At 44.4% G+C, this 57,671-nt stretch carries 59 protein-coding genes and 2 tRNA genes (1 of these 61 only partly in view); 29 read left to right on the top strand and 32 right to left on the bottom strand.

The window, feature by feature from the left end:
* The 10 genes in view from METPAY_RS13315 to METPAY_RS13270 are tightly spaced (at most 44 nt apart) and all read right to left on the bottom strand, a layout consistent with a single transcriptional unit that may run on beyond the window.
* On the bottom strand, window positions 1-1,430 hold the 5' portion of the coding sequence (locus METPAY_RS13315) for a DUF2070 family protein (protein WP_048153045.1). The gene continues 313 nt to the left of window position 1, outside the view; 1,430 of the gene's 1,743 nt are visible here — the first part of the coding sequence; it begins with the start codon at window positions 1,428-1,430; its stop codon lies beyond the left edge, outside the window.
* Between the two features lie 44 nt (window positions 1,431-1,474).
* Window positions 1,475-2,368, bottom strand: a complete 894-nt coding sequence (locus METPAY_RS13310) for a carbohydrate kinase family protein (RefSeq protein ID WP_048153044.1) — start codon at window positions 2,366-2,368, stop codon at window positions 1,475-1,477.
* Between the two features lie 3 nt (window positions 2,369-2,371).
* Entirely contained in the window at window positions 2,372-2,710 is a 339-nt protein-coding gene (locus METPAY_RS13305) for a DUF555 domain-containing protein (RefSeq protein WP_013329940.1), read from the bottom strand.
* A 9-nt stretch (window positions 2,711-2,719) separates the two neighbouring features.
* Window positions 2,720-3,247, bottom strand: coding sequence for a nitroreductase family protein (locus METPAY_RS13300; protein WP_048153043.1), 528 nt, complete (start codon window positions 3,245-3,247; stop codon window positions 2,720-2,722).
* Window positions 3,234-3,593, bottom strand: a complete 360-nt coding sequence (locus tag METPAY_RS13295; RefSeq protein WP_048153042.1) for a hypothetical protein — start codon at window positions 3,591-3,593, stop codon at window positions 3,234-3,236. Before METPAY_RS13295 ends, METPAY_RS13300 begins: the two co-directional genes overlap by 14 nt.
* 43 nt (window positions 3,594-3,636) lie before the next feature.
* Window positions 3,637-3,921: a DUF5350 domain-containing protein gene (locus METPAY_RS13290; protein ID WP_013329937.1), complete on the bottom strand. Its 285-nt coding sequence runs from the start codon at window positions 3,919-3,921 to the stop codon at window positions 3,637-3,639.
* Between the two features lie 18 nt (window positions 3,922-3,939).
* Window positions 3,940-4,545: a 30S ribosomal protein S3ae gene (locus METPAY_RS13285; RefSeq protein WP_013329936.1), complete on the bottom strand. Its 606-nt coding sequence runs from the start codon at window positions 4,543-4,545 to the stop codon at window positions 3,940-3,942.
* Window positions 4,545-4,817 (bottom strand): KEOPS complex subunit Pcc1, encoded by a 273-nt coding sequence (locus METPAY_RS13280; RefSeq protein WP_048153041.1) that lies wholly within the window; start codon window positions 4,815-4,817, stop codon window positions 4,545-4,547. The genes METPAY_RS13285 and METPAY_RS13280 overlap by 1 nt, the downstream gene beginning before the upstream one ends.
* On the bottom strand, window positions 4,817-6,034 hold the full coding sequence (locus METPAY_RS13275; protein ID WP_048153040.1) for a single-stranded-DNA-specific exonuclease RecJ: 1,218 nt from the start codon (window positions 6,032-6,034) through the stop codon (window positions 4,817-4,819). The genes METPAY_RS13280 and METPAY_RS13275 overlap by 1 nt, the downstream gene beginning before the upstream one ends.
* Before the next feature lie 27 nt (window positions 6,035-6,061).
* Window positions 6,062-6,520, bottom strand: coding sequence for a 30S ribosomal protein S15 (locus METPAY_RS13270; RefSeq protein WP_048153039.1), 459 nt, complete (start codon window positions 6,518-6,520; stop codon window positions 6,062-6,064).
* A gap of 378 nt (window positions 6,521-6,898) precedes the next feature.
* On the opposite strand from METPAY_RS13270, the gene METPAY_RS13265 reads away from it, so the two are divergent.
* The 4 genes from METPAY_RS13265 (at window position 6,899) to METPAY_RS13250 (ending at window position 11,365) form a co-directional block, all read left to right on the top strand.
* Window positions 6,899-6,969, top strand: a tRNA-Gly gene (locus METPAY_RS13265).
* Window positions 6,970-7,600: 631 nt separating this feature from the next.
* The gene (locus tag METPAY_RS13260) at window positions 7,601-8,878 is read left to right on the top strand and encodes a hypothetical protein (RefSeq protein ID WP_048153038.1); all 1,278 of its coding nucleotides are present in this window, start codon (window positions 7,601-7,603) and stop codon (window positions 8,876-8,878) included.
* Between the two features lies 1 nt (window position 8,879).
* Window positions 8,880-9,971, top strand: a complete 1,092-nt coding sequence (locus tag METPAY_RS13255; protein ID WP_048153037.1) for a hypothetical protein — start codon at window positions 8,880-8,882, stop codon at window positions 9,969-9,971.
* A complete protein-coding gene (locus METPAY_RS13250) occupies window positions 9,968-11,365 on the top strand; it encodes a TolB family protein (protein WP_048153036.1) in 1,398 nt (465 codons plus the stop codon). Before METPAY_RS13255 ends, METPAY_RS13250 begins: the two co-directional genes overlap by 4 nt.
* Window positions 11,366-11,785: 420 nt before the next feature.
* Here METPAY_RS13250 and hmd read toward each other — a convergent pair whose 3' ends face one another.
* The 8 genes from hmd to hmdB form a co-directional block, all read right to left on the bottom strand.
* Window positions 11,786-12,814, bottom strand: a complete 1,029-nt coding sequence (gene hmd / locus METPAY_RS13245; protein WP_048153035.1) for a 5,10-methenyltetrahydromethanopterin hydrogenase — start codon at window positions 12,812-12,814, stop codon at window positions 11,786-11,788.
* Window positions 12,815-13,118: 304 nt separating this feature from the next.
* Window positions 13,119-14,636, bottom strand: a complete 1,518-nt coding sequence (gene hmdC, locus METPAY_RS13240; RefSeq protein ID WP_048153034.1) for a 5,10-methenyltetrahydromethanopterin hydrogenase cofactor biosynthesis protein HmdC — start codon at window positions 14,634-14,636, stop codon at window positions 13,119-13,121.
* A gap of 170 nt (window positions 14,637-14,806) precedes the next feature.
* Window positions 14,807-15,301 (bottom strand): UPF0254 family protein, encoded by a 495-nt coding sequence (locus METPAY_RS13235; protein ID WP_048153033.1) that lies wholly within the window; start codon window positions 15,299-15,301, stop codon window positions 14,807-14,809.
* Entirely contained in the window at window positions 15,298-15,954 is a 657-nt protein-coding gene (locus tag METPAY_RS13230) for a thiamine biosynthesis protein ThiF (RefSeq protein WP_048153032.1), read from the bottom strand. Before METPAY_RS13230 ends, METPAY_RS13235 begins: the two co-directional genes overlap by 4 nt.
* Before the next feature lie 19 nt (window positions 15,955-15,973).
* The gene (locus METPAY_RS13225) at window positions 15,974-16,738 is read right to left on the bottom strand and encodes a Nif3-like dinuclear metal center hexameric protein (protein WP_052418842.1); all 765 of its coding nucleotides are present in this window, start codon (window positions 16,736-16,738) and stop codon (window positions 15,974-15,976) included.
* A complete protein-coding gene (locus tag METPAY_RS13220; protein WP_048153031.1) occupies window positions 16,725-17,519 on the bottom strand; it encodes a DUF1188 domain-containing protein in 795 nt (264 codons plus the stop codon). Before METPAY_RS13220 ends, METPAY_RS13225 begins: the two co-directional genes overlap by 14 nt.
* A 7-nt stretch (window positions 17,520-17,526) precedes the next feature.
* Window positions 17,527-18,012, bottom strand: a complete 486-nt coding sequence (locus METPAY_RS13215) for a DUF3236 domain-containing protein (protein ID WP_048153030.1) — start codon at window positions 18,010-18,012, stop codon at window positions 17,527-17,529.
* A gap of 20 nt (window positions 18,013-18,032) precedes the next feature.
* Entirely contained in the window at window positions 18,033-19,088 is a 1,056-nt protein-coding gene (hmdB, locus tag METPAY_RS13210; protein ID WP_048153029.1) for a 5,10-methenyltetrahydromethanopterin hydrogenase cofactor biosynthesis protein HmdB, read from the bottom strand.
* Between the two features lie 287 nt (window positions 19,089-19,375).
* On the opposite strand from hmdB, the gene frhD reads away from it, so the two are divergent.
* From frhD to METPAY_RS13180, 6 genes are all read left to right on the top strand, one after another.
* Window positions 19,376-19,909 carry a coenzyme F420-reducing hydrogenase, FrhD protein gene (frhD, locus tag METPAY_RS13205; RefSeq protein ID WP_048153028.1) on the top strand — a complete coding sequence of 178 codons (534 nt, stop codon included), beginning with the start codon at window positions 19,376-19,378 and terminating at the stop codon, window positions 19,907-19,909.
* A gap of 293 nt (window positions 19,910-20,202) precedes the next feature.
* The gene (mcrB, locus tag METPAY_RS13200; RefSeq protein WP_048153027.1) at window positions 20,203-21,525 is read left to right on the top strand and encodes a coenzyme-B sulfoethylthiotransferase subunit beta; all 1,323 of its coding nucleotides are present in this window, start codon (window positions 20,203-20,205) and stop codon (window positions 21,523-21,525) included.
* Window positions 21,526-21,591: 66 nt separating this feature from the next.
* A complete protein-coding gene (mcrG, locus tag METPAY_RS13195; RefSeq protein ID WP_048153026.1) occupies window positions 21,592-22,353 on the top strand; it encodes a coenzyme-B sulfoethylthiotransferase subunit gamma in 762 nt (253 codons plus the stop codon).
* A gap of 3 nt (window positions 22,354-22,356) precedes the next feature.
* Window positions 22,357-24,063, top strand: coding sequence for a coenzyme-B sulfoethylthiotransferase subunit alpha (gene mcrA / locus METPAY_RS13190; RefSeq protein WP_048153025.1), 1,707 nt, complete (start codon window positions 22,357-22,359; stop codon window positions 24,061-24,063).
* Window positions 24,064-24,269: 206 nt separating this feature from the next.
* Window positions 24,270-24,479 (top strand): YwbE family protein, encoded by a 210-nt coding sequence (locus METPAY_RS13185; RefSeq protein ID WP_048153024.1) that lies wholly within the window; start codon window positions 24,270-24,272, stop codon window positions 24,477-24,479.
* A 218-nt stretch (window positions 24,480-24,697) separates the two neighbouring features.
* Complete coding sequence (locus tag METPAY_RS13180) at window positions 24,698-25,369, top strand: phosphoribosyltransferase (RefSeq protein WP_048153113.1); 672 nt, start codon at window positions 24,698-24,700, stop codon at window positions 25,367-25,369.
* A gap of 234 nt (window positions 25,370-25,603) precedes the next feature.
* On the opposite strand, the gene METPAY_RS13175 is transcribed toward METPAY_RS13180, so the two are convergent.
* Window positions 25,604-26,518, bottom strand: a complete 915-nt coding sequence (locus METPAY_RS13175; RefSeq protein WP_084600902.1) for a rhodanese-like domain-containing protein — start codon at window positions 26,516-26,518, stop codon at window positions 25,604-25,606.
* A 63-nt stretch (window positions 26,519-26,581) separates the two neighbouring features.
* Between METPAY_RS13175 and METPAY_RS15660 the strand changes: the two genes are divergently transcribed.
* Genes METPAY_RS15660 through METPAY_RS13155 form a run of 6 tightly spaced genes read left to right on the top strand, consistent with a single transcriptional unit; the run spans window position 26,582 to window position 34,093 of the window.
* Window positions 26,582-26,704: a hypothetical protein gene (locus tag METPAY_RS15660; protein ID WP_281174112.1), complete on the top strand. Its 123-nt coding sequence runs from the start codon at window positions 26,582-26,584 to the stop codon at window positions 26,702-26,704.
* A gap of 51 nt (window positions 26,705-26,755) precedes the next feature.
* Window positions 26,756-28,912 (top strand): GDP-mannose 4,6-dehydratase, encoded by a 2,157-nt coding sequence (locus METPAY_RS14495; protein ID WP_084600901.1) that lies wholly within the window; start codon window positions 26,756-26,758, stop codon window positions 28,910-28,912.
* Window positions 28,909-29,907, top strand: coding sequence for a radical SAM protein (locus METPAY_RS14490; protein WP_052418840.1), 999 nt, complete (start codon window positions 28,909-28,911; stop codon window positions 29,905-29,907). The genes METPAY_RS14495 and METPAY_RS14490 overlap by 4 nt, the downstream gene beginning before the upstream one ends.
* Window positions 29,908-31,293 (top strand): histidine phosphatase family protein, encoded by a 1,386-nt coding sequence (locus tag METPAY_RS14485; RefSeq protein ID WP_052418839.1) that lies wholly within the window; start codon window positions 29,908-29,910, stop codon window positions 31,291-31,293. It begins immediately after the preceding gene.
* Window positions 31,287-32,909, top strand: a complete 1,623-nt coding sequence (locus METPAY_RS13160) for a carbamoyltransferase C-terminal domain-containing protein (RefSeq protein ID WP_048153022.1) — start codon at window positions 31,287-31,289, stop codon at window positions 32,907-32,909. The genes METPAY_RS14485 and METPAY_RS13160 overlap by 7 nt, the downstream gene beginning before the upstream one ends.
* Window positions 32,909-34,093 carry a radical SAM protein gene (locus METPAY_RS13155; RefSeq protein WP_048153021.1) on the top strand — a complete coding sequence of 395 codons (1,185 nt, stop codon included), beginning with the start codon at window positions 32,909-32,911 and terminating at the stop codon, window positions 34,091-34,093. Before METPAY_RS13160 ends, METPAY_RS13155 begins: the two co-directional genes overlap by 1 nt.
* 150 nt (window positions 34,094-34,243) lie before the next feature.
* Here METPAY_RS13155 and METPAY_RS13150 read toward each other — a convergent pair whose 3' ends face one another.
* Both METPAY_RS13150 and METPAY_RS13145 read right to left on the bottom strand, forming a co-directional pair.
* Window positions 34,244-35,449, bottom strand: coding sequence for a hypothetical protein (locus tag METPAY_RS13150; protein ID WP_157199094.1), 1,206 nt, complete (start codon window positions 35,447-35,449; stop codon window positions 34,244-34,246).
* A gap of 64 nt (window positions 35,450-35,513) precedes the next feature.
* Complete coding sequence (locus METPAY_RS13145) at window positions 35,514-36,182, bottom strand: class I SAM-dependent methyltransferase (protein WP_048153019.1); 669 nt, start codon at window positions 36,180-36,182, stop codon at window positions 35,514-35,516.
* Between the two features lie 156 nt (window positions 36,183-36,338).
* Between METPAY_RS13145 and METPAY_RS13140 the strand changes: the two genes are divergently transcribed.
* From METPAY_RS13140 to METPAY_RS14480, 6 genes are all read left to right on the top strand, one after another.
* Window positions 36,339-36,779, top strand: coding sequence for a formylmethanofuran dehydrogenase subunit E family protein (locus METPAY_RS13140; RefSeq protein ID WP_048153018.1), 441 nt, complete (start codon window positions 36,339-36,341; stop codon window positions 36,777-36,779).
* Window position 36,780: 1 nt separating this feature from the next.
* Window positions 36,781-37,539 carry a metal ABC transporter ATP-binding protein gene (locus tag METPAY_RS13135; protein ID WP_048153017.1) on the top strand — a complete coding sequence of 253 codons (759 nt, stop codon included), beginning with the start codon at window positions 36,781-36,783 and terminating at the stop codon, window positions 37,537-37,539.
* The gene (locus METPAY_RS13130) at window positions 37,532-38,365 is read left to right on the top strand and encodes a metal ABC transporter permease (RefSeq protein ID WP_048153016.1); all 834 of its coding nucleotides are present in this window, start codon (window positions 37,532-37,534) and stop codon (window positions 38,363-38,365) included. The genes METPAY_RS13135 and METPAY_RS13130 overlap by 8 nt, the downstream gene beginning before the upstream one ends.
* A gap of 23 nt (window positions 38,366-38,388) precedes the next feature.
* Window positions 38,389-39,426 (top strand): metal ABC transporter substrate-binding protein, encoded by a 1,038-nt coding sequence (locus METPAY_RS13125; RefSeq protein WP_048153015.1) that lies wholly within the window; start codon window positions 38,389-38,391, stop codon window positions 39,424-39,426.
* A gap of 239 nt (window positions 39,427-39,665) precedes the next feature.
* Window positions 39,666-40,391 carry a type IV pilin N-terminal domain-containing protein gene (locus METPAY_RS13120; protein WP_048153014.1) on the top strand — a complete coding sequence of 242 codons (726 nt, stop codon included), beginning with the start codon at window positions 39,666-39,668 and terminating at the stop codon, window positions 40,389-40,391.
* Window positions 40,392-40,397: 6 nt separating this feature from the next.
* A complete protein-coding gene (locus tag METPAY_RS14480; RefSeq protein ID WP_052418838.1) occupies window positions 40,398-41,105 on the top strand; it encodes a type IV pilin N-terminal domain-containing protein in 708 nt (235 codons plus the stop codon).
* 52 nt (window positions 41,106-41,157) lie between these two features.
* On the opposite strand, the gene METPAY_RS13110 is transcribed toward METPAY_RS14480, so the two are convergent.
* Window positions 41,158-42,570, bottom strand: a complete 1,413-nt coding sequence (locus METPAY_RS13110; RefSeq protein ID WP_048153013.1) for a hypothetical protein — start codon at window positions 42,568-42,570, stop codon at window positions 41,158-41,160.
* Between the two features lie 4 nt (window positions 42,571-42,574).
* On the bottom strand, window positions 42,575-43,294 hold the full coding sequence (locus METPAY_RS13105; protein WP_048153012.1) for an ABC transporter ATP-binding protein: 720 nt from the start codon (window positions 43,292-43,294) through the stop codon (window positions 42,575-42,577).
* A 116-nt stretch (window positions 43,295-43,410) separates the two neighbouring features.
* Between METPAY_RS13105 and METPAY_RS13100 the strand changes: the two genes are divergently transcribed.
* Window positions 43,411-43,896, top strand: coding sequence for a peroxiredoxin (locus tag METPAY_RS13100; protein ID WP_048153011.1), 486 nt, complete (start codon window positions 43,411-43,413; stop codon window positions 43,894-43,896).
* Window positions 43,897-43,940: 44 nt separating this feature from the next.
* Here METPAY_RS13100 and METPAY_RS13095 read toward each other — a convergent pair whose 3' ends face one another.
* The 3 genes from METPAY_RS13095 to METPAY_RS13085 are packed head-to-tail and all read right to left on the bottom strand — an operon-like array spanning window position 43,941 to window position 46,126.
* Entirely contained in the window at window positions 43,941-44,870 is a 930-nt protein-coding gene (locus METPAY_RS13095) for a DNA polymerase subunit beta (RefSeq protein ID WP_048153010.1), read from the bottom strand.
* A 6-nt stretch (window positions 44,871-44,876) separates the two neighbouring features.
* Window positions 44,877-45,443 (bottom strand): L-threonylcarbamoyladenylate synthase, encoded by a 567-nt coding sequence (locus METPAY_RS13090; RefSeq protein WP_306413942.1) that lies wholly within the window; start codon window positions 45,441-45,443, stop codon window positions 44,877-44,879.
* A gap of 8 nt (window positions 45,444-45,451) precedes the next feature.
* A complete protein-coding gene (locus METPAY_RS13085; RefSeq protein WP_048153110.1) occupies window positions 45,452-46,126 on the bottom strand; it encodes a DUF5612 domain-containing protein in 675 nt (224 codons plus the stop codon).
* A 284-nt stretch (window positions 46,127-46,410) separates the two neighbouring features.
* On the opposite strand from METPAY_RS13085, the gene METPAY_RS13080 reads away from it, so the two are divergent.
* Window positions 46,411-47,475 (top strand): RMD1 family protein, encoded by a 1,065-nt coding sequence (locus METPAY_RS13080; RefSeq protein ID WP_048153008.1) that lies wholly within the window; start codon window positions 46,411-46,413, stop codon window positions 47,473-47,475.
* 69 nt (window positions 47,476-47,544) lie between these two features.
* Here the strand turns inward: METPAY_RS13080 and METPAY_RS13075 are convergent, their stop codons facing one another.
* Window positions 47,545-48,210 (bottom strand): CRISPR-associated protein Cas4, encoded by a 666-nt coding sequence (locus tag METPAY_RS13075; RefSeq protein WP_048153007.1) that lies wholly within the window; start codon window positions 48,208-48,210, stop codon window positions 47,545-47,547.
* A gap of 65 nt (window positions 48,211-48,275) precedes the next feature.
* Between METPAY_RS13075 and METPAY_RS13070 the strand changes: the two genes are divergently transcribed.
* The 5 genes from METPAY_RS13070 to METPAY_RS13050 all read left to right on the top strand — a co-directional run bounded on the left by METPAY_RS13070 (window position 48,276) and on the right by METPAY_RS13050 (window position 51,338).
* Window positions 48,276-48,575: a DUF3467 domain-containing protein gene (locus tag METPAY_RS13070; protein WP_013329899.1), complete on the top strand. Its 300-nt coding sequence runs from the start codon at window positions 48,276-48,278 to the stop codon at window positions 48,573-48,575.
* Between the two features lie 72 nt (window positions 48,576-48,647).
* Window positions 48,648-48,719 (top strand) — tRNA-Thr (locus tag METPAY_RS13065).
* Window positions 48,720-48,862: 143 nt separating this feature from the next.
* Window positions 48,863-49,318 (top strand): hypothetical protein, encoded by a 456-nt coding sequence (locus METPAY_RS13060; RefSeq protein WP_048153006.1) that lies wholly within the window; start codon window positions 48,863-48,865, stop codon window positions 49,316-49,318.
* Between the two features lie 128 nt (window positions 49,319-49,446).
* Window positions 49,447-50,694, top strand: coding sequence for a HEPN domain-containing protein (locus METPAY_RS13055; protein WP_048153005.1), 1,248 nt, complete (start codon window positions 49,447-49,449; stop codon window positions 50,692-50,694).
* A 287-nt stretch (window positions 50,695-50,981) separates the two neighbouring features.
* Window positions 50,982-51,338, top strand: a complete 357-nt coding sequence (locus METPAY_RS13050; protein WP_048153004.1) for a carboxymuconolactone decarboxylase family protein — start codon at window positions 50,982-50,984, stop codon at window positions 51,336-51,338.
* Between the two features lie 388 nt (window positions 51,339-51,726).
* Here METPAY_RS13050 and METPAY_RS13045 read toward each other — a convergent pair whose 3' ends face one another.
* The 5 genes from METPAY_RS13045 to METPAY_RS15580 form a co-directional block, all read right to left on the bottom strand.
* A complete protein-coding gene (locus METPAY_RS13045; RefSeq protein WP_052418837.1) occupies window positions 51,727-53,130 on the bottom strand; it encodes a cache domain-containing protein in 1,404 nt (467 codons plus the stop codon).
* A 173-nt stretch (window positions 53,131-53,303) separates the two neighbouring features.
* Window positions 53,304-54,734 (bottom strand): cache domain-containing protein, encoded by a 1,431-nt coding sequence (locus METPAY_RS13040; protein ID WP_084600899.1) that lies wholly within the window; start codon window positions 54,732-54,734, stop codon window positions 53,304-53,306.
* Window positions 54,735-54,852: 118 nt separating this feature from the next.
* Complete coding sequence (locus METPAY_RS13035) at window positions 54,853-56,241, bottom strand: hybrid sensor histidine kinase/response regulator (protein ID WP_052418835.1); 1,389 nt, start codon at window positions 56,239-56,241, stop codon at window positions 54,853-54,855.
* Between the two features lie 174 nt (window positions 56,242-56,415).
* Window positions 56,416-57,060 carry a DUF47 domain-containing protein gene (locus tag METPAY_RS13030; RefSeq protein ID WP_048153003.1) on the bottom strand — a complete coding sequence of 215 codons (645 nt, stop codon included), beginning with the start codon at window positions 57,058-57,060 and terminating at the stop codon, window positions 56,416-56,418.
* 4 nt (window positions 57,061-57,064) lie between these two features.
* Window positions 57,065-57,671: inorganic phosphate transporter (locus tag METPAY_RS15580; protein ID WP_048153127.1), on the bottom strand; the 607-nt coding region annotated here is incomplete at its 5' end.

The raw sequence follows: 57,671 nt of genomic DNA, 5'->3' as shown, positions 1-57,671 counted from the left end.
CATTCGTCGACGATATCCAGAACCTTGTTCCTGATCTTCTCCCTGACGCCTTTTTCGATATTGTTTCCGTCAAAGAGTATGTAGGCTGTCGTCTGGTCGTTTGTCCTTACGGCGAGGACCTGCATCCCGAGATCGCCGAATCCCTCTTCTCTTGAGAATGGCATTTCGTAATGACAGTAGCCGATCTCAAATTCCTGCATATGATTCTCTTTCTTTGTCTCTTCCATCGCGGTAACCGAGGCGGTGATATACTCATAGGCAAGCCTGGATGCAGGCATTATCGGACTAGTAACATCCACCATGCAGTTATGCCCGTCTATGAATCCTACATCCTGGAAAAGCCTGTGGCCTTCAGACATGATCGAGAGGCCGATCGAATAATCAAGATCCTCGGTCATCTCAGGGGATCTTGTCGTGACAAGCAGAATTGAATCACCGAACTGCTGGGCGAGAACCTGAACAGATTTATATTCGTATCTCTGCGATTTGCCTGCATAAGGACTGTAATCGATCTCATCCCGCGTTTTATTTATTGCTGATACAATCTTTTTTATCTCATCCTCTGAGACAAGATTGAAATCATGTGTCGCACACCCGTGCGGAACCATGGTATCTACGTCGAAAGAATGGCAGAGAATCTTCGGGAGGTTCCCGCCACCGATCTCCCCCATTGGTCCGGGATGGAGGTTAGGGATGGTAACCATGACATCCGTTTTTCCTTCCCTGCTGAAGAAGAAGGAGGTCTGCGGGACAAATACCTCTTCACCGATATCACGGAAGAAGTCCTCAAGTGCTTTTGACCCGTCGGTATTGTGCGCAATAAATGCATTTATGAAATTAAGGGCGCTTATGTGGAAATTTTTCTTCAGCGGTCTCTCTATGAGCCACAGGAAGAGGAAGACACATATGCCGAACAGTATATGTATGAATATCGCGAACAGGAGAAATTCCGTCCCGAAATAGTATGTTCCCGCCGCCATCGCCGCCAGACTCTGTACTGATGCCGGAAGGAGCATCCTTGAGATCCTGTAATCTGCAATAGCTACGAGAACAATCAGGCGTATGGCAAAGATCAATCCAAGTGATACGGAGTAAAGAAGCGGGAATATGCCTTCAAATATCAGAAGTATGGGAAAGAGACTGACCAGTATTGAAAACACTGTACATGCAAGGGCGAGAAGTGCCGATCTGTTGAGTGTAATTCTTTTTCCCCATATCGCGACAAGGGGAATTGTAAGTATGAATGCCAGTAGTGCCGGAAGGAAGTACCCGAAAAATCCGAAAAGCTGGATCTCATGACTTTTTAAAAAACTTACCGCATCAATGGCAAATGCCATTATAAAAATAAACAGTAGCGATCTCTGCCATGATGGTGCAATAAATAGATATCTGCTTAGACCCTCTATCTTAGTATCACCAGACTGCGCCAACCCTACCAAATCCTGTTTTTATTATTCCGGTCTTCTATTATCTATCATTCGGTTTTCGGTTCTTTAAGCCTGCCGAAATTTTCATTGTATCTTGCAGACATAACCTTCCAGTCCGGAAGATTTGTCTGGCATCCGATTACCTCTACGGTGAAGGAAGCCGATACGGTTCCTATTTTGCAGGCCGTAAGAATATCATATCCTTTCTGGTAAGCCGTCAGGAAACCGGCCCTGTATGCATCACCCGCACCTGTCGGGTCCGCAAGTTTCACGGGTACCACTGGAATCTTATGTACTCTGCCTTCGGCATGAATCTCGCTTCCGTCTCCGGACATTGTAACTATGGAGACCGGTATCCGGCCGATAAGCTCGTCTTCCTGCACACCGAGCATTTTGGTCATCCTTCTGACCTCATGAAGGTTTGCAAAGAGAATATCTATGTTTTCTATGATCGCTTCAAGCTGCTCTTTGGAGTAGTTGATAAGATCCTGGCCCGGGTCGAATGAAGAAAAACCTGCCTTCTCAGCGACTTTTACGTTGTATCCCGGATCGGCCGTCGCCATATGAACGAAGTCGAGTGCTGGAGGTTCCGATTCGGCAAAAGCCCTCGATGCACCCCATTCAAAGAAGGTCATCTGGTCTCCTGCCTCGTCATTGAAAAGGAAGCAGGTTGCGGTTCTCTTCCCGTCGACAACGATGAATCTCTTTCCGACCCCGAGAGAGGTCAGCCAATTGTCGTAATCGCTTCCTTCAAATTCGTCGCCCACCGCACTCAGGAGTTCGCATTTACCGCCAAGCTTTGCGATACCTGTGGCGATATTGGCCGCCCCGCCGCCATAGTATACCTTATGGTCGGTAACAGGTACGGAACCGTGCCTTTCCGGGAAGACCGGAACTTTGCAGATATGATCAATCGCTGTGTGGCCGACGACCGTAATCATGGATTATATCTCCTCTACATCGACGATTGTAAGCGGAATATCTCTCAATGCCTTTCCTACAACCGATTTCGCGATCCTTTTCGCGTGCTCTTCCGATTCGGCTTTATACACCTTCATCTCAAGAGCTAGTCCTACAAGAGCCGTAGTCCCCACGATCAGGGCGCTGCTCATCTCCTGTTCACAATAGGGGCAGGCCAGCTGCCCGATCTCAATCTCAACAAATTTCGCACTTGGATTCAGGCGTTTTCCGGCCTCGCTTATGGCGATGCCGATTGCGTCATCAAGGGATTTTACATCCTTCAGGATCCATGCCGCATCCAGTGTCACAAGATAATCGGTCATAATCAACAACTACCAGGTATCATTATGTGTATGTTCCAAAACAGGCATTCTGCCGGTTCTCTTATGCGGCATCTTTCCTTTTCCGACTGCAAGCAGGGCCACGGGTCTCGCGTGCTGGGGAAGATCGAGGATTTCACTTACCGCCTCATCGTCGAAAGCGCCGGTCCAGCATGAATGAAGCCCGGCTGAATGTGCTGCGAGCATCATATATGTGCATGCTATGGAGGCGTCTTCTATCCCGTAAAGAATTCCTCTCTCGCCGTACTGCGACATCGAACGCACGTAATTGGCGCAGACTGCAAGGATGACGGGGGCGGTAACCAGGTGCTCCTGGCCGAATGCCGCATCGGAGAGGTCTTCCTTTATGCTTTCGTCAGTGACAATTACGACATCCCACGATTCCCTGTTTCCTGCGCTGGGTGCCGCAGATGCACATCTCATAATAAATTCGATCTCTTCGTCTGAGACTTCTTCAGGAGAAAATTCCCTGACCGAAGACCTCCCGGAGAGGAATTCATAAAATTCAGACGAGTTCATTTTCAGAGAGTACCTGCCATGAATTCTGTGCAGGTGTTGTGCATTCGGTTACCGCTTTGCTGATCTCAAGTGCCGCCTTTTCGAAGTCATCGAATTCGATGAACTGTTTGGCGTTGTCAAGCAGCCCCGAGGCGTTATTAAATTCAGCCTGACCGGTCTTTCCGTATCCTTCCCCGAGTTCCGACTGGACGGATTCAATGAAGATCGTGAGTAATTTCTTTGCCCCGGATTTTTCTGCCCCTTTGAAGCCTTCGACGAGGGCAAGCATCTTTGAAGCGGTTATCAGGTTTGTTTTGGCTCTTTCGGAAAAAAGATAATTCATTACTGCCTGTTTTTTCTGTGTCATTTCAATTCGCCTAATATAAATAAAGGGATTTAATTCTTAAGAATTATTTGCCCTTTGCACCCTTTATCGAAGACTGCGATCTCTTGATGCGCCTTCTGCAGCGCGGATCGTGCACGGGGCCTCTTCCGCGTGCCGGTCTTCTGCCGCCGCGTGGTCCTCCGCGGCCTGTGTCCTGGGTCTTCTGTGTTGCTCTTCTGAGCTTCGAACCTGACTTAAAGCGCTGGTTGGGGCCGGGCTTCTTGTAGTTTGTCTCCTTCTGGGGTACAAGCCTTACCTGACCGCCGACGCTCTTGATCTGGGTCCATGCTGTGATTCCTGTTTTTCCCATTTATTACACCTCTTAAGTCTACTGGACGATTGCGGCCTTTGTATCGGTTCCCTTTGATTTGATCACTTCAACACGGCGGATGGGGTGAAGCTTCTTTACGATCTTGAAGACTTCGCGGGAGATGTCGCCCATGACCATTTCTTTTACGAACTGGTCGTAGGTGAGTTCCGCTGCCCTTGCAACGACATATTCAGTCACTGCTTTTCTGATCGCATGCGCCTGGCTTGCATCTGCACGGTTAATCGTGAAGCAGCTCGTGGTTACGCGGATCTTTCTTTCGTCCTTTGTTGTTACCTGAACAATGCTGTCTATCCTTGATGTGCGGCGCTTGACCATTGCACGGAGGTAGTCTTTTGTCAGTTCATGCCCGACGAAATCTGAGTATGCGGAATCTCCTGCAACGTTTGTGATCCTGAACCTCATCTTGATGTTCTGCTTGGAGTAATCCTGAACCATCTCGCCGAGTGTTGTCTGCATTACGCGCCCGTTGACTTTCTCGGGCTCGTTTGCGATTGTATCGCCAAGGTACGCCTTGTCAAAGTAGTCGGGAGCGTATACCTTGTACCAGCTTTTGGCTTTCCAGCCTTCAACTCTTCTTCCAACTGATTTTCTTCTTGGTGCCATTAATTCACCTCTGTTTTCTCTGATTTTCCTGTAATCGTGATTTGATCTTCGTTTTTATTTCCCAGACTGCAGATCTCCTCTGCAACCGAGAGATTCATCAGATAATCGTCGACCGATGCGATAACCGACCTCAGCTTTTCTCCCCTGATCTCACACACCACGTCGTATCCGTCTGCCTTCGTTTCCATGGAAAGGAGATTGTCCGCTGACAATGATTCCGCGATGCAACGGGCATTGGTGTGTTTTGAGACTATTCTGCCGGAAATTTGCATTATGCAAGTGCCTCCTCGATGTTTTTGATAAAAGGCATAAGCTGATCCTCTCCGATCTTTGCTCCTGCACGCGATCTGTGGCCGCCTCCGGTGCCTCCTGCAGATTCCGCCGCCTCTTTCATGACTGTCGATAAGTCTATGTTGATCTTGGCGGGACAGCGGGCCGATACCGAATAGTTTCCTTTGATCTTTGCTATTGTGAGAACGGGTACGTCGAGCAGTCCGTCTCTTGCAAGAACGTCTGCCACACTGCTTGATACGGACGGATTCTCGATCTTGAATATCGCCGGACCTGCCTCGTTGAATCTTTTTGCAGATGCAATCGCCTCGATCGTATCTAGCCTGTGTTTTAATGCGATCTCCTTTGCCTCGTCCACGGCTTCATCGTTTCTCATGCATAGCATCGCTGCAAGACCTCCTCTTCCGGAGAGTCCGCATGATTCTGTTACCGATGCAAGCGTGTGGGCATCGTGGATTACCGCCCTCTGGAGTTCCCATGTATCTCCCCACAGGGAGCACATCGCTCTCTCGTTGCTTGCGGAGGCTGTCTCGAGGACAATTGCCGACATAAGCTGTTCGTATCCGTTTTCGCTGTCGTCGAAGTATTTTTCGACCATCTTTTGAGCTTTTTCCGGGTTGCCGCTGATTCCGGGCAGGTAAGGGTCTGTTGCCGTGTATATCTTCTCGGTTATATCGTCCCCTGCAAGAGGGACTCCCCGTCCCGGGGTTATGAACTGGTTTGCAATCCCTTCGTTCACGATTCCGGCGTTTTTGCCGGCGATCTCCTGGTGGTCTCCGATCATCCCGAGCAGTGCGAGGCTGCACAGGTCGCGGTTGTCTCCCATATGGTCTGCGACCATGTAGGCGACCGCTGATGCGGCGAGATCCAGTTCTCCGTCGATTCCGAAAAGACGCGGGTTGATATGATACTCTCCATTGAAACACGGAATGTGATGATCGATTACCACCGTGTCTTCGGGCAGATCTTCCATGGATGATCCCAGGTCGCAGAGAACAGTAATCTCGTGGCTCCTGATATCTTCCGGTTTTATCCCTGATTTTATGCTGAGGTGAAACTTCTTTTTCTGCCTGTAGAGTGCGTGGCATATTATCGAGGCCGCGGCTATGCCGTCTGCATCGTGGTGCCCGAACACCCTTACATAGTCGGATTTTTCAAGTTTCTCAGCAACAAGGCCTGCCGATGTTTCAATGGACATATATCTTCGATTATCCTGATGCTACGATTATCTTGATAACAGGAACTCTGCTGTATCCGGCTTGTATGTCCAGTCTTTTGGCATCTTGCCGGATTTTGCGTAGTACTTCCCGAGTCTGCGAACCTTTGCTTCGGTGAGAAGGAGCTGCCTCTTGTTGTGGATATCCTTCTTGTTCTCATCGAGATGTTTGCGCATTCCGAGAGCCTTTACTATAAGGTTCCTGAGGTCTTCAGGGATCTCGGGCGCAAGTCCGTTCTCTGCGAGGACCTGTTCGATCTTCTTGCCTGTTGCAAGTTTTACGCTTGGAACTCCGTATTTGTCACGCAGTACGAGACCTATGCCTGCACTGGACATTCCTTCCTTTCTAAGATCAATGATGGTTTTTTCGATCTCTGAGGGGTCCTTGTTTGACCATTCTGGTGCCTCTGTGCGGAGCGGACGAACCGAACCGGATTTTCCGCGCCGACGGGCATGCATTCTTGCCATTTTTCACCACCTTATTTTTATTTCGAAATCACTGTGTGATTTCCGGCAAACATCGCATGAAAGAATCTTTTCACGCGTGTTTTAAGATACTTCCTGCGGACACAAGAAAAATAGTCCGCAATGTCATGTAAGTCCACAAAAAGAGCCATAACTGACCTTTTTGTAATCCCAAAGCCCGGATCCCGGGCAGTGCCGTCTCAATGTGGTCGGGCACGTCGGACTTACATAAGCCAGCACGATAGAAATCAGTGCTTCGTATATATTTCAAATAAGTGATAATAAAACAATCGCATTGGGATCTTAGGGAATGCCGGCGATCTCCATAAATAAGATTTATCTGATAAAAACAACAACAAATAATTCTGCATCAGCAGCTATGCGATAATAGTCTAGCGGTAGGACGGTGGCTTCCCAAGCCTCTGACTCGGGTTCGAATCCCGGTTATCGCATTCTTTTCTCTATAAAGTGTTCCTGGTTATTTTTTCTGAAATATTTAGCAGGATCTGTGCATTATAAAGTGCGATCCGTACCTGTCACAAAAAAATTATTGATATATTTGGTTATTGAATTGCTGTGGTGTCATAGTGATTCTGATTGTTACTCTTCTGGTCTGGTTTTCACAATTCTGGTCTAATTGAAACTGCACCGATTATTTTGTCTTTTATTCTGCGATTTCTTTTTACATGAAAATCACGTTGTGATTTACATGAAACAGTCCATGAAACCTTTGTTTCATAAACGTTTTTTGGAATTTGTCTTATGTAACAATTTTTTATAGTGTCATAAATTATGCCGGGGATTTCTTGAGGTCACCTCCTTTTTTTTATTCTATCATCCGGTTGTAATATTTGATTTATGTGAGAGATCTGATAATATAATCAAAATGTAATACTGACGTATCGGAGTGCATGTAATCGGGGTTGTTCGTTCAGTAAACGCCGGACTTCTAATAAGATGACTGAAGTTGTCAGCTCTTAATCTGATTATTACGTATTATTAAATAAAAGCGAAATCTCTCACAGAAATCACTTACATAGGAGGCATAAAAGATTGTTGTATCTCGAATCGGAGAGTGATCAAATGAATAAAAGTTTAATCGGAATAAAATGCCTCCTGGTATTATTTTTATTAATATTCATGGGAGGGATCGTTCAGGTTTCTGCTGACGACAAAATAATCGTCAAGGAGATACCTGATGAATTTTCACAGAACGATTCTATGAGAATATTTGTGGAGACGACATATCCGGCGGGATCTATTATCTGTTACAATTTCACACTGGTGACTTCGTATCCTCATCGCGGTAGACTGAGCGGTCATGGTGGTCAGTGGAGCAGGACACGACTTTCGGAAGGTCAGAGCACATTATCGAAAAAGATATCTCTGAAAGAAAATATCCCGGGAGACTGGAAACTGGCGATTTGGGAGGAGGATCATAAAGACCAGGAATACGTGAAGATGATCCATATCTTCCCTGACACCTCGATTTACGGAGTTATCCAAAGTTCCGGAAACCCGGATATATGTAGGGGAACCTCAGTTTCAAATCCCAAGTTAAGGCTTGATAATGAAGAAGACGGTGTGAATCTTGCAAAAGGGCAGGCTCTTAATCTGATAGGCGAAGCTCCGGCGGAATCCGAAATCGGAGTATGGATATATTCAGATACCATCGCTGATGATTTCCCTGTTTATATAAAAATCAGCGCCGATTGCAACGGTGATGTTGATGAAGAGATTCTTTCGGTCTTTGATTCCTATATTCTTTCGTCAGGGAAGTACTATGTGTATGCAGTATCAGGCGATTCTGGTTTGACTGAAGAAACCGAAGCTCCTGCCGGGTATTCAGATTTCGAAAATGAACTTGACGCAACAAAAGGCTTGAAGTACCAAAAATTCGATTTTAATGCGGAAGATCCCTGGATTAGTATGTGTTCCGACGAGGAAATCATGGTGGTTGCAGGGACCGTCCTTACATTTGAAGGTGAGACAAATCTCAAAGATCAGACTATACTCGAAGTATTGATAAATCCTACTGCTGTAGACCAGGATAATTTCGGTAACCTGATCAAAAGAGGTATTCGGGTTGAAGATAATGGGCCTGTAAATAAGTGGAATTATACTATCGATACCTCCGGTCTGGGGGCAGGAGAATATTTGATTTCGGTGGAAAGTACCCAGGGCCTTGGTAATGTATCCTGCCTCTTCAACGTCTTTGACGGCAACTACTCGGTGAAAGATCCGGGTGAAGGCCGGGTTTCGGTGACATCCTATGTTGTGGATAAGAATACTAAAGATCTAAAGGCGATTTCCGGTTCTCCGGTAACGAAGATAATCCCATCTGCAATGAGGTGGTTGTGATATGAGATCTAATGTCGCGGGAAAATCAACTGAATTTTCGCCCGCACGAAATCCTGTAATTACCATCAGGGGATTTATTGCATTTTTCCTCCTGTGCCTTATCGTATCGGTATCCTCCGCAGGAGTTATAACCGAAGATTCTCTATATTCGGAGAACTGCTATATTTCTCCAGGCTTTGACTATGAAGTGGGGCTATATCCGGATATTACAAAGTCGGATGGCGTTCTGGCAAAGGATCAAAAGTTCACGGTGACGGTGACGGGAGAGCCCGGATCGGAGATAGGCATATGGTTGTACAAGGCCGGAGCTGTCGGCAATCCTGATAAAAACGTATATGTGAAGTACAGCATCGGCAGCAACGGCAGGCTTGATGGCAGCGGCGTGATCCTTGATGACACTCAGGCTTACAAGCTGCCTTCGGGAAGATATTATCTTTATTTCGTTGACGGAAAATCCGGGCTGGTTCAATCTGATTATTTCCCTGAATCGAGCGATGAGTTCGAGAAGGAACTGAAAGATGACGGCAGCCCTTACATTAAGCTTGAGATGTATTCTGAAGTACCCTGGATTCGTTATGACCAGAGTACCCTGCCGGACATTACGACAGGTGAAGAGTTGAAGCTGTCCGGGACCACGAATATTGCATCCGGAAAGGATCTGATCGTCTCGATTGGACCTACAGCTCTTGATGATCCGTATTTCAAGGACCAGATCATTGAACGGACCGGGATTATTGAGGGCGATCCCTACAATACATGGGAGCAGAGTATCGATACGTCCGGCCTGGGGCCCGGGGAGTATATGGTTGTCGTAGAGGGATCAGATGTCGATACGGAGTCAGTAACGACATTCAACGTCTATAATGAGAGCTATTCGGTGACCGATAACGAAGATGATGACCTCTTAGTACAAACATATGCGGTAGATCCAGATACGAAAGACCTGTCCGGAGATCAGGTCCCCGATTCCACACCGGATAATGCAGGTGATAATTCCGGAAATATGCAGCAGAGCCCGGTAGAGACGGCATATCTTGTTTCCATGATCGCTTTGGCAATTGGTATCGCAGGGTATGGCAGGAGGATGAAATGACCGGGATTATGAAAAAAGTCATTATTATCCTGTTAATCCCGGTATTAATCATTGTATGCCCCTGCTACGCACAGGAGATCTCAGATGCCGAACTTATCTCGCTGGGGGATGTTGCGAGATATAACTCCATAGTTTTTGATAATGATGTAGTGGCATGGCTCGAATATGATCTGGACCAGAACCGTCTTCTCCAGAGTTCGATTCACAGGTATAATATATCCACAGGTATGCAGGAGCTCGTGGTTGCGGACCCTTCAGGTAAGTTCAGTCTTGACTTTTCAGGCGACAGGTATGTATGGTCCGACCAGAGAGGGATATTCCTTTATGATGAATCCGAAGGGGAGATCACATTCTTATATTCCAATAATTCGCAGTATTCGCCGGTGATCGACGGAGATACTATAGTATGGGTGGAAAAGATCGACGACAAGAGATCTATACTCAGGATATATAACATCTCCACAGGCGAATATAGTGAAATATCCGGCGGGATGTTTGATTCATTTGATTATCCAGAGATATCCGGGGACTGGATCGCTTTCATCAAAACGGATGTCTATGAAGGGACGATGGAACTTTGTCTTCATAACCTGAACGAACAGAACGGTTATATGTCATTCACAGGAGCAGAGGTTCCGGTTGTTTATCAGCCCCCGTCAATCGACGGGAACCGTGTTGTATGGACCGGTATGAATGACGACGGCTACTATAACACATACATTTACGATATCGATACGGATAAGTCGGGCCTGGTGTATCGGACGGAATCTGCACAGTTGTGTCCTGATATCTCGGGAAGTCATATCGTCTGGCTTGATCTGGGACCATACCCCAGTAACCTCCCCTGGGGCGGACATCTGTTCATGCATGATCTTGACTCCGGAGTTACCCGGGAGATATCTCCCGGTTCAAAACAGGAGTTCCCTAAAGTTTCGGGTGATTATGTCGTCTGGCTGGATGCCAGGGGAGACGATCACGAGATCTATCTTCACAGTTTTTTAGATGACGGGAGAGATTTTTTGAGTGATGATGAGGACGGCACCGCCGATGCAACTCCAACTCCTCTCCCAACCCCTTCAACCAAAGTACGTTTTTACAGCAGCATCCTGGAAGGAGATACGGACTGGTACTCGCTTGTTCCTACTGAATTTACAGAGCAGTTATCTTTTGAACTCAGGTGGACTGACAATGCTTCAGAATTGTCATTGTCTGTTGTGAGTCCGTCGGGCAATATTTGGATCTTCGACGATGATGTCGACGGCAATGATGATTGTGCAGTCCGCATGACAATTTCGAACATCAGTAATGACATTCTGAATTCAGGCCGGTGGACGGTTGCCGTTATCGGGAAGGAAGTGGCCGGAAAAATTGATTACGATGTCTGCTGGTATTAATTATTTAACTTCTAATCAGCTCTTATGAAGAATTGGTCTTTTTTGGAAATTTTGCTTTGATTTCGGATTTATATTTCGTTATATTAATTAGTTAATCCCTGGTCTCAGGTGAATGGATTTTAGGATTACCTGCTATGAATTGCCAATATTAAACTGCTTTTAAAAATGTGGATGTCCTGTCAATTTTGGAACAGGTCTTGGAATCCGTTTATGATAAATCAGTGATTATTCAATTTTAAGTGCATTATTATTTAGTCAAAAGATTTTATATTTTGGATCTGCTCATTTCATGCGGGGACTTGAGGCAAATTAATCCGAAATATGTGTGTTGCACAGAAGTAATCTTCTTCTCCCGGTAAGGTGTTATGAATAGAATACAAACCTGTCAAATATAATAGGTTATAATCTCAAAAAATGAGATTATTTTGCCCTTTTCTCAAGTGATTTAAGGACTGTGGGAAGAATTTCGGCGATAGGTCCGAAGTTCATTGAGTCTGCAGTTCCAAGGAATACACCCGGGTCAAGGTTTTCTTCAAGGTTCTTTATGCCTACTTTCTTCATATAGGCGGTGATCTGTTCCAGTGATTCCGTCGCCATCATCTGGCTGAATCCGGCGGGTGCACCGAGAATATTCATAACGGCATCACGGTATACAAGCAGTCCGGCGTATGTTATAGCAGTAAGTGCTGCACACATGTCGCAGACCGGTCCGATAAGTTCTGCAGGAAGCTTGAAGGCATGTCCGCGGGCTTTCTTTCCAAGTTCATATATTGTATTGATAGCTTCTTCTGAGGCATATCCTTCCGCAATGTAGACCTGGCCTTTCATTTCCGGAACGGCTCCGGGGTGATAGGATGTAACTTCCACCTTATCTGCGATACCGAGTTCCTCGAATATCTTATAGAACAGGGTTGTCGGAATTGTACAGGCGTGGGTGATTATTGCTCCCTGTTTGATATCTCCTGCGAATTTTTCGATGATGCCTTTCTGCATGTCGCCTTTTGGCAGCCAGGTGATTATCAGGTCTGCGTCACGTACTGCTTCCCTGTCGTCTGTCGTTACCTTCAGGCCAAGGTCTTCGGGATGGACAAAGTGTATGGCGCCCTTCGGGGGTTTTGGAACTGTCTTGGCAAGTTCATTGACCTTCTCCCTGATCTTCGGCATAATCGTTTCGGGATTTTCTTTGTGGGCTTTAATTACTTCATTGTAATCGAAGTCTTTCACGACGGTGAATTCACCTGCAAATGACGGATCCGAGATGACGATATTGTCAATTCCGGCCAGGTACTTTAACTCTGCAGCCATGGCGATTGTGGAGTGCGTCATCGCTATCTCCGGTTTTCCAACCATTTCCGCAACTTCGCATGCTCTTGCAAAGTTGGTTATTCCAGTTGCAGAATGCGTTCTGTAGCATCCTGCTCCTAAGATTGCGACTTTTTTAATGGTCATAATATACCCTCTCAATGTTACATTAATCAAATCTAATCTAATTTTTTTAGATTATATTTCACTAATGTAATATGAATTTTTATTATTTGAATAAATTGTAATATGAATTATTACATTTATCTCAAACAATATGAAAAAGTGTACTTTAATTGATATAAATTTTTTTATTTGAACCTGGGGGGATATGGGGCCGGTTAATGATCAGGGCCCTGAATTTATGTATGTCAGTATTCTTTGTTCACAGACAGGGCATCACATAATTCGTATCAATTAATCATCCGTGGATGTGATTAAAAATTGATTTTTAAATGAGAGTTATGGCATCACTCAGATTTTTTGAAATTTTATTTGAGATGGAGGGGATTGTTGTGCAAATAATTGATGTTTCGGAGTTTTTATATGTGGCATTGTCATCTGAATTTCCCGTGTATATATTTGCCTTCAATTCGGACTGAAGATTTTCCACAGAAATTTTTTCAACCCATGTATCGATATCGCTGATTGTGATCTGGTCAACATAACTGTCAAGCTCCTTTGCAATGACCCATGATGCAAATCTGCCGCCGAGAAGTGCAATGCTATCCCCGATCTTTCCTTCTTCGGCCATTTTTCTTATGTCATGCACTGTTCTTTTAACAGTTACTCTTTCGTAGATCGGAGTCGCCGGCAGGCACACCCAGTGTGCGTCTCCTACGGGTGCATAACCTATTTTTCGTGGATATACATTGGCTGGATCAACAACTTTTACAGCACGCGCAAGCGATTCGAGTTCGTCTTTCCGGATTGGCGCCTTTGTAAGGTCCTCCTTAACTTCTTCCTTTATTATTCGCATTATCCTGGGGAGACCGAATTTTCCCCTTCTTGCCGTACCGGGCGAATAGCCGCACATATAACCGTGATGATTTTTTGGGAATCCTGTAATTATTCCATTTAATCCTGCACGGAGACCTACACGGCATTCGTCTTCATAGGCTCCGTTGGTTACTACAATTTTCCCCGGTACAAGAATTCTTGCCATGGCAATGGCACGAGCAAATGCATCAAGCCGGTTTTCAGCCAGGTTGAAAGGTCCGCCTTCGATTACAAACACGTCAACCCCCATATCTATTGCAGTTGTAAAACCTTTGATGAGATCTTCATACCCGTCGCCGACAAACATGATCGCCTCTATTCCCTTGCCATATTTTTTTCCGAGCTGCGCAACTTCAATGGCTTCGTCCAGAGGCGCAGCGTGCCCTTCGGCGCCCTGTATGCATGTGAGGTTTATTGCAACTGACGATGAGAGTTTAATCCATTCGTCCCTTTCGCCCAGTGCATCTTCCTCCTTATCTATGAGCCTGGAATGTATCCTGTCCCTGGGACATCCGTCGAAAGGTGGCCCTTCGTTGTAACACTGACCCCAGCATCCGGTTATGTCCTTCGGGAATCTCATCGGGCCGAATTTTCCGAAATGATCGAGGTCGAGAGGAACCTCGGTGTTTTCCCTTACTTCCCTGAACAGATCGATCCCTCTCATTCCGTTTGCCTCGGCGATATCCGCAAAGGCATATGCGCAAACGTGAATAGATGCACCTATTGAATCGGAGAGGATGCTGTTGCCCAGAATATCTATTTTATCGAGATCGGAAGCACATGTTCCGACCAGTATTTCGGTGAGATCGCACCCGAGCGGGAATCTTTTGAAGTTCATTCCCAGTTTCATAGCCTCATCGCGGTCGAGCCGTGAGACGGCTTCGACAATTTCAGCAGGATCCTTCTCCAGTTTTGATAATTCCCACGCTGCGTAGGGATCGAGAACGGCCTTTTTAACTAAATCATACATTTTTACACCTGATTATTTCTCTAAAGTAAGATAATATATAAAATTTAATTTACTTATTCATATGTTTTATCAAAATTGTATTAAAAAATAATTGTACATACTTATGACCGGATATAGCAGATTTCAGTTAAAATACTCTGCAATTATGCAGGTTAATTTAAAGGATGATTTTAGGAATAGTTTTCAATTAAAATTTTTTCAAGGAGTACAAAGGCTTCTTCTATACCGGATTCCTGTCTCTTCATAATTATGTCGGCATCGGATGTTCTGAGATCTGCATAAACCTCGGAGAAGCCGGTAAGTACGGTTCTTTCATCTGCAACGGCAACAGCTCCTTTTCCGATCCCTGCAGTACTGCCGATTCCGATATCAGCTCCTGTTATTGATCTGACGGCTTCCGCCATTTTTACGGCCATAATTTTATCCTTTTCATCATTGTATACCTTGATCCCGTCCAGCAGATCGTCAGGTTCAAGCGGTTCGAATCCGAGTATGCTTCTCACTCCTGAAAGAGTCGGTATAAAGAGGGATGCAATTAATGAAAGCCGTGACGGTTCAAAGTTCAGCGTATGGCTGATGTTCATATAATATCCGCGTGAGATGGCGTGGATCTCCAGACCGATTCTGCCATGAGTGAAACATTCGGCGGTGGCTATCCTGATCATCTTTTATCCTTCAGGGTTTTCAATATCTCCGAAGTCATAACGACAGCTGTTTTCTCGAGAATTGCCGGTGTTACAGGTTCCCAGTCCCTGATCAGCTTTCCCGTTCCGACAAGGAGATGATTTTCATCGATCCCGTATTCTCTAAGACCGCTTACAACGGGATTGCCGGGATCTCCTACACTGATATCGGTTGCCTTTATCTCCTCGTGTCCCAGCCCGAAAACGCCCATCGTGCTGATTGTAGATATCCCTTTTTCATGAGCTTTTTTTATTATTCCGGCCGTTAAAGGCAGGGTATTCCCTCCGGCAATCTCAATGCATACTACGTCCCCGCGTATCAGGTCAAGATTATCTCCTGAAATATTCCGGCTTATACCTTTAACTTTTTTTGAGTTGTCCGGCCCTGCAAGTTTTTCAAAGAAATCAACCTTGTATTCACCGGGTTTTGCTCCCAGGATTTTGAATACAAGATCGTCGTCGGAGATCTTCTGACCGTCGATTGCAGTTATTCTTTCAGGTCCGCCCCGGTGAACTTCGATGAGGTTAAGTCCGGTTCTGAAGCCAAGCCTCCCGAGACCGATCAGAGTAACTTCTCCCCGCGGGACTTTTTTTTTCTCCATATCTTCAGTGTTCTCTTCTTTTTCCAGTGACATTCTCTCATCACCCGGTATCTTATAACAAATTTTGAATATTCTCTCTATTTCCGGTATAATACTCCCACGGAACTTTTGTATCTATGATCTCAGTTTCAATCCCAAGCTCGGAGATCAGTTCCCGCAGCTTGTATAATCCCGGGACTTCAGTAGCGTGATGGGTTGCATCTATAAGCACGAGTCCTGAATTTTTTGCAAGTATGGCCCCGGGATGTGTAAGATCACCCGACAGATAAAGATCTGCACCTTCTTCATGTGCCATCTCTATGTATTTTGGATTAAGACCAAAACCCGGTATTAAACAGATTTTGTTAATCTCTGTATTTTCATCGAAATTTACGACCCTGAGTGTATTTAGTGAAAGTTTTTCCTTAACGGTTTTGCAGAATTCAGGCAGCGGAACAGGCCCTCGTTCTAATGTTCCTATCCTTCCGAGCCTGGCTTTCTTATCAAAAACGTCATGAACGGTAATATTCAGGCAGTCGGCAAGTGCATCGCATGCACCGCCGGAAACGATGTCCCAGTTTGAGTGGATTACGTATGAAGGAATTTTGGGCTTTGTTACGGGCGGATGATGAAGAACAAGAAGATCATAGGCATCATAATCTATTTCAATCCCCTTTTGAACCGGAATATAATCCATCATCATAAGGATTTTGTTGACATCAAGATTTTCTGCAGATTCTGTACCGAGATACCCGACGGTATCATAGGGGAACGCCAGTGACAATGGAACCTTTCTTTCTATCTTCCAGAAAAGTAATTTTGCTTTAATTGTAATCACCTCTAAAATCCAGAATAGTTGAATTAATTTTTTTGAGATTGTTGTCAATGATCTCGTCGCAGTCGGTCTCAGCGAGAGAAGATACTGCCAGTGCTTTTTTATCCAGGGTTTTCAGGAATTTATCCGGATTTTTTTCCTTGAAAAGTATTCTCTCGAAGAATTCCATATTCGTAGTGCTGTATAATACTCCGTTGATTTTATTGGCGTCATTCATCGATCTGCGAAGAGTATCTATTGTGAGTGTCATGGTTCCCGATGTTTTGGAATTGAGTCCAGATGTCCATAAAATCCCTTTATTTTCAGCTTTTGAACTTCTTAAAAGCTGAACACTCCTGTTAAACCTGTTCAGGAAATTATCGCTGCCTTCAGAACAGGGATTTTCAACAATTAATACGTCAGGTCTGTTCAGTTTCAACAGGTCGTCGGGATCTATCCCGCCGAATCCTGAAGTGTCTATTATCATGTCGTAATTCCTGCATACGGCCTCATCAATACTGCAACTGAAAGTTACACCGGGATCAAGCAGATTTTGAATTTCGGGATTTATATCGAGAACAGTTACTTCTGATTTTTTTGAGAGAGCTTTTGAAAGACCGGCTCCTGTAAGGTATGCACCTATTACAAGGACGTTCTCCGGGCAGATCCCATTTTCGTTCATCCACCGGAGCAGGGCATCTGATTTTTTGTCCGTGATTCCATCGACAATGTTACAGATTGTATAATTTGAAAAAAAAGTCCTTACTGTCCTGGTAATACCGTATTCAGAATGATTTTTCGTCATGAATTTGCTACCCCCTACCGCTTATGTCGAAGCCTATTCTTGAAAGGGCATCCGTCATCTCGTCTTTCACCGCCTGATAGACCGTTTTCCCGTGAATATGATGCGACGGGGAGATAGAAGCGGAAAGCAGTCTTCCTTTGCAGTCCACAATTACAAGCATGGAGCCGGATCCCGGAACTCCCAGTCTTCCCCTTGCAATTATGAGGTCCGCGTTTGTCATATCCAGCGCCATTAACGCTTTTGTTACTGCCGGCATCCGGCTGACGTCACAGCTGTCCGTGTGAATATTGAGGTGACCGGCTTTTGGGAGATCCAGTTCCTCCAGAACCTCGTTTACGGCTGCAACTTTTTCGTCATTGCAATTAGGAATCACAATCGTTTTTGAATTGAGAATATATTCCCTGATCGCCTTTGTTTCCTCTATTTTGTCTCCCCTGCGCACACCACTTGAGGATTCAATACAGGCTTTTGATATGAAATGTTCCAAATCCATCTGATCACCTCTCTTATCGATCAGTCGTGCCGGACTACATGGCCGACCGGGATTGTTTTAGTCATGTGGTATTTTTTTGGCCCCGGCTGCGGTTTGAGGCCCATCTCCCTGATAACTGCAATAACATCTTTCAATGTCCCGCAGATTGGAGATCCAACACCTTTTATTTCGACGGGGTAGTTCTCCGGAATTACAGTTGCAAGATTGTCTGCGCCGGCCATCAGGGAATACTTCACATTTTCCGGCCCTATGGTCGGCGTGGGGACGGTAATGCGAATATCAGGGAATAAAATTCTTGTTACCGCTATGGTTATCATCTGTTCCCTGAGCGGGCATGGGGGGTGATTCTCCATCGGTGTTCCTTTATACGGGTTAAAGCCCATAATCGGAATTTCACCGAGCCCTTTAATCGTGCGTAAAAAATTCAGGTGATTAATTCGGTCTTCATGCGATTCCCCCAGTCCGATGAGGAGTCCTGAAGAGAGTTCAATCCCGGATTCCGATATCATCCGGCATGCCTTGATCCGGTTATCCAGTACTTCTCCGGGTTTTAGATCGTTGAATATTGCTTCGTTTATTGTTTCAATATTGCAGCAGACGGTGTCTGTTCCCAGATCCTCAAGTCTTCTTAATATATTTGAGTCGAAATCAAAGCCGACGTTGACGAGAAGTTCAAGTGAAGTTTCCTGTTTTACAATTTCAGCGGCCCTGACTGCCTGTTCTCCGTGATATCCGTGGGCTCCAGAGCAGCTTACTCTCGGTATTCCTGCCTCCTCGATTATTTTTGCGGATTTCAGGATCTCCTCATTGGTTTTGGAGAACGGTCTGTAGTATCCGGCTGTGGATGTTCCTGCTGCAAAACCACAGTATTTGCATTTTGGAGTGATATAACAAAGATTTGTTATATGTATCGTAGATGTAAGTTTTATGAATTTTTTATTATCCCTGCTGATATTGAAGGCGGTTTCAATGAGTCTGGCAAATTCTTCATCATTTGCCGGATTAAACAACTGTATCAGCTCTTTTTTTGCCGGTTCTTTTCCGTTTTCAATCTTTGATAAAATATTTGCAATCATTGTCAGGGCTCATAATAATTAATACAAATATCTTATTAATTATTCATATTAAAATTTATTTTTTTATTACTGTCTTTTGAACTGGTGTTTTGTAAAGATTGTTTATGCTGATCTTTCTTTGGCAGGTGAGATCTAAAAGTTAAAAGTACCTGGCTGATTTTTGGCAGATCTTTCATAGGTTATTAACAATAGTTTGAATTATTGTATTATTTATTATTAAGATAATAAAAAATTTTAATACTAATTATGAATATTAATTATTATTCAAAAGATCAGGCCTGATGCATATGCTTTATCCTGAAATAGTTGTTGCAGGATGTGGAAATCCTTTGTTTGCGGACGATGGTTTCGGACCTGCCGTAATTGAAGAACTTAAAAAAGTGTTCCTTCCCGGCAATGTAAAGGCGGTGGATGCCGGCACTGCCGGTCCCGATTATGTCTTCAGTATGCTCGATCCACGGAAGACAAAAAAACTCATAATCATTGATATTGTTGATTTCGGATCTGCGCCTGGTGAAACAAAACTTATAAAATTTACCGACATCCCCCGGAACAGAATTCATGATGCCGAACCCGGCGGGATTTCTGAATCGCTTCACTCGATTAAGGATTATATTGAGGTGATTGTAATCGGGTGTCAGCCAAAAAATGCTGTTAAGCTAAAGATGGAGATCGGTCTCTCCCATGAAGTCCGAAGAGCGATTCCCAAGGCCCTCAGGATGGTGTTTGATCTTGTAGGTGTGGACTATAGTAGCTCATGTAAATTTTTTACCATACATTCTGCAATAAAACAGTGCGATTATTGCATTGCGGGTCTGTAAGGGTTTGAATAATTTTCGTTCAGAAAATTTTAACAAGATGTGGTAATATTTATGCGCGCAATTGTTAGCAATAGATCATAAAATTTATATGCATAATAATTATTAAATGCCAAGTTTTAAGTAATATTTTTTTAATTAGTAATAAAAAAGTTATTAAAATAACTAACTTTTATAAACAAAATCCAAAAAAGATCTATAGTTCCATTTAGGGATTTTCACATGCTTTAGTAAATTTTCAATTATGGAAGTCTGTGAAGTTAAAGATCTGAATAAAGATTTAAGGATGAACTGATATGGTAGCATATTCAGATACAATCGATCTATATTCCGATGATGGTAAACTTCTCAAAAGCGATGTTAATCTCGGACAGATCAGTCCGATGATTAATCCTGCGGCCGGGAAAATTATCGATTTGACGAAAAGAACGATTAATGTCAATCTTGGGGGTATCGAAACTGCTCTCAAAACCGGAAGGCTCGGGAAACACAAAAGCAGGATCAGGGGAAGGGAACTTGATCTTCCGATAATGGAAAACAAGGATGCAATCGTAGAAAAGATCAGGAACATGATCCAGGTCGAAGACAACGATGACACTGAAATCCTTGAGTTCAACAACGGAAATCTTCTCCTTGTTCAGGTTCCGTCGAAACGCCTTATAAATGCCGCAACCTATGATGCAGCAATCACGTCCGTTGCATCCGCGACAACATATGCAATCGTCGACCAATTCGATATCGGCGCTTTTGACGCTTCTGTTGTTAAGGCGGCGTGCTGGGGAGCATACCCGCAGACGATGGATATGGAGGGTGCGCTCGTTTCATCTATTCTTTCCATCCCGCAGAACAACGAGGGAATCGGATTTGCACTGAGAAACATTCCTGTAAACCACTACGTTATGATGACCAACAGGAACTCTCTCCAGGGTGTTGCCCTCGCTTCGACTCTCGAGATGGCCGGCCATTATGAAATGGGAATGGCAATCGGACCCTTCGAACGGAATCTGCTCCTGGCCTACGGCTACCAGGGTCTCAATGCGAATAACATGGTCTATGATATTGTTAAGGCGAACGGAGAGAGCGGTACAGTCGGAACCGTCGTTCAGTCCCTTGTAGAGCGTGCTCTCGAAGACAGGGTAATCTCTCCGGGCAGTAAGGACGGCTTCTTCCAGTTCTACGACACGAAGGACCCGATGATGTGGAATGCATATGTTGCAGCCGGCCAGCTCGCCGCGACAATTGTTAACTGTGGTGCAGGAAGATTTGCCCAGGCAGCTTCAGCAACTCTACTCTACTTCAACGACCTGATCGAGCATGAGACGGGTCTCCCCTCGTGCGACTTCGGGCGAATGATGGGAACTTCGGTCGGATTCTCGTTCTTCAGCCATTCGATCTATGGTGGCGGAGGTCCGGGTATTTTCAACGGAAACCACGTTGTGACAAGACACGCAAATGGTGTTGCAATCCCGTGTGTGGTCGCCGCGTGTGCTCTTGATGCAGGTACCCAGATGTTCTCTCCGGAGAGCACCTCGAAAGTCATGGGTGAAACATACGGCAAGATAGACGTTTTCAACAAGCCTATTCACCAGATTGCCAAAGGAGTGAGCGCATTATCCTGATTCTGCCAAAACGGGCAGTAATTTAAGGATTTACAAAAATCTGAGTTATTTGGACGATGTGATAATATGTACAAACCGCAATATGGTCCGGGAACTTCCGTTGTCGCTCAGAACAGGCGCAACCAGATGAACCCGGAATATGAACTATCCAAGATCCGCTCGGTTACGGATGAAGATATAATTCTTATTCTCGGACACCGTGCACCGGGACAGGCATATCCGTCGGCACACCCTCCTCTTGCCGAGCAGCAGGAACCCGACGACCCGATGAGAAAACTCGTGAAACCGACTGACGGTGCAAAGGCGGGAGACCGCGTTCGTTATATCCAGTTCGCCGACTCCATGTTCAATGCACCGTGCCAGCCCTACCAGCGGACATACATGGAGATGTACCGTTTCCGTGCAATCGATCCCGGAACCTTATCCGGCAGACAGATCGTGGAATGCCGCGAAAGGGATCTGGAACAGTATTCGAAGATCCTTATCGAGACCGAGGTGTTCGATCCGGCGACTGTCTCATGCAGGGGAGCAACGGTTCACGGCCATTCCCTCCGCCTTGCCGAAGACGGCCTGATGTTCGATGCCCTTCAGAGATGTATTCTGGCCGAAGACGGGAATGTCTGTTATGTAAAGGACCAGATCGGTATCCCGCTCGACCGTCCTGTCTATGTCGGAAAACCGATGGACGAGGAATGGCTGAAGGAGAAGAGTACGATATTCCACTCACTTGTGGGAACCGCACTTCGTGACGACAAGGAATATGTGAAGTATATTCAGCGTATTCATTCGCTCAGGACCAAATATGGTTTCATGCCCCAGGAGGAGTAATTTATGGGAAAAATTGAAAGGAGCCAGAAACTTTTCCTGAACGCCCTTAAGGAAAAATTCCAGGGCCAGGACATAGAATCCGAAAGAACGACATTCTACAACTTCGGTGGCGTCCGCCAGTCCCCGCGTAAGCGCGAGTTCATGGCAGAGACCGTGGAGATTGAGAAGAGGCGCGGAATTTCGATGTACGATCCTGAGAGATGCCATCTCGGTGGTATCCCTATGGGCCAGCGCCAGCTTATGACCTACGAGGTATCCGGTACCGAAACATTTGTCGAAGGTGACGATCTGCATTTCGTAAATAACGCCGCAATGCAGCAGATGTGGGACGAGATCAGGAGGACCGTTATCGTCGGTATGGATATGGCTCACGCAACACTCCAGAAGCGTCTCGGAAAGGAGGTAACTCCGGAGACGATCAACGAGTACCTGCATATCCTGAACCATGCAATGCCCGGCGGAGCTGTCGTCCAGGAACACATGGTCGAGACCCACCCCGCCCTTACCGATGACTGTTTTGTCAAAATTTTTACAGGTGACGACGAACTGGCGGATGACATCGATCCCCAGTACCTGATCAACGTCGACAAGTTATTCCCTGAAAACCAGGCGGCCGAGCTTAAGGAAGAGGTCGGAAAGTCCATCTTCCAGGCGATTCATATACCGACCATCGTTTCTAGGACGTGTGACGGAGGTACTACCTCGCGCTGGTCTGCAATGCAGATCGGAATGTCCTTCATCGCCGCATACCGCATGTGCGCCGGTGAAGCGGCGGTTGCGGATCTTTCATTCGCCGCAAAGCACGCAGGTGTTATTCAGATGGGAACCATCCTCCCTGCCCGCCGTGCCAGGGGTCCGAACGAACCCGGAGGAATAAAATTCGGTTTCTTCGGTGATATGATCCAGGCCAACAGGAAATACCCGAACGATCCTGCAAAAGCAGCTCTCGAGGTTGTAGGTGGCGGATGTATGCTCTTTGACCAGATTTGGCTCGGATCGTATATGTCCGGCGGTGTGGGTTTCACACAGTATGCAACCGCGGCATATACCGACAACATCCTCGACGAGTTCACTTACTACGGAATGGATTATATCGGGGACAAGTACAACGTCGACTGGAAGAACCCGTCGCCTGCTGATAAGGTGAAACCGACCCAGGATATCGTCAACGATATCGCGACCGAGGTCTGCCTTAATGCGATGGAGCAGTACGAGCAGTTCCCGACTATGATGGAGGATCACTTCGGCGGTTCGCAGCGTGCGGGTGTAATGGCTGCGGCATGCGGTCTTTCGACCTCGATTGCAACCGGGAATTCGAATGCCGGTCTCAATGCATGGTACCTGTGCATGTTGATGCATAAGGACGGATGGAGCCGCTTAGGTTTCTTCGGGTACGATCTTCAGGACCAGTGCGGATCTGCGAACTCGCTCTCGATGGAGCCCGACCGCGGTCTCGTAGGCGAATTCAGGGGTCCGAACTATCCCAACTATGCGATGAACGTCGGTCACCAGGGAGAATATGCGGCCATTGTTTCAAGTGCGCACTATGGTCGCGGAGACGGTTACTGTCTTCAGCCCCTGATCAAGATCACGTTCGCCGACCCTTCACTTTCGTTCGACTTCGCGGAGCCTAGGCGTGAGTTTGCCAAAGGTGCGGTACGTGAGTTCACTCCTGCGGGAGAAAGATCTCTCATAATCCCGGCAAGGTAGGGAGCTTTCCCTACCCCCAAATATTTTAAAAACTGTGGGAAGGAGCCATTTTCAATCCGTTTTTGCCATTTATTTTCGGGTTGAGCAATCACTCCTTTTTCATTTCCCCTCGGATCTCAGTTCCTGTATCTTCTTTGTTCTGTGTTTGCTGTTTTCACCAGAATGTCTATACCTTCTTCAGGTTAACTGGTAACGGAGTTTGGAATATGGGAGCAGGTAAAGATCCGAGGGATCGTAAAAATATAGATGCCGGGGCGAAGGTTGGCATTGTCCTGAAGAAGGATCAGAAAAGCGGAAAGACAACCGAAGGAATAGTGAAGGAGATCCTAACCAACTCCTCGTTTCACCCGCACGGGATTAAAGTCAGGCTTGAAGATGGACAGGTCGGAAGGGTGAAGGTTATTTTCGGGGAGTGATTTGAGTTATTGAAGCAGTAATAATGGGAAAAGATTTTAGATCTCTATTGCTTCTTTTTTTGTTTAGGCTGCCCGTGAGGGCAGCATTATCACAAGCGCGAAGCCCTGAGGTCAGGGCGTGTCCGCTGAGCCTGCGAAGCGAACTTGCGCAAGGGTTGCCTGTTGGAGATGTGTTCCCCCCCAAAATTATAAATTTGAATCCTTCCTTTTCTCCGTTAATGACACCGGGAGAAGAGGCAGGATCGTTTTCATGTGAGTTGATTGGATGGGAAGAGGCGGCGGATCTTTCACGAACTCTGGCATATAAAATCCGTAATTCGGGATATTGCCCGGATATCGTAATCGCAATCGGAAGGGGAGGCTATGTACCTGCAAGAATAGTTTGCGATTACATGCTGCATGAAAAACTGACCAGCATCAGGATAGAGCACTGGGGAATTGCGGCTGAAAAAAAGGATAAGGCCACTGTGGTCTTTCCTCTTTCAACGGATATTTCCGGTCTTAGTGTTTTGGTGATCGATGATGTCACCGACACCGGTGAAACCCTTGAAGCGGCGGTAGATTACATCAGCTCCCTTGATCCTGCGGAGATCAGGACCGGCGTCCTCCATCACAAGGACTGTTCGTTTTACGAACCCGATTTCTATGCAAAGTACGTCGAAAAATGGAGATGGATCGTATATCCCTGGGCACTGTACGAGGAAACTTTCGGTTTTTCGGAAAAGGTTCTCTCCGGTGAATATGCCACCCCCGGGGAAATCCAAAAAAAATTACATGAGATATATGGTTTTGATGTTGATACCGGAATGCTCAGGGATGCACTGGCCGATCTTGCCGCATCCGGAAGGGCAGCGAGATCAGGAGTATGTTTCAAAAGTGCGGGTAAATAAAAGAATATTGAACTTTGAAAAAAGAATATTATTCAGAAACTTCCGTATATGGTCTAAAGATAATTAAAATCATCAAGTATGGGTGTGGCCAAAAAAACTGGTTGAAACTGTTTTTCAGTGGTTAAAAGAAGAAATATGGAAAAATTTAGATCAAACAGATATTATTACCAGATAAGAAGAATGAAAGTAGAATATTAATTCATAAAATCACTCCTATAAATAGCGATATATTTTCTATGGTCCCTTTTTTTCTTCTATATGCGGAAACTGCTCATGAAATGCGTAATATCCACCTCTTAAATAACAGACATTTTCAACACCGAATAGACATTTCATATGTGCTGCAACCAAAAACCCACGACCGCTTTCTTTCTTTTCATCGGGAACATTTTGTTTTCCGCCGTGGCTGATAACAATGAATAAACTTTGACTGTGTTTGGCCAGAAATTCTTTTATCTCCGCAAATTCATCTTTCATTTCTTTCTGCCTTACAAATTCACGGTACGCGAATAACCTGAGATAATCCTTATGCGATCCATACTCTTCTGGAAGATGGCCCTCATTCCATTCCTTTTGATCTCTTACATCTATCACTGCAATATCCCTGGTTGAATCCAGTAACTCCATTAGGTCTTTAGGAATTATCCCATCCACAGCAACAACATTTTCCCAGCGTTCCTTTTCGCACATAAGGCAGTTTTCCCCATATCCTGTATCATGGATTCTACAGTAGTTCTGGACAATATGCCCTGCATTTATGTGCATTTGTATATCACAATCAGTACACAGTTTATCGCCACAACTGCAGATATACACAAGAGGTTTGCCATGTTTTTCGCATACTTTTTTTTCTGCCCTGGCCTGATTTAGCAGATGTGACCATGTCTCATCTTCTTTATCGGGTTCATTAACCTGCTGCTCTGTTAACAGGAGGTGCTGCAGATATTTTGAGACACTCTTTGCACCTTGGTTTTTCATAGCCCAGTCAAAAACAAGTTTTGTATCCTGATCTATCGTTAATGTAGTCCTTTTTTCTGATGTTTTTATTGGGATCTTCTCGGTCCCCATTGAATTGCTCATAACTTTTGAATAGATCTGTATTGAATCAATAATAATAATTCTGTTGATTATGAATTCATATGAATTCACAATATTTATAATTGATAACTACAGATTTAATTATGCCTCTGGGAAAAGAGGCAGGAGTCAATTATGAAGAAAAGCTCTATGGATCAAAAAGCTGCTTCACGCATCCAGTCTTCTGCAGCTAAAACAGGAAAGAACGTCGATTTTGCAAACCGTGCACAGAGTGCTGCCGCGAAAAATCGAAAGTAAGAAGGACTGAAACATCAGTCCTTAATTTAACAATTTATTGTGAGTGATTTTATGGAAAAAACCAACAAAGGTTATATTCTTGTCACTGGCGGAGCAGGTTTAATTGGTTTAAACCTCGCATACCGGCTCACAGACTGCGGTTGCAATGTCATTCTTTTTGACAGGCAACTCCCCATGTCGACAGGAAAAATTAGTAATGCAATCTGGAAAACCGGCGAGATTCGTGATAAAAATGTTCTTGAAGGCATTTTTAACAGATATCCTGTTCGTGGTATCATCCATTTGGCAGCTGTGTCAAGAGTTATCGATGCTCAGGAGGACCCGGAATTATGCTGGGATGTAAATGTATCCGGGACGAAAAATCTTTTGGAAATTGCACAAAATTCCGGTGAAAATCCATGGCTTATCTATGGCAGCAGCAGGGAAGTATATGGGGAGTCAAAAGATTTTCCATCAACAGAATCGGATGATCCAAATCCTGTAAATATCTATGGAGAGTCTAAGGTTGCCGGTGAAAAAATTGCTGAAAAGTATTCAAAAGCAGTCTCCGTTCCTGCAGTTGCATTACGCTTCTCGAATGTCTATGGAAGTCGTTTTGATCATAAAACAAGAGTAATTCCGGCATTTATCGGGAATGCTTCGAATGATGAACCTATGCAAATTGAGGGGGGCGATCATTTATTTGATTTTACTCATGTCTCTGATACTGTAGAAGCTATTATAAAAACTATTCAATATCTGGAGACATTTCCTGGGGGTGAACATTTTGATAAAATAGACATTCTTAAAGGGAAGTCTCATTCTCTTCAGGATCTTGCATCAATTATTGCTTCTTCTGAAGGAAAATCCCTGAAGGTTGTAAATAGGCCTCCGCGAGCATATGATGTTAAGAAATTCATTGGAGATCCAAAAAAGGCTGCAGAAGTAATCGGTTTCAAGGCTCAAATATCTCTTGAAGATGGAATAAAGAAAACATTGAGTGAATATAAAAAAGATGCAATGCGTGTATTAAAGGTCATTCATGGATATCCTCCATATTACATGGCCGGGTCGGAAGTCTATTCCTATCATCTTGCCCGTGAACTTGTCCGTAAGGGGCATGAGGTTGCAGTATTCACAAGAATCGAAAATCCCTTTGATAAGCCATATTCTATTGAAGATTCAATTGAAGACGGGGTATTTATCAGAAGGATAAACAATCCTGAAAGAAACTATACTTTAAAGGACAATTATGAGAACGAAAATATTTCTTCAGCTTTCGAGGATTATCTGGTTAATTTCAAACCGGATGTTGTGCACATAGGTCATCTGTCTCATCTTTCGTCAGATATTGTTACAATTGCAAAAAAACATAATGTGCCTGTAATCTTCACTCTACATGATTTCTGGCTGTTTTGCTTCCGTGGACAGATGATTGATCCTGAAGCCCAAATTTGCAAAGGGCCGGGAAAAGATCTCTGTATGGCATGCTTGTGCCAGAAATTTAAGGAGCATGCGTTTGAAGAGGATTTTGAAAGGTACAGGGAAAAGCTGGATTCAGTTATAAATGATATTGATCACTTCATAGCTCCTTCAGAACATATCAGGGATTTTTTCATATCAAAGGGAATACCCAAAGAGAAAATTTCACATCTGAGATATGGTTTTGAAACGGAAAAAATTGAATTTGACAGACGCATATATGATGAAAATTCAGCTGTAGTGTTTGGGTTTACCGGCCGAGTAATCCCGGTAAAAGGAGTTGATATGCTGATACGTTCCTTTTCCAGGATAAAAAATTCTGACATAAAACTGAAAATATTCGGCGGAGCTGGATCAGCCCTACCATTCCTGAAGTCAAAAAATGATGACCGTGTATCCTTTCATGGAGATTATCATACGAACAGTGTCAATGATGTCTTAAAGGAATTTGATGTTTTGGTTGCACCTTCGTTATGGTATGAAGTATCTCCGCTTGTTATTCAGGAAGCGTTTCTTGCAGGAAAACCTGTAATTACCAGTGATTTGGGAGGAATGAAGGAACTTGTTGATGAAGGAATTAATGGTTATAAAGTTCCTCCCGGAGATGAAAAGGCACTTCAGGAGTTATTACAGAGAATAGCGGATAATCCTACAGTTCTTAATGGTCTCAATATTGATCCGTCTGTTGTTCTTCCTATAGAATATCACACACAGAAAGTAATTGACATATACCGGAGTTTCTTATGAAGCAGTGCAGCTATGCAGATTCTCCATGGAGAATTACATTTGAAACAAATCCTGATACCTGTAATCTCAGGTGCATAATGTGTGATACTCATAGTCCGTATCTGGATTCTAAGAGGGACAGCAAAAATAGATTCCTTCCTTTTTCTGTGATTGAGAGTGTAATCCGTTCAGCAGCAGATCATGGTCTTCGGGAGGTTATACCAAGCACCATGGGTGAACCACTAATGTATCCTGAGTTTGATAAGCTCCTTGATCTGATATCCGAACTTGATCTCAGGCTTAACCTCACAACCAACGGGACATTCCCGGGGATCGGCGTGACCAATTGGGGGCGAAAAATTCTCCCTGTTGCAAGTGATGTCAAAATTTCCATAAACGGTGCTACAAAAAATACAGCAGAAAACATAATGCGAAATCTGGATCTTCGGAAACAAACTGAAAATGCAGATAAATTCCTCAGGCAACGGGATTTTTACCGGTCTATGGGTCATGATCCGACAGTTACCATGCAGGTTACTTTCATGCGTTCAAATGTATTTGAACTCCCTGCAATGCTTGAAAATGCAATTAATATGGGATTTGACAGATTCAAAGGTCATCATGTATGGGTTACAAATCCTAAAATTGAAGGCGAAACTCTGAAAAATCCTGAGTTTAGGAATATATGGAATGAAACAGTAGATGAGCTAAGAAAAATCGCGGGAAATCAAATTGAACTTGCAAATATTGTACCCTTCGATGACTCGTCATCTCTTCCTTTGGATTCTATATGCCCTTTTATCGGAAAAGAGGCCTGGATTGGATCAAACGGGCAATTCCATGTCTGTTGTGCGCCCGCTGAAGAACGTGAAGTTTTTGGAAATTTTGGAAATGTAAATGACGATGATTTCCTTGAACTTTGGAACTCCCCAAAATATCTGGATTTTTTTTCAGGATGGGGGAGTTACGACCTCTGCCAAAAATGTAATATGAGAATTACAAAGGGGGGGATATGAATGAAAAGAGATGAAATTAGAATCAGCCGTTGTGAAACACATCATCTGATCAATGGGAAACCATTGTACCCGGAAAGGTTCAGGAAAGTATTGAGTTTTCACCCTCCTGGAGTCGCGGCAGTTGTTGATGATTCGGGCTCCTATCATATCAATACGGATGGAAAACCTCTCTCTGATAAAAGATTCCTAGAAACTTTTGGATATTATGATGATTGTGCTGGTGTATGTGATGAAACCGGAATGTATCATATAGATTTGAATGGCAACCCCCTTTACAAGGAAAGATATCAATGGGTAGGAAACTTTCAGGAGTTCTGTTGCCCGGTCAGGGATTGTCATGGATTGTATTTTCATATAGATTGTGAAGGTAATCCGATTTATTCAAAAAAATTCGCTTATGCAGGGGATTTTAAGTACGGAATTGCGGTTGTATATGAGGAAGGAAAGGGTGCTACTCATATAAGCAACAAAGGGGATCTCGTTCATTATCGATGGTTCTACGAGTGTGATAATTACCACAAAGGGTGTGCAGCGGTACGTGATGAATGCGGCTGGACACATATAGATCTTAAGGGGAGGCCGTTATACTCTGAGAGATATGCAAAAGTGGAGCCATTTTACAATGGACGTGCATTTTGCAGAGAATTTTCAGGCAGGCAGGTTATCAGGACAATTAAGGGCGAAATTATCCCTGTAATGCACCTTGAGGATCAACCTTACAGGATTAAAAGGCCTGATTATATCATTCCGGTTTTGAAAGAAAATGACTGGGATTCTGGTATAATTTTTATACGGCATGCAGAACGTGAACCGATATTTAGAGGCGAAAGTGATGTAGGAAGTCAGATGCTTACAGAAAGCGGATGTCTTGCATCATTTAATTTTGGGAAAGATCTAGCAAGTTTACAGAAAAGAATTGATGTTTCCCTGTTTAGCAGCCCAATTATAAGATGTCTGGATACTGCAAAAGAAGTTTCCAATGGTGCGGAATGGAACTTGGAACCTGTTCAGTCATGTATTCTTGGAGATCCCGGGGCATATATTCATGATACTGAACTAACGGATGAAATTTATGCAAATTCACCGGCCAGAAATCTTGTTTTGCGCTACCTGAATGGTGAGATATTGCCCGGTCATAGGACTTCAAAGGAAGGAACAAACCTGATTTTGGAATATTTTGATTCAATGCTCGAAAAAGATTCCAGTCTTTCGTTATGTGTAAGTCATGATGCAGTATTAGTTATGTTTCTGAGTGAATTGACAGGTTTTTCATTTGAAAATACCTGGGTTGATTTCCTTGAAGGTATCGTAATTCTCAGAAAAGGTACAGACTATTATCTCTACTGGCGGGGAGTTCCTTATTGTCTGGAGTCTTTGTCATGCTGACTGTTGGCTTATATGGCATACCTGATGATGGTCAAAAGGTATCTCCAGATGGAAATACTCATGATCATGGAATTTCTGTTCTTAAGGACGGTAAAGTCCTCTCAATGACACAACTTGAACGGTATACCAGAAGGAAACATGACAACAGACTGCCACAATATCTGCCTGAACTTCTTCAAAAATTAATTCCCAAAAAAGAGAATCTACAGATAATATCTGCAAATTCTTTTCTTGGCAACGATCTGATATCAGGAGACGTGACTTTTTCGATCCGTCCAAAGACAACACCAAAGATTGCTGATATTCTAACACCTTCCGTTTGTATCTATGATGGCGACCATATACCTGCATGGACTATCTGTCATGAATTTGCACATATTGCCTCATGTCTTCCATTTGCGGGTGAGTTTAAAGAGAACAGTCTTTTAGTTCACATTGATGGGGGTGCTTATGATTCTGCATCGTCGGTTTGGCATTACGAATCAGGTTCTCCGGAATATCTTCATTCAAGCTGGAATGATTTGAAAGATATGGCAAATAACTTTAATTCCAGTCCATTAATGCAGGCCATTCTTGGATTAAAAAAAGAAGATCATCTTTCGATGCCAGGAAAACTGATGGGTTATGCTTCTTACGGAACGTCTTCAGACAAAATCCACGACTGGCTAATTGATAATAAATGGTTTTTATCGTATTCGGGAGATCCAGAGAGTCTTCTAAAGGAAATAAACCTTAATTTCAATACTGACTTTACGAATTTTGATCAGCATGAAAAATTGTTTGTGGATATAGCTGCTACGATTCAGTCTTCTTTTGAAGATTCTGTAGTTAATTATCTTAGTTTATGGAGGGAAGAAACAGGTCTTGAAAATCTTTATTATTCCGGTGGTGCCGGATTGAATATTCTTACAAACCGAAGAATTGAGACTGAGTGTGGATTTAGAAGTGTATTTATTCCACCCTGTACCAGTGATGGGGGTCTTGCACTTGGTGCAGCAGCATGGAGAGAATACCTGGATAATGGAAGACTTTCTCTTCATAGTCCATACCTTGATACGTTCCGTGCTCCTAACAATAAAACTCCGTCGGTATCGCCTGAAAAAGCAGCAAAATTAATTTCAGAAGGAAGGACGATTGGAATTTGTCTTGGAGGAGGGGAGGTTGGCCCTCGGTCTCTTTGCCATCGAAGTATTCTTGCCCGTCCAGACAATATTGAATTGCGTCGGCATGTCAGTGAAGTGATAAAAAAAAGAGAATGGTACAGGCCATTGGCGCCTGTAATTTTATCAGATGTAGCCTTAATGGTTCTTAAGGAAGATTTCTCCCAAAGTTTTCTTCCAAAATATATGTTAGGATCATTTACTGTAAAACCGGAATATCAGGCCGCGTTTTCAGGTGTTATACATGCTGACGGGACTATACGTGCTCAGGTGGTTTACCCGGGTGATCCTCAGACAGATTTCATTGTTTCTGTTCTAAAGGAGTTAGCTGGTAAGTATAGTATTTTGGGTATGATCCAGACTTCATTCAACAGTAAGGGAATGCCACTCGTCCAGACTTCCAATGAAGCTGTAGAGGTTGGAGAAAGAATTGGACTTGACGCGGTGATTGCCTGATGAGTTTTCCTGTTTATATAGAAAAAATGAATGTTGATTCTCGGTTTTATCAGGAAAAAATGGATAATCTCAGAACTGCTGAAGCGGCATATTCTAACAATTCATTAGAATCATCCCTATATCCCGTAAAAATTAATGCTCAGATAACGGATGCCTGTAATCTTAATTGTATTATCTGTCCAATAAAACGTCCATTAAAGAATCCACATGTAATGGACATTGAAGTTTTTGAAAATATTGCTCATGCAGTATTCCCATATTCGATCTTATTTTCACCAACAGATATTGGAGAACCATTAATTTATCCATGGTTCGATAAAATTTGTAATCTTTTAAAAGAGTATGATGTTTTATTGGATTTAACAACAAACGGGACATTATTGAACCGGGATATCAGCGAAAAAATTCTTTCCGTTGCAGCAGATATCAAGATCTCTTTTGATGGATTTAACAACGTGACTTTTGAAGGTATACGTTGTGGGGCAAAAAAAGGACTTGTAGAAAGAAAATTATTGGAACTTAGCTCCATTCGTCAGGAGATAGCATATCCACAATATCCTGAGATAACAGTACAGTCTACAATCCTCAGGAGGAATATTTCAGAAATCCCGGATATTGTTAATCTGGCTTATAGTGCCGGAGCAGACAGAGTGAAAGCATATTATTTGATCTCTTATCGTTCTGAAACTGATGACGAAGTTCTTGCCGGGGAGGATGAGGAATACAGATCCTATTTATCAGAAGCTCATGATCTTGCAAAATCATACAGTATGCAGATTGAACTGGCAGAATATTCCACTCATATAAGAGATCTTGATTTAAAAAGAGTAAATTGTAAAAATCCATGGTATCAGACATGGATTGATTATAATGGTGATCTCTATCCATGTCATTCGCATAGAGGATTTTCATGCGGAAACATTGGAAAGGGTTTTTCGTCAGTTTGGAATGGACATTATTATCGACAACTCCGGAGATCTATTATAAATAATAAGTCTGGTTCGATATGTCATAATTGTGGAATGCAGTATTCGCAGAGTAACGATCAATCCTTTGCACCCTATGATCGGAAAAATTTCTTTAGTAATAATGCCTCCAATCCAAAAATAGACGATCAAATTAGATGGAGTGCAAGAACACGTCTTTTTGATCTTAATAGGAGAGATAATTTGGTTTTACAATGAGAGAAGTCGATTATTTAATTTTTTTGAAATGTATTATTGATTTTTGCAAAGCCAAAATAATTCATGAGAGGGAAGGTATAGATATAAATACCCGAATGCTCAAGGGTATGTTTCAAAAGTGCGGGCGAATAAAAAAATAAATTTTTCAGGTCATATTTTTCTTTTGCCGGAAAATCCTGTAAAGATCAGGATAGCTGCAAGTATCCCGGAAAAGCATGCAATGAATGAAAAGCCGGGAGTTGACGTTGAAGGATTTCCTTCTTCAGTAACATCTTCTTCTGCATATACAAGCGAACTGTGGAATGAAGGGAAGAACGACTCTGTCCAGATCATTCTGTCGTTGTCAATGTTGACCTCTTCCACTGTACCTGAAGCGGTGATAATCGAAACATTATCTTCGGCAGGATCGAATAGGATTATCTTCGAATCGGCATCGGTATCCTGGTAACTCCAGCCAACTCTTTTTCCGTCTGTAAAGGGAGAAAAAAGTTGTGTCTTTTGATCGGCCAGGGCAACGGATTCCGAAATTTCTCCTGTCTTTGGGTTCAGCGATTCCGTTTTATTGGCTGAAATCGTATAGAGGACAGGTTCATAATAAACTCCCTTGTCGTCCCCTTCAGAAATCATCGAATGCTTGATGTAGATTAGGTAATCGCCGGACATATCGAAAGAGTCTATATTCGAACCAGACTCATTGCTGTATTCATATTCAAACACCACGGTGTCTTTGCCGGATTCGATGTTGTAAATATGCAGGGACGTCAGGTTTTCGTATGCGATAGCCCCTTCGCTGACCTTTATACCAGCAGGGCTTACGCTGTCGGTTGTAAGGATATGTTTCGATTCTCCGGTTGTGATATTATAAAAGTAAAATTCTGTCTCAAAAGAATTCTCAGATGAGTTCGACCAGAAAATATTGTTTCCTGTGATCTTCGGCCATTCTGCATCTCCGGGCAGATCGAGAATTGTTGTGGTATTCTCAGATATCTCCATCAAATATACCGAATTCAGTTTTGTATCGGATTCGTTTATCTCGAAATCCTCCATTGCCTGTGTTTCGAACCATACCGCATAATCCCCCGAGATATCTTCTCCCGTAACCGTCATCCCTTCAGAAGGTATTCCGACGGTTTTGCTCTCTTCCGAACTTATATTATACAGTTTAATCCTGTTCTCACTTTGGTTGAATCCTCCTCCTACTGTCAAAAATATGATGTAATCTCCAGAGATTACCCCACTGTTGACGCTCTCATTTTCTAAATTAATATCTTTGTTTACCCATTGCGAATCGGCCGCCGCTGCAACCGGCAAGAGGAAAAGAAAAATGAGGAGAACTATCGCCCGTTTATAATTCATCAAACCATTCATTGCTTTTATTTTCGAAAATATAAACCAATGAATCTTTTCATCCGAAGTCTGGTTATTTGAAGGCTGCAAATACCCCGTAGATATCGTATGAGTAGAAGCAGAACACTCTTTCGAACCCCGCATTCAGCAGTTTTTCCCTGTATCCTTCAGGAGTGTCGATGAATTTTGCGGCCGCCTTTCTCTTATTGATCATTCCTGATGCCCGTTCTGCGGAAAGGCCGTTTTTGATCATGGCCTTCTCCCACCTGTCGTTCAGTATCTCATCCATCAGGGTGTCACCGGCTTTGAAGACGTCGCCGTTGACAAAGATTCCGTTGTCCTTTAAGGAATCACGGACCTTTCCGATAATATATTCCCTGTCAATGTCGGGCAGGTGATGGAAGCATAATGTAGATATGGTCAGGTCAAATTTTTTATCCGGCCATTTCTCCCGAAAGTCGCCTAAAATAAATTCGACAACTTCGAGATTTTTTTTCGCCATCGCAACATCGATCATCTCGGGCGTCATGTCGATGCAAGTGACGGATGCGCCGGGATTTTTTTCGATGATCTTTTCGGTGAGGTAACCTGTTCCGCTGCCAAGTTCGAGAATATCTATCCCGCCATCCGGGACGAGGCTTACGGCCTGATTAAAAAATGATTCATGGTCGGTTACGATTTTTTCTATGTCGTTTTCGTAATTTTGGGCTGTATTGTTGAAGTGCTCTTCCGCTTTCTCCATGTATAGTATTTGAAGCAGATGATAATTATAAATCATACATTCATGTAAAATTTGAAAATTTTTTAATCTTTAAGAGTGAATTTTTAACACACTGCAGGCCCTGCAAAGATCAAAATTATCGATATTTACAGGACGTGCAACAGGAGGAGAAAAAACATGAAATGGCATGAACATTGCAGGTATATGGAACTGGAGAGGGAGTATTCCGTCAGGGACCTCGCCCTCTTTCACGGCCACCTCGGCCCTTACATCGTCCTGGGATACAGGATCGGGCGATATGCATCAGAATATTTCGGCAATAACCCCTTCGGGATGAAGGCGAAGGTGTACTGTTCCGGGAAAACTCCCCAGAGCTGCCTTGCGGACGGAGTTCAGCTCGGGAGCGGCTGTACAATCGGCAAGAGAAATATCGAACTGGAGATCTCGGACGATCTGAAATGCGAATTTGAATCGGGCGGGAAGAAGATTGTCCTGGTCCCCAAAAAATTTGAGATTCCAAAGTCTTCCGACGTCGATTATGAATTGATCATCGAAGAATTTGCCGAGAAGATGTACGGTCTCGAAGATTCCGAACTGTTCGAAGTCTCCGGGATCTGAAATGGATGTTAAAGCTGCCGGCGAGCCGGCAATCTGCCTGAAAAATATCTATACGGCCTACGAAGGTGCTGAATATCCTGTAATTAAGGATGTCTCGATCGAGATCAGGCACGGAGAGTTTGCAATAATCGGGGGTCCCAACGGTGCGGGAAAGACGACTCTTCTCGAAACGATCAATGGGATGCTGAAGATCACGCATGGCGAAGCGAAGGTGCTCGACATGGATGTCGGTTCCTGCGGCAGGGATGTCCGCAAAAGGGTCGGCTACGTGATCCAGAACTTTTCATTCGATCCCATGACCCCTTTTTCCGCGGAAGAGGTAGTCCTCATGGGAAGATACGGTCTTATCGGCCCCCTGAAAAAACCATCCGGAGAGGACCTCGAAAAGGCTTCGGACGCGATGAAACTTCTCGGGATTACGGATATCGCAAAGACTCCCATCGGAAAGCTCAGCGGCGGCCAGCAGCAGAAGGTCCTGATCGCCCAGTGCATTGCAAAGGAACCCGATATACTTCTTCTCGACGAACCCTTCAGCAATCTCGACCTGTTGACCAGGGAATATGTAAGCGGTGTTCTCGGAGATCTTGCCAAGAAAGGATGTACGATCGTAATCGTATCGCATGCATTCGATGCCCTGCCCGATACCGGTATCCGGATCATTGCGATGAACGACGGAAAGATCGCCCTTGACGAAACTTGTGATCCCGGTGAAGTGGAGGGAAAAATACGCTCCGTGTCCGGAGGTTCGCCCCGTGCTTGAATTTATCATATCGAACAACATCGTCTGCCACGCGGTAGAGGCGATGCTGTTTGCATCCATTTCGTGCAGCATACTCGGCGTCATCGTTACCCAGTTCAATGTTTCGTCAATAGGATTTACAATGGCCCATGCGGCATTTGCCGGTGCTGCAATCGGGATGTTTGCAGGAATAAATGCAACACTCGCCGCCGTCGTCGCAGGAGTCTTTGTTGCGATCCTTCTCGGACCCGTAGCAGAATACTCGAGAATGTCAACGGATTCGATTCTCGGGGTCTTCTTCGGTATGACGATGGCGATCGCGGTTTTTTTCATCGCGTATATGCAGTATCTCGGAAAGGGAATGAGCGCGAGCGCACTTCTTTTCGGCGATGTCATTTCACTTTACCGCGAGGAGATCTACGCACTTGCGATAATATCCGTAATTTCGATAGTTTTCGTCTATCTCTTCTACAAGGAGATCTCGGCTATCATATTCGATATGAAGATTGCCGAAGCCGCTGGAATTTGTGTCAAGCCGTTGTATTTTGTCATATTGTTCATGATCGCGCTCGCGGTCTCGCTGAGCCTGAATATAGTCGGCGGCCTCCTGCTCTTTGTCTGGCTGGTGACCCCTGCCGCTGCGGCCTACCAGTTCTGCAACAGCCTGAAATCCATGTTTATACTCGCGCCGGTAATTGCCGGAACGGTGAGCGTTGCCGGTGCACTGATAGGTCTGGCCTATTCGGTCCCTGTTGCGCCTCTAACGGCCATTATGATTACATCTGTATTCGTAATTTCGATGTTCATATCACCAAAGAGAAAAATTTCATACAGCAAAGGATATTAAATAATATTTCTTAACACCTTTTTATGAAAAGTTTAGGTTTTTTCTTTTCGATCTGTGCAATCGCAGTTCTGGTTCTGTGCTGTCCTGCGGTCTGTGCTCTGAATGTTGTCTCTACGACAAGTGTCCTCTGGGACCCTGTAACGCAAATCGGCGGTGATCGCGTCGAAGCAATTTACGTCGCCGATCCGGCGATCTGTCCCCATCTCCAGGGAGACATAATCAACAACAGGATCCAGATGAACAGGGATTTCATCGCGACGGCGGATCTTTTCGTCGGCCATAACAGCAGTGTCGACAGCCAGTACGTGATTCCGCCACTGGACAAGTTCATGGAAGCGAACGATTACGGAACAATCGACTGGGTGTTCCTCAAAGACCCGGACATGTCATGGAACACGCCCGACGATGCAGTTCTGCTGGCAGATGAAGTCAAAGGCTGGCTCATCAATGCCGATCCCGGAAACGAGTCCTACTATCAACAAAATTATGCCGAATACATCGATTCGATAAACCTTGCCGATCTTTCTGACGATGAAGCAGAAGCGATCGGCGGGCAGGATGTTATCGTTATGATCTGGCAGAAGAAACCCGCCGAACAGTGGCTGGGATTAAACATCGTGGATTTCTATGCACCTGACTTTTACATGAAGGGCGAGTACACGGCTGCAAAACTTATCGACAAGATCCAGGCGGACCCTGAGAAGTACCGGAATGTGAAGTATGTTATCGAGAACATGCAGTCCGGAGAGCTTGCCAAGGGTGTTGAAGAGGCCCTGAACGATCTCGGAATCGATGCGGAGAGGGTTATCTTTACCAATTTCCCGAAATCGCTCGACGGTGTGGATACCATTCCCGATGTTCTTGAATACAACAAAGGGCTGGTAATGCCTGAAGGTGCCATAGAAGGATCGGTGGATGCGGAAGAGGAGAAGGTAATCGGAACATCGACAGTTGCAAAGACTGCATCGACAACTTCAGCACCGACACAGGCTTCCCCATTGTCACCTGTTCTGGTAATATCCGGGCTCCTGTGTTGTCTTGTTCTCTTCTTCAAAAAATAATTTTTTTATAAAATATGTTGTTATTTAAACTCCCTGGGGAATAGAGTCCTCACTTAAACTTTTAGTTAATTTATTACCCTAATATGTTTCCACGAATTATTATGTTGGTTTCTATTATAATGATAAAATATATAGTCTGATTTTGATCATTTATTTAATATATTATTATAATATGATCTATTCGTATTACTTTTAAAGTAAATTCTTTATTTATGTAGTACTTGTGGAGAGTATATTCGATGAAGAAAGGAATTGTTGTTGAAAAATATGGTGCTGTTTCTCCGGTTGTGGGAGTAATGCTGATGCTCGTCGTTACTATTATTCTTGCAGCAGTTGTTTCAGCCTTTGCCTCGGGTGTCACCGGCGATACGCAGGTGGCGCCGCAGGCGAGTTTAAGGATCAGTACAGGCGGAGATATAGCCAATGGTGAATATGACATCAGTATAGAGCATCTCAGCGGTGACCCCATCCCCACGAAGGATATTGAGATTATAACGTGGCTTACCCTGCCCAACGGGACGGTTGTAAAGCATGTCCAGGCCGCGGACTCACCTTATGCACTACTAAGCACCAGTTCTATTGCAGGACACCCATCGTATTCACGAGTACCTCACGTATACGACCAGCAGAAGTACGGCTACCCGTGTAAATCGACGGAGAATGTCACTCTTCCCAATACCTATGTAATTGGAGGGATTAACGAAACCGGCGATTCACCTGCATGGTTCGGGGTAGTTACATGGATGCCGGGAGATATCGCGAGGACATACATGGCCTACGGTGCCGCCGAACTCCTCGGGCTTGTCCCGGCGGGAGAAGAATTCCCGGGCGATGCAAGCACATATGATGCTGCCGTGGATGTTTTGGAAGACTGTGTATCCTCAAACGCCCAGCTTGAAGTCAAGATCCTGCACGTCCCGAGCGGTAAGTATATTCTGGACGAAACAGTGGCATTACAGGGGTGAGATGAAATGAAGTACATAAAACAATTAAATGAGAGTGCAGTCTCGCCTGTTGTGGGTGTTATGATGATGCTTGTCGTTACAATCATCCTTGCCGCTGTTGTTTCGGCATTCGCGTCTGGAGTTGCCGGCGATACTTCTGCAGCTCCTCAGGCATCGATCATTGCCACAGAGATAGTGTTTGATGGTGCATATGATGGAAATGGAGATTCAAGTGACCGTTATGGACAGGGTGTAGCCAGGCCGACGGCCGTCAGCGGAAAGATGACTGACGTCTATGTGGTCTTCGAGCACAAGGGCGGCGATTCAATCAACCTGAACAACATCGAGATGCAGCTGAGTTCCATGTCGAAGAGCGACGAGAAGTCTCTCGTGTCGAATTCATATACGCCTTATGAAGGCGGCAACAGCTACATCGGATCCGTCGGTGATAAAAGCAGTATCGCCGGATTTTCAGAAAACTGGGCCACTTATCTTGAGACATTTCCTGATCACGGAACCGTGGTGAATCCCGGCGACAAGTTTGTGATGCATACCGATTTCGTAACACAACTTGGTAGTACAAATTCAATCTGCTGGATGAACAATGACGCAGTCTACCAGTTCTGGGTCGATGCAGGCGACGTTCTGACGTACGATATCATCGATAAGAACTCGGGGAAGGTAATTACTTCCGGAGATATTCAGGTACCATTGTTCACTATTTCAAACAGTTAAAATTTTAGTGTATGGATATTCAAAAACTACTTTTTTTCAGGGCTTATTTGTTCTAAAATCCCGCATAATCGGCACTGTCCCATTTCTTAAAACCGCTTTTAATAAGGAGCCACGCCGGTATAAAGAGGATTACTGAAAAATACGCCAGGTACGTACTGACAAATGTCAGCCCGAGGAGAACGAGAATCACCGGGCCGGTTACGAGTATGTATGTTAAAAATACCTTTACATTGTAGATCATCGTTCCCGGCTGAAGCCCGCACATCCTGATCATAAGAGCCAGTTCGAAGAAAGATATCGAGAGGCAGAGAACGACTGCATTGGGAATGCTTCCGGGATCGCCGGATAAAAGCCCTACAGCAACTAAAAATATGACCGGGACCGCCTGCAGGACCGTAAATGTCCCGACCTTCGCCCTTATAACCGATGAAATATTCAGGGGAAGAAAATAATATACGGAGATCGAATCGAATTCGGTGAGCCATGTATACATCGTCGACGCGATGATGCCCGTTACTACCGCGATCGTAAACAGGATATTGTCCTGCGTAATGAAACCGGTTAAAAATGACAATATCAGCCAGATCAGTCCCAGCGGAAGAATAAAGGAAAAGATGATCTGGCCGACTCCGATTCCGCTCCTGTAGAGGTCGATGAAATCCTTTGCGACAAGGGTGTTTTCTTTTAAAAATCCAAGTCTTTGAGAGAACGAATCCAGCATATTCCTATAGTGCTTTTCAGAACCGGTGTCTGCAGGGGTAAAGAATGCTATGGAGAGTGCGAAGAGGATAGCAATTATGCAGATAGTGAACACAAGCCCGGAAATTGTAAACGAGTTGAAGAGAAGAACGGGGAGAATAAGGGCTGATAAGATCGTTTCGGGTGAATACATTGTTCCTGCCGCCAGGAATGCTACGATGATCGCTGCCAGGACTGCAAACAGCGCCGGTTTGCTCCTCGAATAGATTGCGGAAAGCAGGAAGATCGTGCATAATCCAAAAAGGAACCCTATTGACATCGTAAGCAAAAGCAGCAGGGGATATTGAATTCCGATTCCGTTGAATGGGGAAGCCGCCAGAAATCCCAGCCCGAAAGGAAGAATCCAGAGAATGAAGTAATAAACGATGTCCTTCACGACGAAGTTGAGAAACACAATCCGTTCCGAGACCGGCAGGCTCCGTGCAGAATATGCGATCAGGCTTCCCTGTCCGAATCGCCGGTTCATCACTTCCTTTCCCATGATTCCGAAAGATCCGACCATTATCCCGAGGAGAACGAACTGTGCATGGACTGTGATGCTCAGGAGCATGACGTCCATCACATTCGATATAAGGGGGAGGATGAACGTGCCCATGAACGCGATGGCAAATATCAGGACGGGGAAGAGGGCGAAATTGAGGCTGCCGAAGAGCGTGGAGTGCATACGCCACTCCTCCCTGAACATGTTTGCAAACAGTGTGAGCATCCTTTCAGCTCCGCTCCACGAGTTCCATGAAGAAATCGTCGAGATGAACGCCTTTTTCCTTCAGTTCGTCCGTTTTTCCGATGTGGAGGAGCCTGCCCTTGTGAAGGATCGCAAATTCGGTGCAGATCTCCTCTGCGATCTCAAGTATATGGGTTGAGAGGAAGATCGTGTTGCCCGAAGCGGCATAATCTTTCAGGAACTCTTTCACTTTCCTCTGCATAACCGGGTCGAGGTTTATCAGCGGTTCATCGATCAGTGCGACTTCGGGCTCGTGAAGGAAAGCCTGTGCAAACATCAGCTTCTGTCTTGTTCCGCGTGACAGGTCTTTGCAGAGGACATCTTTTTTATCTGCGAAGTCGAGATAGTCGAACCACCAGTCCGATTTTTCTTCAAGTTCCTTTCCTTCGATCTTTCTGATCTTTGCTACAAACGACAGGTATTCGCCGGCAGTGAGAAAACTCGGCGGGGTTTCCTGTTCGGGAATAATTCCGACGAGCTCCCTGACCTTTATGCCTTCCTTTGCCGGGTCGGTTCCGAGAACCTCGGCAGAACCCGATGAAGGTTTGATCTGGCCGGTGAGCATCCTGATCATAGTAGTCTTCCCCGAGCCGTTCGGCCCCAGGAGCCCGAAAAGACTGCCCTTTTCGACTTCCAGGCTGACCTCGTCGACGGCCTTTAAATCTCCATATTCCTTTGCGATCTTTTCAGTTCTTATTACCGGCATCTCAATCTCCCTAAGTATAAGTGTATGTTGTCGGTTTATAAATCCGAAGGCTTACAGGCAGTGCAGATGATAAATAGTTATTTATTCCCGTCTGCTCACTATCTGCTGTGAATATTATGGATCTGATAGCTGTAGGAGAGACCGCACCGCCGTTCTGCCTCCCTGATTCCTGGCATTCGGAGGTATGTATCGAAGCATTCAAGGGGAGATGGGTCGTTCTTTACTTTTACCCGAAGGACAACACAACAGGCTGCACGCTTGAGGCACAGACATTTTCAGCCGGGATGAACGATTTCAGGGGGATGAATACGATTGTAATCGGGATCAGCCCTGATTCGTGCGAGAGCCATGAAAAATTCGTTAAGAAACACTCCCTCGATCTCATTCTGCTGTCCGACGAAACTCATGTTGTCCTGGAAAAATACGGTGTCTGGCAGAAGAAGAAACTTTACGGGAGGGAATACTTCGGTGTAGAAAGGACGACCTACCTGATAAATCCCGAGGGTGTAATCGTAGAGGTCTGGCCGAAGGTGAAGGTCAAAGGCCACGCGGAAGAGGTAAAGGCGAAGGTCGTTTCATTGACGGGAAATAATCCGGAATAATCCTTTTCGGGAAAAAGTATTGAGAATATTATAAATTCTAATATCTATTCTGAATTTTCGATAAGGGTCTTTGATATGATATACTCGCCCTTTGCCTCGCGTGTCGATCCTATCACGAGCCACTTTTCATCTCCGTGATCCTCGACATATCCGCACGCCTCGATGGTCTCGCCGGAAACCGCCTGCCCGCTGTATGTATGAGTGAACGAAAGGACTTTCGAGATCTCTTCGTGATCGACCGAATAGATCGCCGGACTGTCGAAGATCAGGGATGAATCTGTTACTTCGGCTTCGATCGTCTTCTTCCCGAGGACCTTGCCTTTGGAAATATTGACCCTGTTAAGATCGCCGTAATTTCTCGTGTAGAGAAGATCGAAGTATGTGCCGTCGATCTCTCCCCTGTTCCATTTCCTCTTTTCATGCAGGACGAAGGTTTCATAATCGATCTCGGGAACCCGCTTGTTGTAGACCTTCTTCCAGAGTTCCTCGGACAGCGGTTTCATCCCGCCTCTTTCGACGGCATTCATGAGGTTTTTTTGTGCGGTAAACCAGTGGTCCCCGTACACGACCATGTCGATATCGGATGCCTCGTTTTCAAGTCCGACAAGGAGAGAGCCGGTGCATCCTGCATTTCCGGGCGGAACATCGAAGAGGGAGACGAGTTTGTTGACTCTCTTGTCTCTTTGGCAGAGATCTCCGATCTTCTCTTCGGGTTTATGAACCGTTTTTATATCCCCGAGCGGGACGCGATGAACTGTATCGAGATATTCGGGTTTGTTCTTCCTGATATAATCGAAGGCCTCCTCGAAATCGTATTTCGTATACCTGGTTCCGTCGGGAGACTGCCTGCTGCCGTTTTCGTCGGGTACGTATCTCAGGATGCAGCCTACGGCTTCGTCGTTATCGTAGGCCGAAACGGCGTAGATGCAGCCATCCCTGTCTTCGATAAAATCTCTCAGTCTGATCTGTTTCATAAAAAATCAATCCATTTCAGCGATAAAAGAGGCCACTTCCTCGATCTGGGCTCCGACACGTATTATCTTCCTGTTTACGAGGTCTACGACCGTGCTCGGGTTTCCGGGAAGTGTTCCGGAGTCGATGATATGATCGTATATTACATTCACCTGGCTTACAGTGACGGGACTGACGTCTCCCGACAGATTCGCACTCGTGGATGTAATGGGCGATCCGAATTTTTCTATGATTTCTATTGCGATATCGTTGTCCGGCATCCTGATTCCGATGAGGCCGGTCCCTCCGGTGAGGACGGGGGGAATGCATTTTTTCGCACGGACTATAACAGTGACAGGGCCGGGAAGGAATCGTTTTATGAACTCTTCTTCCGCATCGTCGATTATTGCCACTGCATGGAGCATCTCCATATCGGATACTGCGATCGAGACTGGTTTTGAGAGCGGGCGGCATTTAGCCTCATAGAGGCGGCTGATGGCTTCATCCGAAAGGGCGTCGCACCCGAGCCCGTAAACCGTCTCCGTGGGATATACGATTATCCCGTCTCTCCTGAGAACCCGTACCGCTTCATCTATTTTAAGCCTCAGAATACACGCCCCCTTACCCTGTCTATATCAAAGACGGCGAGATCGCTTGCCTGCATAACCGCGAATACTCCTGCCTGTATCGGGTCGGTCACGACGAGATCCGCATGCTGCGGCACGCTTCCTGCCATATTGAGTGAGATTACCGGTATTCCGAACTCTTTTACACGTTCTACAGCACGGGAGACTTCACCGCCCATAAGGGAGCCTGCAAGGACGAGAACGGAGACTCTCGGGAGTCTGCACACGGCATCGATGGAATCGGCAAGGGTAATCTCGCCTACGAGGGGGATCGTGTCTACGGAGATCCTCTCTCCCCTGATATTGTGGCGGTCCGCCTCGTTGACTGCACCCATCGCGACCTGTGCGACCTGTGCTCCGCCGCCGAGTATTATGATTCTTTTTCCGTATATTCTGGATAACGGCTGATAAGTCCTCACCTCATGGACGCACGGGAGATTTCTCAGTTCCTCAAGTAGTTTTCCCGTTTCGTTTATCTCTTCGTATTCGAAGTAGAGAAAAGATCTTCCCATGCTCGGGCCGCCCTGGAGGACGGAAGCCTGGGCCATGACGATATTTGCTTCGTTTGAAGCCATTATATCTGAAACATCCCGTAATACGCCTTTTGAGTTGTCGCTCAGGATGCTTATTGCGTGAATTACTGAATCATCCATTTCCTGCAGATTCTGGTTTATTTTCTGATTAGTTATAGGTTTTGAAGGCTGCATTTCCGGTGCGGAACGAATCGATTCAAAGACTACAGGAGACAGGGTTCCGGGACGGGTGCGGTCTGCCTGCATCCCGGCGGCGCGTATTTCGATGTTACGGATTTCGCACGGTTTTAGTGGGGGAAATTCCTGTTTATCTAAGGAATCGGTGTTCCCGCTTTTAACCGCCCGCGAGAGTTTATATCGTTTGCATCCTCATATGGAGATATTATCCAGGTGGATTGATTAACATGACAACTATCCGGTTTTACAGGATATACGATGCCGGGATGGCGGTAAATCTCGATGAACTTGAAGAGGCCTTTGCAGAGAAGTATATTACGTCGAGGGCCCGTTTCAGGAGGATTCACCCGAAGTCTATTGTCATGGATACACCTCCGCTCGTGCTTAATATGGGGCAGATTACGGTTGAGGCGGGCGGGAAAACATATGAGATGTCGATGTCGGTAAAGATTCTCGATATCGGTGTAATCAGTATCTGTATCATCTGCGATCTCGGGGAGAGCAGTCCTGCCGTACTTTATGAAACCGCATTGTCGTTCGGCGACAAGGATTGTCTGTCCGATCATTTCTACACTACGCTAAAAACCCTCGACGAGATCTTCTCGATATATATCCGTGACTTTGTGATAGAGGATGATTTCTACGAGGATTATACGATCTATACGGTCGAAAAAGAGGCTGATGCTCCCGATCCGGTATCTCTCTTCCTGTGCGACGGAACGGACTTCTCGGATCAGTTCAGGGAGGAGACTTTAAGGAATGTTCTAAGCTACAGCCGCAACGACAAGGTGATCATATCCTGGGACGGTGCACTGATAGTCTCGCCCGAATCCCTGGACGATATCATCGATCTCATAGAATATGCAAATGTTCAGGTGTTCGAGTTCAGGTATTACGATCGCGAACTTACGAACCGGATTGAAAATATGTACGACGACATCGAGGATGCCGACAGGATGTCGTGGTTCCGGAGAATGTACAGGTACCACGGGATCATGGTCGCCACGATGGAGATTTACGCGGACCTCGACGAGATTATCGAGAGAGTGAACAACCTCATTAAGGTCACCGAGGATGTCTATTACGCAAGGGTGTACGAGACTGCATTAAAGGAGTTCAGGATCGGCCAGTGGAGCGGGAGTGTCACGAGAAAGATCGATGTCCTGAGGGAGAACTACTCGATGCTTTCCGACGAAGTGAGAATCCAGCATTCCTATTTCCTGGAATGGATTGTCATACTGCTGATCGGGTTTGAGTTCCTGTTCGCGGTGTGGCAGTATTTTATATTATAATTATTCGGGGATCTGCAGTCCTTTGACAATCCCGGTTTCTTTTGAAACAATTTTTTGTGTCTTTAAAAATTACAAGAGGTCCGAGAGCTTTTTGGGTTCGGAATCGCAGTAGTCCTTCAGGTAGCAGTAATCGCACCTGCCGGTGTTTTTCTTCTCCGGGATGTATCCACGGTCTATCTTTTTTGCAACCGACAACGCCCGAAGTCCTGCTCTCCTGTCGGAAGGCGAGGGGTGACAGATCTTCATCTTTCCGTCCGGGACATAGAGCAGAGCGACATCTTCGATATCATACCCGAATGTCTCTCCTGCGCAGATCGCAGCCATCGCCGAACGTATCCTGTCGGATTTGTAGATCCCTGTCTCCGGGGCTGGTGACGCCCTGACGATCCCGATCTTCGGGTCTTCTTCATAGAGGAAGTCGATCTTTCCTATAATCCCGAGTCTGTTCGATCTTACTGAAAGATCGGTTTCGGAGGGGATAGGCCATTCCGAATTCCTGCATTTATCTAACCATTCCAGGAATTGCGGATAGCTATCTTCACCGACATCCGGGTTGACAAGCAGGATCTCGTCCCAGATCTCGTATTCGCACAACTCCCTCCCGAGCCTGTACGAGATTTGCTTCGACATTGTATATTCCGGCTTCTCGGATCCGTACTCGCGGCTCTTTTCAAGATAGTATCTTACCGGGCAGAAATTGCACGAGACAATCCCCGATATAGTTACGAAATCCATGCATTCCCCCTCTGCATTTAATCTTCCCCGATAATTCTTATTGTCGGTGAGGTCTAATAATATCTATGGAAAAGCGCGAAATTACAGTCAATCTTCCGCCTGATCTCGATCCGGTCTACTCGAACAGGATCCAGGTGGCATACAAGGACGACGAGTTCACGTTCGTCTTCCTTCACGAGATCCCGGGAACGAACCAGGCGCGTGCGAAGTCCGTCGTATCGATCAGCCCGAAGCATGCGAAGAACTTCTCGCAGGTCCTTTCGAAGACGATCGTGGATTACGAGGCAAAGTTCGGCGAGATCTCCGCCCATGCGGACTCGAAGGACGAGGCCCAGAACAACGTAACGATCCACGGCTATTCGTAAGTCTCCCGGATCAATACACCAAACTTATAATTTTAAAGACGCAATACATTAAGGAAACTTCGAGGAAGGTTCGCCGCTGTGGCTTAGCGGTATAGCGGCTGATTCGTAATCAGCAGGTCGGGGGTTCAAGTCCCCCCAGCGGCTTCTTTTTGGGACATGAAGATGTTCTTTTTTGATTTTAAGTGATTTTTAAGCTTATTTTGTTTGGAAAATATTTTGGTTTTTTGTAAAAAGATTACATTAAAAGTTAAATCCAATTGTGAAGTATAAGGTAATACAGGGATAAAATGCAAATTACTGATTTTAGTGCAATAATTACAGGATTATTTACTCTTTTTGGAGTTGTAGTTGGTTTTGCTTTAAAATTCCTTTATGATAATTCAATAAACAATAAAATAAAAAAGAGATACCAAAATCTCTTTATTAGCGATCTTAACTCATTACCAAAAAAAATCGATGAATTAATGCGAGATATAGAAAAAGAAAAGGGTCATCAGCGAATGTCAAATTTTGATAGAGCATTTAATAGAAATTATTTTGATGATTTATTTCGATTTTACGATATGAACTATGATAAATTGTCATATTTCGATAGTAATGCAGAAGAAAAAATCAGTAAAGTATATGATCATATCAAAAATGCAAAAGACTATTTTGAAAATAAACAGAACGCAGGTAAAAGTTATTATGAATTAGACTGTGCGATTAAAAGTATCGATACTGCAATAAATTCATTGAAATAATCAGGATTATTATTTCCTTTAAAAACTTCAATACTGGCGTTATGCAGTTATTTTTTTGATTTTAATTAAAGTATTAATTTAACCAATTTAGAGTTCTGTTTGCATAAGCATATTAATAATCAATTGTGATGAAGAATTTATTCACTGACATACAAGAAGGGTTCAATATTAAATTAAAAGAAACTGTAAAAGAAGGGATAAAAGAAGCTGCAAAAGAATTAATTGTTGTACCAAAAAGTAGTGAATATAATCGAGATTATATATCTCGATTTTTCATTGGTGGATTTTGTTTGTATGGAAATGAAACATTTCATTCAAAAATTAGTCTGATAAATGAAAAAATTGTAAAAGAAAGAAAAGGAACTCTCTCTAAATTACAACGAAATGGAATTTCGGGGGAATTAAGTGAAATTGCTAGAAAATATGCATATGGGGATTATAAGAATGAAGAGCAATTAGTTAAGGATATTAGTAATTTATTAAAGTTAAAAAGTTATTTAAATATTTTACATATTTATAATATTGAGACATCAGATATAATAAAAATTGGAAATTGCTTTATTTACCCCTCAATATATGATTTAATGGAGAAATCTGAAAATATTAATAAGCTAAAAGAAGAAGATCGAGAATTTATAATCAAGGGTATAGGAAGAGATATAGAAAAAGGAATTTTTTATAAAGATATTCCTATCTTTGAAATACAAAATCGGAATTTTACTTCATCGGCTTCGATTGAAGAAGCAGATTTATTTTTTGATGAAATAGCGAAAATTATCCGTTATTTTGGTTATCTAAAACCTGTCTCTAATAAAAAAGAAGAATCTAAAAGAGGATTTTATGTAAATATTTCTAATCTGAATTATTCCTCTTATTCTGAAAAAATCAATATTAAATCTGGAACAGCCAATATGCAAGATTTATTCAATGATAAAATATTTGATGCTCTTATAATTCGTTATAATAAAGAAAATAAAACAAATTTAGATAAAAAAATTATTGATTCTGTTATGTGGGTAGGAGATGCATTTACTGATTTCAACATTCAATTGAAATTTTTAAAGATTATTTCTTCATTTGAAATATTATTACTCAATAATGAAAGGAGTGGATTATCAGAAAAAGTTTCTAAAAATATCGCATCTTTATTGTATGATGACATTAAAGGCCAAAATGAATGTTATAAGTTCTTCAAAGATTGTTATAGAATCAGAAGTGAAATAATCCATAATGGTTCTTCTGATAATGTGACTCCTTTTTTTACATATAAAGTGATTAATTTACATAAGGAACTTATTGAAAAGATTCTCTTGAAATATCTATTTAAAGAATATGAAGAATTAACTAATTATATAAAATTACAGGGATTTGATTAAAAGTTACTATTGTTTTAGAATTTCAATGATTACAATAAATATTTTTAGAGCTATCGCTATTCTCATTCTACATTTCAACGTTAAAGTAATGATTCCAGTCCTTTTCCTTTCTGGTTCATAATTTTTTTGAGTTGCCTTGAAAACCCGAACGACGTTAGATACCACGTTTAGAGAGTAAGTTCTATGAATTCCGTCAGGCCTTTCTTAACTCCCTGACTTTTTCGCATTTTCTCCAACGGAAAAAAATAATTGAAACCGGAGCAACCTATTGATCAGGACGGAAGCGTATGGAAAAATTCGTCAGGGAAAAGATCAACCAGAGTATAGTCGACAGGAGAGAACTTCATTCAAGGTACCTGGAGAACTGTAGCACTTACGGGTCTTTCACCGAGCTGGAAAAGAAGGCGTTCGAGGACGGAGCTCTTTCCCGGAAACATAAGGAGCTCATGGCACTGTCGATATCCATCGTTACAAAATGCGAGCCCTGCATCGAATGGCATGTCCAGCAGGCTCATCTGGCGGGTGCATCCGAAAAGGAGATCTTCGAGACAATCGATGTCGCAATCGAGATGGGAGGAGGTCCGGCCGCTGCATACTCCCGGTTCGCACTGAATGCCCTCGAATTTCACAAAGAAGGGAAATGATAATATCCCAAATATCCTGTTAAGGTCTTATTTTTGATGAGATCCTCCTCCAAAAACTCCTCAATTTGAGCTTATTTTGCCGTTTTGAACGGGGTTTTGAAGGTCGGATTTAAACAACGCGAATATGCCGTTTTTACAGGGAATAAAACCCAAATTGCCTCGATATAACGACACGTCATCGCCCTGTTTTTTCAGGACGATGTTCATATCGAATGACAAGGAGATCGTAGAATCTGAGGCTTCTGTGTGGATGCAAAAAAACCCGTTTTTCGCTTATTTTAAGGTCTATTTAAGCTTTACTTTATCATACAAGGTTTTCGGATCACATTTGTTAACGAAAAAAATCCTGAAAATATCTTAAAGAAGAGATCTGATCTTGGAAAAAAATTCATTTCGAATCTTCGTCATCGTTTTTCCTGTGATCGATCCCGTAATACCGGCGAAGGAAAGACCAGACCTTCTCCGAACTGAGCCATTCCCTGTCAAGCTGCCTGACAATCCTGTCGATCTCATAAGCCTGGTTTAGAATCGGCTCCCCGTTCTCTTCCGGGGCCAGTTCTGCATTAACCACGATGACAGTCAGGGGGTTCCTGATCTCGTCGTTCAGAATTGCAAGCTGGCCCATATTCTCCTCTATCTGCACCACTGCGTTTGCAATCTGCCTCTCCATCTCCAGCCTTTCGATCTCGTCCGTTTCTATCCTGTCAACCATCGCCTTGAAGGAACGTGCCAGCGATCCGATCTCTCCCGTGCCTTTCACATCGATCTCCTGGTCGAGATCACCAGTCTCTGCAATCTTCCTGCTGACCGCGGTAAGAGCGGAGATGGGTTTGATTATTGTATAATTCAGTGTCAGCAGGGTCAGTGCACTCAGCAAAATCAGTGTGATTATTACATATACGAGGATCTTCACGATCGATTCGTTGATCTTCTGGTTGATGTACTCGGCCGGGAATATCTCGCCAATCTTCCATCCAAGTTCCGGCGAGGTGTAATATACAAAATAGTCTCCGTCCAGGAAGATTACCCCCTGCTCCTCGTTCAGGAATGCAGGCGTATAGTTCTGCAGGATCCCTTCTATATCCGTAAAAAGGTATGATGAGTTACGGTACGCAAGGATTATCCCGTTGCTGTCGGTGAGAATGATGTCCCCCTCTTCCACCGTATTTATGGAGTTAATATATTCCCTCAGTTTTTCCAGGGTGATGTCCGCTCCGATGACCCCGTAAACCTCGCCGTCCTGATCGACGAGGGCTTTGACGACTCCGAGATTTATATCCGGTGTCGTGAGCGAACTGTACGGTTCGGTAACCATAACCTCTTCGGGATTCTCTTTTGCCAGAATATACCACGGTCTTTCACGCGGGTCGTAAGCCGTGTTTCTTGCCCTCTCCTGCGACCTTACGAAAGTGCCGTTCTCCCTTCCCATGTAAACCGAATTCACATACGGATGCGTAGTCTGGTATTCCAGCATTAAATCGATGATATCCTGTTCCGTCTCCCCGATCGAATACTCGAATGTATCTTCCGATGCATTAAGGAAACTTGTAAAATCCGAATCGTCACGTGTCTGTACGACCTCTTTCACCGAAAGCTCATTGATGTCGTATTTCGCTTCACTGATCAGGTTTGTAAGTGAAAAATCGATATATTTCAGTTCTCTGACTGATATGTCGGATATTGTGTCGAGATTTTGTTTTTCAAGCGAGGACGGCAGGACTACGCCAACCAGGATCAAAACAATAACGGCTATAATGAGGTATAAAAAAATGACCTTTGTTTTAAGATCCATGATAAAGTCTCTATATTAATAATTGTGTATTTATTATTTGTTGCACCACCGGGGTGAAATGCCTGTAATATCGCCGGGCCAAAGCCGATTCAATGAAATCATGATCTTCTCATGAATCATTCGGCACGAACGTGAAGTAATCACAGCAACCGGCCCGGTTTTTCCGAATCAGATCACCTGTGTTCTTCTTTGCCCTCCTCCTCTTTTTTGTTGTCCTGATCCGTCCTGTTGTGAATCCCGTAGTAGCGGTTGAGGAATTTCCAGACCTTCGTGGACTGGAGCCAGCCCCGGTCGAGAGAATTTATGATCTTATCGATAACCGCGACCTGTTCGAGGATCTTGTCCCTTATCTCCTTGTCAGCCATCTCGGCCCAGGCGACGATCACGGTCAGCGGATTCCTGATTTCGTCGTTCAGGATCGCCATATCTCCCATATTCCCTTCGATCTGCTTTATGGAGTCGGCCACCTGGATCTCCATATTCTTTCTCTCCTCTTCCTCGCTGCGGATCTTCTCGACCATCGCCTTGAACGAACAGGCGAGTTTTCTTATCTCCCCGTCCGTCTTCTCCTCGCGAATCTCCTGGTCGAGATCCCCGGTTTCGGCAATTCTCGTGCTGACCTCGGTCAGGTCCGAAAGTGGCCTGAGAATCGTGCGGTTCAGGGCAAGCATTGTAATTATACTGAGGAGAAACAGGGCGAAGATCACAAAGATCAGGATCTGGAGGATTGATTCGTAAATCTGCCTGTTGATAACATTGAACGGAATGATCTCCCCGATCTTCCACCCGAGATCGGGAGACGTATAGTATACGAAATACCCGTCGTCGACAACTAAAACCCCTTCATCCGAGTTCATAAAGGCTCCCGTCTGGTTATTGAGTATGCCGCTGATATTCGTAAACAAGGCTGATTCATTCCTGCTGGCAATGATTACTCCGTTGCGATCGGTCAGAATCATTTCACCTTCATAGTCCGTTTCAATCCCGGTAATATAACCGGTCAGGTTCATAAGATTGAGATCCGTACCGACTACCCCGTAGACATTGCTTTCATTGTCGACGAGGGCCTTGGCGATCGCGATCTTAACGTACGGTGTCGTAATCGGGATGTACGGGTCAGTGATAACAACCTCCCCGGGGTTTTCGGTCGCAAGGATATACCAGGGTCTTGACCGGGGATCGTAGTCTGAAGCATTTTCCCAGGCATAGGACCTGACGAACGCCCCGTTCTCGCGGCCCATGTATACCGACTGTACGTTGGGATGGCTCACCTGGAATCCGTCCAGGACGTCAACGATCTCCCTTTCAGTTCCGCTATCAGAGAAATGAAAAGATCCGTCCCGGCCGATCAGGTAACAGGTAAATTCCGAGTCGTCGGGGGTTCTGACGATATTATTCAGCGACAACCCGAGGACATCATATTTTGCTTCATTTATATAATTGGAGAGTGCAAAGTCGACATGCATCGACTTTTCGATCGATTTCTCAGAGATTGCGTTAAGGTTCTGCTCCTGCAATGATATTGGCAGTATCACCCCTATGCACAAAATTATCAGGAGGGTAATGATAACATACAGGACTATAACCTTTGTTCTAAGATTCACAATGTTAAGGGACGGTAATAAAGTATATATATCTTGTCTTTAGAACAGTCTTATTCTTCCCGGAATTTCATTATATTGTCGATTGGGAAAGATTTTGCCGCCAACAAATAAAAAAAAATTATTCCGGATTTTCATCCGGTTCCTTGCCGTTATTCTCAACATCGCATGTTCCCTCTCCGCACTGAATACCGTAATACCGGTGCAGGAACTTCCAGACCTTCTCAGACTGCAGCCATCCCCTGTCGAGATCGGTAATTTTGGAATCGATCTCATAGATCTGTTTAAGCAACAATTCTTTGGTCTTCTCGTCCTCGACCATCTCGGCCCAGGCGAGGATAACTGTCAGCGGATTTCTGATCTCGTCGTTCAATATAGACAATTTGCTTATGTTATCCTCGATCTGTTTTATTGAAATTGCGACCTGCTTTTCCATCTCTTTCCTTTCCAGGTCGTCTTTGCGGATGGTATCTACCATCAATTTCAGGGAACGGGCAAGTGTTGCGATCTCGTCATCCCCGATATCCGTATTGATCTCCTGGTCGAGATCCCTGGTCTCGGCAATTTTCCTGCTGACTTCGGTTAGTTCTGAAATCGGCCTGATCACTGTGCGATTAATCATAAAAATGGTTATTATACTGAGAAGAACCAGTGCAAAAACCACGAAGATCAGGATCTGGATAAATGATTCGTAAATCTGCTGGTTTAATACCCTGAACGGAATTATCTCCCCCATCTTCCATCCAAGCTCCGGGGATGTATAATAGCTGAAATATGAATCGTCGATAACAATAATGCCTTCATCCGTATTCAGGAAATTATCGGTCTGATCCTTCAATATATTTTGAATGTTGGTAAAAAGGAGAGATGAGTTCCCGCTTGCAAGAATAACCCCGTTCCGGTCGGTCAGTATTACTCCTTCTTCATTGCCTGTTTTTATGCCGGAGATATAATTTGTCAGGTTTACCAGGGTGATATCTGTACCCACAACACCGGATACTGTCCCGTTTTGATCGATGACGGCCTTTGAGATTCCAATTTTTATGTCGGATGATGTTATCGGCATATACGGCTGTGTAATTACCACCTCTCCGGGTTTCTCTTTTGCAAGAGTATACCACGGTCTCGTCCTGGGATCATAGGTCGTAATATTTCCCAGTTGCTGTGATCTTATGAATGCCCCGTTTTCGTAACCCAGGTAGGCGGACTGGACATAAGGGTGCGTGTATTGAAAATCCCTCAGTACTTTGATGATCTCCTGTTCAGTTTTGTTTGAGGAATACCCGTAATTATCGGAATTATTCAAAAAATTGGAGAATCCTGAAGTATCGTCTGTCTCTATATTCTCATTGAGTGACAAGGCATATACGTCGTATTTTGAATGATCAATAAAATTTGTAAGTGCAAAATCTACATGGTTTAGATTATCTATCGATTTTTCAGAGGTGATATGGATATTTTCTTCTTCTAATGATATCGGGAGGGAGATTCCTATGAACAAGATTATCATCAGCGTAATGCAAAGATAAAGGACTATTACCTTTTTTCTAAGGTCCATGGGTAAGGGGTATTTTTAAAGTCGTTCGTATTTATTATTTCGTATCAGTTGAATTTCGTTTTTAACCGGAATTAATGTTGATTTTGATAATCGCGTCGATCAAAAAAATATCAGAGTTGGGAATGATCAGTTCATCCCTAAAAATGCCTTGTGAAGAAGATCGACCGCCCTCCTCAGAGCTCTTTCGATCTCCCTTAAATGATGATAGATCTCTCCCTTCCTCAATGCATTCATGGGATCTTCGGTATGGAGGAGTTCGGCCATACTCTCTATGTAGGTGTCATCGATTTCATGCATCGACCTTCTTGCCAGCCTGATGTATTCTTCAACCTTCGATTCTTCGTTGTTCATCGCCCTGACTGCATCTACCATTAGTCCCGTCCCCAGGAATATCTGGTCGGCGATTTTGACAATCGCCTCGTCAGGCGAAACACCGAAGGAATACATCTCCCTTGCCGTCTCTTTCGTATGGTTCAGGATATAGTCCATATGCCTTGATAAGGTGTACATGTCCTGCCTGTCAAACGGAGTCGAGAATGCCTCCACCATCTTCTGCTCCAGGTTGTGCCTTAAATCGTCGACTTCGGCGGCGATTTTGTCGATATTGTGGGGATCTTTCAGCGGGACATCCTTGAGCCAGAAAACGAACGTTCCCACTCCTTTCTGTGTGCTTACCGCCTGCTCCTCAAGCATTCCTTTGAAATCATATTCGGGGGGAAAGATATTGTCGAGGATTTTTATCTTTTCGGTCACCTTCGATTTTCGTGCCATATTATCAGATCCCTGTCAGGTATGAGATGAAATAGTAGATTGTACCTGAAATAACCATTGTAACCGGGATGGTCATTATCATTGCTATCACGATATCCCGCCCTGTCGACCATTTGACCTTCTTCGGGTTTTCCGCGGCTCCGACACCTATAATCGAGGTCGAGATGATATGGGTCGACGAGACCGGTGCACCCAGGCTGGTCGAAAGAGCTACCGAGATTCCGGATGACAGCTGGGAATCGAAGGAATGCAGGGGATGAAGTTTGAATATCCTGTCCCCGAGCGTTTTCATTATTCTCCATCCCCCGCTGAGCGTACCGAGCCCCAGAAGGGCCGCACATATGATCCTCGCCCACAGGGGAACTTCAAGAACCGCCATCTCGCCTGCACTGAACAGGACAAGTACAATTATCCCGAGTTCTTTCTGGGAATCGTTCGAACCGTTGCTGAACGACATTAATGCAACCGCTATCCAGTTCAGCCGGATGATACTCTTGTTTACAGTGCGTTTTGCATTCCGCAGCATGAATGAAGCTGTCTTTTGAAGCAGATAACTCCCCACAAAGCCGATTACTACAGAGATCACCAGGAAGAATATTATTTTCGTGAAT

Origin of the sequence: Methanolacinia paynteri, from assembly GCF_000784355.1 — an archaeon.
Lineage (GTDB): Archaea > Halobacteriota > Methanomicrobia > Methanomicrobiales > Methanomicrobiaceae > Methanolacinia > Methanolacinia paynteri.
This window is presented reverse-complemented; position numbering and strand designations above follow the sequence as displayed.

Coding starts and splice junctions, on each gene's coding strand:
- METPAY_RS13310 (WP_048153044.1), bottom strand. CDS start 2,368: ATGATTACGGTCGTCGGCCACACAGCGATTGATCATATCTGCAAAGTT.
- METPAY_RS13305 (WP_013329940.1), bottom strand. CDS start 2,710: ATGACCGATTATCTTGTGACACTGGATGCGGCATGGATCCTGAAGGAT.
- METPAY_RS13300 (WP_048153043.1), bottom strand. CDS start 3,247: ATGAACTCGTCTGAATTTTATGAATTCCTCTCCGGGAGGTCTTCGGTC.
- METPAY_RS13295 (WP_048153042.1), bottom strand. CDS start 3,593: ATGACACAGAAAAAACAGGCAGTAATGAATTATCTTTTTTCCGAAAGA.
- METPAY_RS13290 (WP_013329937.1), bottom strand. CDS start 3,921: ATGGGAAAAACAGGAATCACAGCATGGACCCAGATCAAGAGCGTCGGC.
- METPAY_RS13285 (WP_013329936.1), bottom strand. CDS start 4,545: ATGGCACCAAGAAGAAAATCAGTTGGAAGAAGAGTTGAAGGCTGGAAA.
- METPAY_RS13280 (WP_048153041.1), bottom strand. CDS start 4,817: ATGCAAATTTCCGGCAGAATAGTCTCAAAACACACCAATGCCCGTTGC.
- METPAY_RS13275 (WP_048153040.1), bottom strand. CDS start 6,034: ATGTCCATTGAAACATCGGCAGGCCTTGTTGCTGAGAAACTTGAAAAA.
- METPAY_RS13270 (WP_048153039.1), bottom strand. CDS start 6,520: ATGGCAAGAATGCATGCCCGTCGGCGCGGAAAATCCGGTTCGGTTCGT.
- METPAY_RS13260 (WP_048153038.1), top strand. CDS start 7,601: ATGAATAAAAGTTTAATCGGAATAAAATGCCTCCTGGTATTATTTTTA.
- METPAY_RS13255 (WP_048153037.1), top strand. CDS start 8,880: ATGAGATCTAATGTCGCGGGAAAATCAACTGAATTTTCGCCCGCACGA.
- METPAY_RS13250 (WP_048153036.1), top strand. CDS start 9,968: ATGACCGGGATTATGAAAAAAGTCATTATTATCCTGTTAATCCCGGTA.
- hmd (WP_048153035.1), bottom strand. CDS start 12,814: ATGACCATTAAAAAAGTCGCAATCTTAGGAGCAGGATGCTACAGAACG.
- hmdC (WP_048153034.1), bottom strand. CDS start 14,636: ATGTATGATTTAGTTAAAAAGGCCGTTCTCGATCCCTACGCAGCGTGG.
- METPAY_RS13235 (WP_048153033.1), bottom strand. CDS start 15,301: ATGATCAGGATAGCCACCGCCGAATGTTTCACTCATGGCAGAATCGGT.
- METPAY_RS13230 (WP_048153032.1), bottom strand. CDS start 15,954: ATGTCACTGGAAAAAGAAGAGAACACTGAAGATATGGAGAAAAAAAAA.
- METPAY_RS13220 (WP_048153031.1), bottom strand. CDS start 17,519: ATGACGAAAAATCATTCTGAATACGGTATTACCAGGACAGTAAGGACT.
- METPAY_RS13215 (WP_048153030.1), bottom strand. CDS start 18,012: ATGGATTTGGAACATTTCATATCAAAAGCCTGTATTGAATCCTCAAGT.
- hmdB (WP_048153029.1), bottom strand. CDS start 19,088: ATGATTGCAAATATTTTATCAAAGATTGAAAACGGAAAAGAACCGGCA.
- frhD (WP_048153028.1), top strand. CDS start 19,376: ATGCTTTATCCTGAAATAGTTGTTGCAGGATGTGGAAATCCTTTGTTT.
- mcrB (WP_048153027.1), top strand. CDS start 20,203: ATGGTAGCATATTCAGATACAATCGATCTATATTCCGATGATGGTAAA.
- mcrG (WP_048153026.1), top strand. CDS start 21,592: ATGTACAAACCGCAATATGGTCCGGGAACTTCCGTTGTCGCTCAGAAC.
- mcrA (WP_048153025.1), top strand. CDS start 22,357: ATGGGAAAAATTGAAAGGAGCCAGAAACTTTTCCTGAACGCCCTTAAG.
- METPAY_RS13185 (WP_048153024.1), top strand. CDS start 24,270: ATGGGAGCAGGTAAAGATCCGAGGGATCGTAAAAATATAGATGCCGGG.
- METPAY_RS13180 (WP_048153113.1), top strand. CDS start 24,698: ATGACACCGGGAGAAGAGGCAGGATCGTTTTCATGTGAGTTGATTGGA.
- METPAY_RS15660 (WP_281174112.1), top strand. CDS start 26,582: ATGAAGAAAAGCTCTATGGATCAAAAAGCTGCTTCACGCATCCAGTCT.
- METPAY_RS14495 (WP_084600901.1), top strand. CDS start 26,756: ATGGAAAAAACCAACAAAGGTTATATTCTTGTCACTGGCGGAGCAGGT.
- METPAY_RS14490 (WP_052418840.1), top strand. CDS start 28,909: ATGAAGCAGTGCAGCTATGCAGATTCTCCATGGAGAATTACATTTGAA.
- METPAY_RS14485 (WP_052418839.1), top strand. CDS start 29,908: ATGAAAAGAGATGAAATTAGAATCAGCCGTTGTGAAACACATCATCTG.
- METPAY_RS13160 (WP_048153022.1), top strand. CDS start 31,287: ATGCTGACTGTTGGCTTATATGGCATACCTGATGATGGTCAAAAGGTA.
- METPAY_RS13155 (WP_048153021.1), top strand. CDS start 32,909: ATGAGTTTTCCTGTTTATATAGAAAAAATGAATGTTGATTCTCGGTTT.
- METPAY_RS13150 (WP_157199094.1), bottom strand. CDS start 35,449: ATGAATTATAAACGGGCGATAGTTCTCCTCATTTTTCTTTTCCTCTTG.
- METPAY_RS13145 (WP_048153019.1), bottom strand. CDS start 36,182: ATGGAGAAAGCGGAAGAGCACTTCAACAATACAGCCCAAAATTACGAA.
- METPAY_RS13140 (WP_048153018.1), top strand. CDS start 36,339: ATGAAATGGCATGAACATTGCAGGTATATGGAACTGGAGAGGGAGTAT.
- METPAY_RS13135 (WP_048153017.1), top strand. CDS start 36,781: ATGGATGTTAAAGCTGCCGGCGAGCCGGCAATCTGCCTGAAAAATATC.
- METPAY_RS13125 (WP_048153015.1), top strand. CDS start 38,389: ATGAAAAGTTTAGGTTTTTTCTTTTCGATCTGTGCAATCGCAGTTCTG.
- METPAY_RS13120 (WP_048153014.1), top strand. CDS start 39,666: ATGAAGAAAGGAATTGTTGTTGAAAAATATGGTGCTGTTTCTCCGGTT.
- METPAY_RS14480 (WP_052418838.1), top strand. CDS start 40,398: ATGAAGTACATAAAACAATTAAATGAGAGTGCAGTCTCGCCTGTTGTG.
- METPAY_RS13110 (WP_048153013.1), bottom strand. CDS start 42,570: ATGCTCACACTGTTTGCAAACATGTTCAGGGAGGAGTGGCGTATGCAC.
- METPAY_RS13105 (WP_048153012.1), bottom strand. CDS start 43,294: ATGCCGGTAATAAGAACTGAAAAGATCGCAAAGGAATATGGAGATTTA.
- METPAY_RS13100 (WP_048153011.1), top strand. CDS start 43,411: ATGGATCTGATAGCTGTAGGAGAGACCGCACCGCCGTTCTGCCTCCCT.
- METPAY_RS13095 (WP_048153010.1), bottom strand. CDS start 44,870: ATGAAACAGATCAGACTGAGAGATTTTATCGAAGACAGGGATGGCTGC.
- METPAY_RS13085 (WP_048153110.1), bottom strand. CDS start 46,126: ATGGATGATTCAGTAATTCACGCAATAAGCATCCTGAGCGACAACTCA.
- METPAY_RS13080 (WP_048153008.1), top strand. CDS start 46,411: ATGACAACTATCCGGTTTTACAGGATATACGATGCCGGGATGGCGGTA.
- METPAY_RS13075 (WP_048153007.1), bottom strand. CDS start 48,210: ATGGATTTCGTAACTATATCGGGGATTGTCTCGTGCAATTTCTGCCCG.
- METPAY_RS13070 (WP_013329899.1), top strand. CDS start 48,276: ATGGAAAAGCGCGAAATTACAGTCAATCTTCCGCCTGATCTCGATCCG.
- METPAY_RS13060 (WP_048153006.1), top strand. CDS start 48,863: ATGCAAATTACTGATTTTAGTGCAATAATTACAGGATTATTTACTCTT.
- METPAY_RS13055 (WP_048153005.1), top strand. CDS start 49,447: ATGAAGAATTTATTCACTGACATACAAGAAGGGTTCAATATTAAATTA.
- METPAY_RS13050 (WP_048153004.1), top strand. CDS start 50,982: ATGGAAAAATTCGTCAGGGAAAAGATCAACCAGAGTATAGTCGACAGG.
- METPAY_RS13045 (WP_052418837.1), bottom strand. CDS start 53,130: ATGGATCTTAAAACAAAGGTCATTTTTTTATACCTCATTATAGCCGTT.
- METPAY_RS13035 (WP_052418835.1), bottom strand. CDS start 56,241: ATGATAATCTTGTTCATAGGAATCTCCCTCCCGATATCATTAGAAGAA.
- METPAY_RS13030 (WP_048153003.1), bottom strand. CDS start 57,060: ATGGCACGAAAATCGAAGGTGACCGAAAAGATAAAAATCCTCGACAAT.